Origin of the sequence: Streptomyces sp. DT2A-34 (genome assembly GCF_030499515.1) — a bacterium.
In the GTDB taxonomy this organism is placed as follows: domain Bacteria; phylum Actinomycetota; class Actinomycetes; order Streptomycetales; family Streptomycetaceae; genus Streptomyces.
Genome location: NZ_JASTWJ010000001.1, coordinates 2,806,029 through 2,863,699, shown reverse-complemented (window position 1 = coordinate 2,863,699; position 57,671 = coordinate 2,806,029). Strand labels below are relative to the sequence as shown.

General features: G+C 70.4%; 47 protein-coding genes, 2 pseudogenes and 1 riboswitch (2 of these 50 cut by a window edge). Of the genes and pseudogenes, 31 read left to right on the top strand and 18 right to left on the bottom strand.

Features of this window, described 5'->3' with window-relative positions; translation table 11 throughout:
- The 3 genes from QQM39_RS12380 to QQM39_RS12370 all read right to left on the bottom strand — a co-directional run.
- Positions 1-8,199, bottom strand: the 5' portion of a protein-coding gene (locus tag QQM39_RS12380; RefSeq protein ID WP_301996740.1) for a type I polyketide synthase. The gene continues 6,561 nt to the left of window position 1, outside the view; the window shows 8,199 of its 14,760 coding nt (coding positions 1-8,199); the start codon lies at positions 8,197-8,199; its stop codon lies off the left edge, out of view.
- Between the two features lie 266 nt (positions 8,200-8,465).
- On the bottom strand, positions 8,466-10,202 hold the full coding sequence (locus QQM39_RS12375; RefSeq protein WP_301996739.1) for a fatty acyl-AMP ligase: 1,737 nt from the start codon (positions 10,200-10,202) through the stop codon (positions 8,466-8,468).
- A gap of 631 nt (positions 10,203-10,833) precedes the next feature.
- The gene (locus QQM39_RS12370) at positions 10,834-11,175 is read right to left on the bottom strand and encodes a hypothetical protein (RefSeq protein ID WP_301996738.1); all 342 of its coding nucleotides are present in this window, start codon (positions 11,173-11,175) and stop codon (positions 10,834-10,836) included.
- A 721-nt stretch (positions 11,176-11,896) separates the two neighbouring features.
- Between QQM39_RS12370 and QQM39_RS12365 the strand changes: the two genes are divergently transcribed.
- The 3 genes from QQM39_RS12365 to QQM39_RS12355 are packed head-to-tail and all read left to right on the top strand — an operon-like array spanning position 11,897 to position 15,773.
- The gene (locus QQM39_RS12365) at positions 11,897-12,781 is read left to right on the top strand and encodes a xanthine dehydrogenase family protein subunit M (protein ID WP_301996737.1); all 885 of its coding nucleotides are present in this window, start codon (positions 11,897-11,899) and stop codon (positions 12,779-12,781) included.
- The gene (locus QQM39_RS12360; protein ID WP_301996736.1) at positions 12,778-13,344 is read left to right on the top strand and encodes a (2Fe-2S)-binding protein; all 567 of its coding nucleotides are present in this window, start codon (positions 12,778-12,780) and stop codon (positions 13,342-13,344) included. Before QQM39_RS12365 ends, QQM39_RS12360 begins: the two co-directional genes overlap by 4 nt.
- Positions 13,344-15,773 (top strand): xanthine dehydrogenase family protein molybdopterin-binding subunit, encoded by a 2,430-nt coding sequence (locus QQM39_RS12355; protein ID WP_301996735.1) that lies wholly within the window; start codon positions 13,344-13,346, stop codon positions 15,771-15,773. The genes QQM39_RS12360 and QQM39_RS12355 overlap by 1 nt, the downstream gene beginning before the upstream one ends.
- A 36-nt stretch (positions 15,774-15,809) precedes the next feature.
- Here QQM39_RS12355 and QQM39_RS12350 read toward each other — a convergent pair whose 3' ends face one another.
- Both QQM39_RS12350 and QQM39_RS12345 read right to left on the bottom strand, forming a co-directional pair.
- The gene (locus QQM39_RS12350) at positions 15,810-17,429 is read right to left on the bottom strand and encodes a SpoIIE family protein phosphatase (protein ID WP_301996734.1); all 1,620 of its coding nucleotides are present in this window, start codon (positions 17,427-17,429) and stop codon (positions 15,810-15,812) included.
- A complete protein-coding gene (locus QQM39_RS12345; RefSeq protein WP_301996733.1) occupies positions 17,426-18,721 on the bottom strand; it encodes a PAS domain-containing protein in 1,296 nt (431 codons plus the stop codon). Before QQM39_RS12345 ends, QQM39_RS12350 begins: the two co-directional genes overlap by 4 nt.
- Positions 18,722-18,984: 263 nt before the next feature.
- Here QQM39_RS12345 and QQM39_RS12340 point away from each other — a divergent pair, with 263 nt between their 5' ends.
- Entirely contained in the window at positions 18,985-19,218 is a 234-nt protein-coding gene (locus QQM39_RS12340) for a hypothetical protein (RefSeq protein ID WP_301996732.1), read from the top strand.
- 449 nt (positions 19,219-19,667) lie between these two features.
- Positions 19,668-20,162, top strand: a complete 495-nt coding sequence (locus tag QQM39_RS12335; protein WP_301996731.1) for a hypothetical protein — start codon at positions 19,668-19,670, stop codon at positions 20,160-20,162.
- Here QQM39_RS12335 and QQM39_RS12330 read toward each other — a convergent pair.
- The 3 genes and pseudogenes from QQM39_RS12330 to QQM39_RS12320 all read right to left on the bottom strand — a co-directional run.
- A complete protein-coding gene (locus QQM39_RS12330) occupies positions 20,128-20,910 on the bottom strand; it encodes an IS5 family transposase (RefSeq protein ID WP_301996730.1) in 783 nt (260 codons plus the stop codon). The genes QQM39_RS12335 and QQM39_RS12330 overlap by 35 nt on opposite strands.
- A gap of 304 nt (positions 20,911-21,214) precedes the next feature.
- Positions 21,215-21,601, bottom strand: a complete 387-nt coding sequence (locus QQM39_RS12325) for a nucleotidyl transferase AbiEii/AbiGii toxin family protein (protein WP_301996729.1) — start codon at positions 21,599-21,601, stop codon at positions 21,215-21,217.
- A 100-nt stretch (positions 21,602-21,701) separates the two neighbouring features.
- Positions 21,702-21,812, bottom strand: a pseudogene (locus tag QQM39_RS12320) (nucleotidyl transferase AbiEii/AbiGii toxin family protein); the annotation flags it as partial.
- Between QQM39_RS12320 and QQM39_RS46155 the strand changes: the two are divergent.
- Positions 21,766-21,864: an EspF repeat-containing protein gene (locus QQM39_RS46155; protein ID WP_367669687.1), complete on the top strand. Its 99-nt coding sequence runs from the start codon at positions 21,766-21,768 to the stop codon at positions 21,862-21,864. The pseudogene QQM39_RS12320 and the gene QQM39_RS46155 sit on opposite strands and share 47 nt — an antisense overlap.
- A 306-nt stretch (positions 21,865-22,170) precedes the next feature.
- Here the strand turns inward: QQM39_RS46155 and QQM39_RS12310 are convergent, their stop codons facing one another.
- From QQM39_RS12310 to gcvT, 4 genes are all read right to left on the bottom strand, one after another.
- A complete protein-coding gene (locus tag QQM39_RS12310) occupies positions 22,171-23,538 on the bottom strand; it encodes an L-serine ammonia-lyase (protein ID WP_301996727.1) in 1,368 nt (455 codons plus the stop codon).
- An 85-nt stretch (positions 23,539-23,623) separates the two neighbouring features.
- Positions 23,624-24,895 carry a serine hydroxymethyltransferase gene (glyA, locus tag QQM39_RS12305; protein WP_301996726.1) on the bottom strand — a complete coding sequence of 424 codons (1,272 nt, stop codon included), beginning with the start codon at positions 24,893-24,895 and terminating at the stop codon, positions 23,624-23,626.
- 15 nt (positions 24,896-24,910) lie between these two features.
- A complete protein-coding gene (gene gcvH / locus QQM39_RS12300) occupies positions 24,911-25,288 on the bottom strand; it encodes a glycine cleavage system protein GcvH (RefSeq protein WP_301996725.1) in 378 nt (125 codons plus the stop codon).
- Between the two features lie 165 nt (positions 25,289-25,453).
- The gene (gene gcvT / locus QQM39_RS12295; protein ID WP_301996724.1) at positions 25,454-26,575 is read right to left on the bottom strand and encodes a glycine cleavage system aminomethyltransferase GcvT; all 1,122 of its coding nucleotides are present in this window, start codon (positions 26,573-26,575) and stop codon (positions 25,454-25,456) included.
- A 164-nt stretch (positions 26,576-26,739) separates the two neighbouring features.
- Positions 26,740-26,838: riboswitch (glycine riboswitch) on the bottom strand.
- Positions 26,839-27,007: 169 nt separating this feature from the next.
- Between gcvT and QQM39_RS12290 the strand changes: the two genes are divergently transcribed.
- The 9 genes from QQM39_RS12290 (at position 27,008) to QQM39_RS12250 (ending at position 36,785) form a co-directional block, all read left to right on the top strand.
- Positions 27,008-27,682, top strand: a complete 675-nt coding sequence (locus QQM39_RS12290) for an AAA family ATPase (protein WP_301996723.1) — start codon at positions 27,008-27,010, stop codon at positions 27,680-27,682.
- Between the two features lie 81 nt (positions 27,683-27,763).
- Complete coding sequence (locus QQM39_RS12285; RefSeq protein WP_301996722.1) at positions 27,764-28,567, top strand: enhanced serine sensitivity protein SseB; 804 nt, start codon at positions 27,764-27,766, stop codon at positions 28,565-28,567.
- Between the two features lie 174 nt (positions 28,568-28,741).
- A complete protein-coding gene (locus tag QQM39_RS12280; protein ID WP_301996721.1) occupies positions 28,742-29,542 on the top strand; it encodes an enhanced serine sensitivity protein SseB C-terminal domain-containing protein in 801 nt (266 codons plus the stop codon).
- Positions 29,543-29,904: 362 nt separating this feature from the next.
- On the top strand, positions 29,905-30,903 hold the full coding sequence (locus tag QQM39_RS12275; protein WP_301996720.1) for an ABC transporter permease: 999 nt from the start codon (positions 29,905-29,907) through the stop codon (positions 30,901-30,903).
- A 37-nt stretch (positions 30,904-30,940) separates the two neighbouring features.
- Positions 30,941-32,710: an ABC transporter substrate-binding protein gene (locus QQM39_RS12270; RefSeq protein ID WP_301996719.1), complete on the top strand. Its 1,770-nt coding sequence runs from the start codon at positions 30,941-30,943 to the stop codon at positions 32,708-32,710.
- Positions 32,711-32,779: 69 nt separating this feature from the next.
- Positions 32,780-33,787, top strand: a complete 1,008-nt coding sequence (locus QQM39_RS12265) for an ABC transporter permease (RefSeq protein ID WP_301996718.1) — start codon at positions 32,780-32,782, stop codon at positions 33,785-33,787.
- On the top strand, positions 33,784-34,875 hold the full coding sequence (locus tag QQM39_RS12260) for an ABC transporter ATP-binding protein (protein ID WP_301996717.1): 1,092 nt from the start codon (positions 33,784-33,786) through the stop codon (positions 34,873-34,875). Before QQM39_RS12265 ends, QQM39_RS12260 begins: the two co-directional genes overlap by 4 nt.
- A gap of 86 nt (positions 34,876-34,961) precedes the next feature.
- A complete protein-coding gene (locus QQM39_RS12255) occupies positions 34,962-36,065 on the top strand; it encodes an ABC transporter ATP-binding protein (protein ID WP_302003560.1) in 1,104 nt (367 codons plus the stop codon).
- A 63-nt stretch (positions 36,066-36,128) separates the two neighbouring features.
- Positions 36,129-36,785, top strand: a complete 657-nt coding sequence (locus tag QQM39_RS12250) for a trimeric intracellular cation channel family protein (protein WP_302003559.1) — start codon at positions 36,129-36,131, stop codon at positions 36,783-36,785.
- On the opposite strand, the gene QQM39_RS12245 is transcribed toward QQM39_RS12250, so the two are convergent.
- Positions 36,694-37,941 carry an esterase family protein gene (locus QQM39_RS12245; RefSeq protein WP_301996716.1) on the bottom strand — a complete coding sequence of 416 codons (1,248 nt, stop codon included), beginning with the start codon at positions 37,939-37,941 and terminating at the stop codon, positions 36,694-36,696. The genes QQM39_RS12250 and QQM39_RS12245 overlap by 92 nt on opposite strands.
- A gap of 144 nt (positions 37,942-38,085) precedes the next feature.
- On the opposite strand from QQM39_RS12245, the gene QQM39_RS12240 reads away from it, so the two are divergent.
- Both QQM39_RS12240 and QQM39_RS12235 read left to right on the top strand, forming a co-directional pair.
- The gene (locus tag QQM39_RS12240) at positions 38,086-38,958 is read left to right on the top strand and encodes a thioesterase family protein (protein ID WP_301996715.1); all 873 of its coding nucleotides are present in this window, start codon (positions 38,086-38,088) and stop codon (positions 38,956-38,958) included.
- 248 nt (positions 38,959-39,206) lie between these two features.
- Positions 39,207-39,581, top strand: a complete 375-nt coding sequence (locus QQM39_RS12235) for a hypothetical protein (protein WP_301996714.1) — start codon at positions 39,207-39,209, stop codon at positions 39,579-39,581.
- Between the two features lie 121 nt (positions 39,582-39,702).
- Here QQM39_RS12235 and QQM39_RS12230 read toward each other — a convergent pair whose 3' ends face one another.
- On the bottom strand, positions 39,703-40,329 hold the full coding sequence (locus tag QQM39_RS12230; protein WP_301996713.1) for a TetR family transcriptional regulator: 627 nt from the start codon (positions 40,327-40,329) through the stop codon (positions 39,703-39,705).
- A 148-nt stretch (positions 40,330-40,477) separates the two neighbouring features.
- Between QQM39_RS12230 and QQM39_RS12225 the strand changes: the two genes are divergently transcribed.
- The 4 genes from QQM39_RS12225 to QQM39_RS12210 all read left to right on the top strand — a co-directional run bounded on the left by QQM39_RS12225 (position 40,478) and on the right by QQM39_RS12210 (position 42,872).
- Positions 40,478-40,630, top strand: coding sequence for a hypothetical protein (locus QQM39_RS12225; protein WP_167364381.1), 153 nt, complete (start codon positions 40,478-40,480; stop codon positions 40,628-40,630).
- 43 nt (positions 40,631-40,673) lie between these two features.
- Positions 40,674-40,952, top strand: a complete 279-nt coding sequence (locus QQM39_RS12220) for a DUF4190 domain-containing protein (RefSeq protein WP_301996711.1) — start codon at positions 40,674-40,676, stop codon at positions 40,950-40,952.
- 264 nt (positions 40,953-41,216) lie between these two features.
- Entirely contained in the window at positions 41,217-42,392 is a 1,176-nt protein-coding gene (locus QQM39_RS12215) for a cysteine desulfurase family protein (RefSeq protein ID WP_302003558.1), read from the top strand.
- A gap of 105 nt (positions 42,393-42,497) precedes the next feature.
- Positions 42,498-42,872: a DUF1304 domain-containing protein gene (locus tag QQM39_RS12210; RefSeq protein WP_301996710.1), complete on the top strand. Its 375-nt coding sequence runs from the start codon at positions 42,498-42,500 to the stop codon at positions 42,870-42,872.
- Positions 42,873-42,876: 4 nt separating this feature from the next.
- Here the strand turns inward: QQM39_RS12210 and QQM39_RS12205 are convergent, their stop codons facing one another.
- Positions 42,877-43,542 (bottom strand): N-acetylmuramoyl-L-alanine amidase, encoded by a 666-nt coding sequence (locus tag QQM39_RS12205; RefSeq protein WP_301996709.1) that lies wholly within the window; start codon positions 43,540-43,542, stop codon positions 42,877-42,879.
- Positions 43,543-43,602: 60 nt separating this feature from the next.
- Between QQM39_RS12205 and mnmA the strand changes: the two genes are divergently transcribed.
- Complete coding sequence (mnmA, locus tag QQM39_RS12200) at positions 43,603-44,733, top strand: tRNA 2-thiouridine(34) synthase MnmA (RefSeq protein ID WP_301996708.1); 1,131 nt, start codon at positions 43,603-43,605, stop codon at positions 44,731-44,733.
- Positions 44,734-44,773: 40 nt separating this feature from the next.
- Here the strand turns inward: mnmA and QQM39_RS12195 are convergent, their stop codons facing one another.
- Positions 44,774-45,556, bottom strand: a complete 783-nt coding sequence (locus tag QQM39_RS12195; RefSeq protein WP_301996706.1) for an alpha/beta fold hydrolase — start codon at positions 45,554-45,556, stop codon at positions 44,774-44,776.
- A 37-nt stretch (positions 45,557-45,593) separates the two neighbouring features.
- Positions 45,594-45,917 (bottom strand): DUF427 domain-containing protein, encoded by a 324-nt coding sequence (locus tag QQM39_RS12190; RefSeq protein WP_301996705.1) that lies wholly within the window; start codon positions 45,915-45,917, stop codon positions 45,594-45,596.
- 50 nt (positions 45,918-45,967) lie between these two features.
- Here QQM39_RS12190 and QQM39_RS12185 point away from each other — a divergent pair, with 50 nt between their 5' ends.
- From QQM39_RS12185 to gatB, 9 genes are all read left to right on the top strand, one after another.
- Complete coding sequence (locus tag QQM39_RS12185; protein ID WP_301996704.1) at positions 45,968-46,507, top strand: TIGR00730 family Rossman fold protein; 540 nt, start codon at positions 45,968-45,970, stop codon at positions 46,505-46,507.
- A gap of 27 nt (positions 46,508-46,534) precedes the next feature.
- The gene (locus tag QQM39_RS12180; RefSeq protein WP_301996703.1) at positions 46,535-47,224 is read left to right on the top strand and encodes an SDR family oxidoreductase; all 690 of its coding nucleotides are present in this window, start codon (positions 46,535-46,537) and stop codon (positions 47,222-47,224) included.
- Positions 47,225-47,476: 252 nt separating this feature from the next.
- Positions 47,477-48,478, top strand: coding sequence for a methionine synthase (locus QQM39_RS12175; RefSeq protein ID WP_301996702.1), 1,002 nt, complete (start codon positions 47,477-47,479; stop codon positions 48,476-48,478).
- 15 nt (positions 48,479-48,493) lie between these two features.
- Positions 48,494-50,686 carry an NAD-dependent DNA ligase LigA gene (gene ligA / locus QQM39_RS12170; protein WP_301996701.1) on the top strand — a complete coding sequence of 731 codons (2,193 nt, stop codon included), beginning with the start codon at positions 48,494-48,496 and terminating at the stop codon, positions 50,684-50,686.
- Between the two features lie 272 nt (positions 50,687-50,958).
- On the top strand, positions 50,959-53,193 hold the full coding sequence (locus QQM39_RS12165; RefSeq protein WP_301996699.1) for a bifunctional diguanylate cyclase/phosphodiesterase: 2,235 nt from the start codon (positions 50,959-50,961) through the stop codon (positions 53,191-53,193).
- A 171-nt stretch (positions 53,194-53,364) separates the two neighbouring features.
- Positions 53,365-53,661 carry an Asp-tRNA(Asn)/Glu-tRNA(Gln) amidotransferase subunit GatC gene (gene gatC / locus QQM39_RS12160; RefSeq protein ID WP_007384860.1) on the top strand — a complete coding sequence of 99 codons (297 nt, stop codon included), beginning with the start codon at positions 53,365-53,367 and terminating at the stop codon, positions 53,659-53,661.
- Between the two features lie 6 nt (positions 53,662-53,667).
- Positions 53,668-55,176, top strand: a complete 1,509-nt coding sequence (gatA, locus tag QQM39_RS12155) for an Asp-tRNA(Asn)/Glu-tRNA(Gln) amidotransferase subunit GatA (RefSeq protein WP_301996698.1) — start codon at positions 53,668-53,670, stop codon at positions 55,174-55,176.
- Positions 55,177-55,184: 8 nt separating this feature from the next.
- Complete coding sequence (locus QQM39_RS12150) at positions 55,185-55,415, top strand: hypothetical protein (protein WP_302003557.1); 231 nt, start codon at positions 55,185-55,187, stop codon at positions 55,413-55,415.
- A gap of 15 nt (positions 55,416-55,430) precedes the next feature.
- Positions 55,431-56,945 (top strand): Asp-tRNA(Asn)/Glu-tRNA(Gln) amidotransferase subunit GatB, encoded by a 1,515-nt coding sequence (gene gatB, locus QQM39_RS12145; protein WP_301996697.1) that lies wholly within the window; start codon positions 55,431-55,433, stop codon positions 56,943-56,945.
- Between the two features lie 60 nt (positions 56,946-57,005).
- Here gatB and QQM39_RS12140 read toward each other — a convergent pair.
- Positions 57,006-57,671, bottom strand: a pseudogene (locus tag QQM39_RS12140) (cyclopropane-fatty-acyl-phospholipid synthase family protein); it runs 139 nt beyond the window's last position.

The following is a 57,671-nucleotide window of genomic DNA, read 5'->3' as shown; positions in this document are numbered from 1 at the left end:
GACGACCGACCAGCCGGCATGGCGCCGGATCGCCTCGTCGATGCGGGACAGCTCCGTCCGGAACACCTCGGACCCGGCCATCAGGTCCGTGCCCATGCCCGGCCACTGGCCGCCGTGCCCGGGGAACACGAACGCGACCTTGCCGTCGGACCCGGAGGGGGAACCCGGCAGCCGGACCTGCCCGGCCGCCAGCGCGTCCAGTTCCGCCAGCAGTCCGTCCCGGTCGTCCGCGACCACGGCCGCGCGCCGCTCGAAGTGACTGCGGTGCCGGGCCAGCGTGAACGCCACGTCCTGCGGCGGCAGTTCGGCCCCGGCCGTCCGCTCGGTCAGTCGCTCGGCCAGCCGTGCCGCCTGGGCGCGCAGGGCGGTGTCGTCGCGGGCGGAGAGCACGAACAGCCCGGGTCGTCCTGCGGCGGGCAGGTCGGGCTCGACAGGCATGGCGACCTGTGGGGTGGTCTGCGGGGTGGCCGGTGGAGCCTCCTCCACGATCACGTGCGCGTTGGTGCCGCTGATCCCGAACGAGCTGATCCCGGCCCGCCGTACCCGTTCAGCGTCCGTCGGCCAGGCGGCTTCCTCCTGAAGCAGTCGCAGCCCGCTGTGTTCCCAGTCCACATGGCGGGTCGGTGTGTCCGAGTGGAGGGTCCTCGGCAAGGTGTGGTGCCGTAGCGACTGCACCACCTTGATCAGCCCGACGATGCCCGAAGCCGCCTGCAGATGCCCGATGTTGGACTTCAGCGAGCCCAGATACAGCGGACGGTCCTCGGGACGGGAGCCGCCGAACACCGACGCCAGGGCGTTCGCCTCGATCGGGTCCCCCAGGGTCGTACCCGTACCGTGTGCCTCGACGAAGTCGATGTCGCCGGGGGCCAGCCCGGACCGTTCCAGCGCGCGCCGGATCACCTGCTCCTGCGCCGGACCGTTGGGGGCGCTCAGCCCCTGACTGCGACCGTCCTGGTTGACCGCCGTGCCGCGCAGCACGGCGAGCACCTCGTCGCCGTCCCGCCGCGCGTCGCTCAGCCGCTTCAGTACGACCATGCCGGCGCCCTCGCCCCACACGGCGCCGTCGGCGTCGTCGGAGAAGGACCGGCAGCGACTCGTCGGGGACAGCCCGCGCAGCCGGCTGAACTCGACGAACACCTGCGGTGTGACCAGCAGCGTCACACCACCGGCGAGCGCGAGGTCGCACTCGCCCGAGCGCAGCGCCTGTGCCGCCAGATGCACGGCCACCAACGACGACGAGCATGCCGTGTCCACCGTCAGCGCCGGCCCGTGCAGGCCCAGGGAGTAGGCGAGCCGCCCCGACGCCACGCTCAGCGCGGAACCCGTGCCGACGTAGCCGTTGAACTGGTCGAGCCGGGAACCGGCCAGGTACTCGCTGCCGAACAGGCCGAGATAGACACCCGCGGTGCTGCCCGCCAGGTCCGCGGGCACGATCCCGGCGCGCTCCAGCGCCTCCCACGCCGTCTCCATCAGCAGGCGCTGCTGCGGGTCCATCGCCGCCGCCTCGATCGGGGTGATCCCGAAGAAGGCTGCGTCGAAGGAGTCGATCCCGTCGAGGAAACCGCCCTCCCGGCCGTACGACTTGCCCATCGCCTCCGGGTCCGGGTCGTACAGCGAGTCCACGTCCCAGCGCTCCGCCGGGAACGGGCCCACCGCGTCCCGCCCCTCCGCGACGAGCCGCCACAGCCCCTCGGGGTCCCGGACTCCGCCGGGCACTCGACAGGCCATGGAGACCACGGCCACCGGCTCGTCGGTCGCGGGTGCCGTCAGGCGTGGCCGTACGGTGTCGGGCGTGGTCGACGCGGCGTGGCCGCCCTCGGCCCCGGGCAGGTTCCGCAGCAGATACTCGGCGAGCCGGGCCGGCGTCGGGTGGTCGAACAGCAGCGTCGCCGGGAGCTTGAGGCCGAGGCGGGCGCTGAGACGGTTGCGGAGTTCGACGGCGAGGAGCGAGTCGAGGCCGAGGTCACGCAGGGGCCGGTCGAGGCCCACGGAGTCCGCGGCGTCCAGCTCCAGGACACCGGAGACCTCCTCTCGGACCAACGCTGTGACCCGATCGGCCCGTTCAGGCGCGGGAAGGCGGACCAGCCCGTCCGCGAGGCTCGTGTCGGCCGCCTGTCCGGCGGCGGCGCGGCGGCTACGGGCGGGCGCCCGGACCAGGCCGCGGAGCAGGGGCGGAACGGGTTCGGTGAGGCGGCCGGTGTCGAGCTTCGCGGGGATCACGGCCGGAAGGCCGGTGCTCAGGGCGGCGTCCAGCAGCGACAGCCCCTCCTCGGCGGTGAGCGCGCCACTGCCCGCGCCCTCCAGCCGGCGCAGCTCGGCCTCCCCGAGGTGCCCCGTCATACCGCTGGCCGGCGCCCACAGGCCCCAGGCCAGCGAGACCGCGGGCAGACCGGCCGACCGGCGGCGCGCGGCGAGGGCGTCCAGGGCGGCGTTGGCGGCGGCGTAGTTGGCCTGGCCCGCGTTGCCGACGACACCGGCCGCCGACGAGAACAGGACGAACTGCGCGAGGTCCAGGTCGGCGGTCAGCTCGTCCAGCACCATGGCCGCGCCCGCCTTCGGCCGCAGGACACTCTCCAAGCGCTCCGGGGTGAGCTGCTCGACCACACCGTCGTCAAGGACACCGGCGGCGTGTATCACCGCCGTCAGCGGGTGCTCGGCCGGTATCCGTTCGAGGAGGGTGGTGACGGCGTCGCGGTCGGAGACGTCGCACGCTTCCACGGTGACCGAGGCGCCGAGCGAGGTGAGTTCCTCGGTGAGTTCGCGCATGCCGTCGGCCGCCGCGCCCCGCCTGCCGACCAGCAGCAGGTGGCGGGCGTCGTGTTCGGTGACCAGGTGGCGTGCCACGAGGCGGCCGAGGGTGCCGGTGGCGCCCGTGATGAGGACCGTGCCCTGCGGGTCGAGCGGCGCGGGCACGGTCAGGACGATCTTGCCGACGTGCCGTGCCTGGCTGAGGTACCGGAAGGCCTCCGGTGCCCGGCGCAGGTCCCAGGTGGTGACCGGCAGCGGCGTCAGCACCCCCTCGCCGAACAGCCGCAGCACCTCGGCGAGCATCTCCCGGGTCCGTTCGGGTCCTGCCTCCCGCAGGTCGAAGGCCTGGTAGCGCACGCCGGGGTGGAGAGTGGCGACCTCGTCCGCGTCACGGATGTCCGTCTTGCCCATCTCGATGAACCGGCCGCCGTCGGCGGCGAGTGTCCGCAGGGAGGCGTCCACGAACTCGCCCGCGAGCGAGTCGAGTACGACGTCCACGCCCCGTCCGTCCGTCGCCTCCCGCACCCGCCGTTCGAACTCCAGGTCGCGCGAGGAGGCGATGTGCGCCTCGTCCAGCCCTTGCGCCCGCAGGGTGTCCCATTTGCCGGCACTCGCCGTACCGAACACCTCCGCACCCAGATGCCGCGCGACCTGCACCGCCGCCATGCCCACACCACCGGCCGCGGCATGGATCAGCACCGACTCACCCGCCCGCAATCCGGCCAGGTCGACCAGTCCGTAGTACGCGGTGAGGTACGCCAGCGGCACGGAGGCCGCGCGCGTGAACGACCAGCCGTCCGGGATTTTCGCCAGCATGCGGAAGTCCGTCACCGCCACCGGGGCGAACGCGCCGCTGGGCGCGAGGCCCGTGACCCGGTCGCCGGGCGCGAGACCGTCGACGTCCGGGCCCACCTCCAGGACGACACCGGCGAGTTCCAAGCCGAGGCCCGCGTTGTTCTCGATCATGCCGAGGGCGATCAGCACGTCGCGGAAGTTCAGGCCCGCCGCGCGTACGGCGACACGGACCTCACCGGCGGCCAGGGGCCGGTCCGCCTCCTCGAACGGCACCGCCGCCAGCCTGTCCAGCGACCCGCCGCCCGTGGCCTCCAGCCGCCAGGCCGGCGACCTGTCGTCCGGGACGACCAGCGTCCCGCGACCCGTCAGCGGGGCTATCCGCGGCGCGAGCGGCTTCCCGCCGCGTACGGCGAGCTGGTGCTCGCCCGTGGCCAGGGCGGTCGCGAGCGCCGGCCGCCACTCGTGCGGCCCGTCGTCGAGGTCCACGAGCACGAACCGGCCCGGGTGCTCCGACTGCGCCGAGCGCACCAGCCCCCATACGGCCGCCTGCGCCGGGTCGGGGGCGCGGTCGCCGGGGCCGGTGGTGACCGCGCGGCGGGTGACCAGCAGCAGCCGGGTGTCGGCGGCGAGGCAGGAGTGCACTCCGGCCAGCGCCTCGCCGACGGTGGGGCAGGTGAGGACGGTCGTTTCCGGAGCGGTGGCTTCCGGGGCGACCGGCGCCGAGGCGGTCCACTCCACCTCAGTCCACGTCACTTCGTACAGCGAGTCGAGCCGAGGGGCCGGGAGGGCGCCGCCGGTCAGCTCCCGCAGGGTGAGGGAGTCCACCGTGACCACGGGCGCGCCCGCGGCGTCGGCGGCGAGGAGGGCGATCTCGTGGTCTCCCGTGCGGCGCAGCCGCAGCCGCAGCCGGGACGCGCCCGTCGCGTGCAGCCGTACGCCGGACCAGCTGAACGGCAGCAGGGCCAGGGACTCGTCGTGGTCCCCCGCCCGCAGCGCGTGCAGTGCCGCGTCCAGCAGCGCGGGGTGCAGGCCGAAGCGGTCCACGTCGCCCACGTGTTCGGGAAGTATCACCTCGGCGTAGAGGTCGTCGTCCGAGCGCCATACGGTACGCAGGCCGCGGAAGGCCGGGCCGTAGCCGTAGCCGCCCTCGCGCAGCCGGTCGTACAGGTCGTCCACGGGGAGCGGCAGGGCACCGGGCGGCGGCCACTGGCGGAGATCGTCGGCCGGTATTGCCGGTGCCGGCGGTATTGCCGGTGTCGCCGGTCCGGTGGCCAGGGTGCCGGAGGCGTGCCGGGTCCAGGTCCGGTTCCCGGCCGGGGTGCCGGTGCAGGAGGACACGGTGAGCGCACGGCGGCCGTCCGCGTCGGGGGCCTCCACCCACACCTGGACGCGTACGGCGTCGCCGGGGGCGAGTACCAGCGGAGTGTGCAGGGTCAGTTCCTCGACGACCGGGCAGTCGACCTGGTCCCCGGCGCGGACCGCCATCTCGGCGAAGGCCGTTCCGGGGAGCAGGACGGTGCCGTTGACCGCGTGGTCGACGAGCCAGGGGTGGGCACCGGCCGACAGCACTCCGGTGAGCAGACACTGGTCGGTGCCGGCCACCGTGACCGCGGCGGTCAGCAGGGCGTGCCCGGTGCTCTCCAGGCCGGCGCCGGTGACGTCCGAGCCGTCGGCCGTATGGTCCAGCCAGTACCGGCTGCTCTGGAAGGCGTACGTCGGAAGGTCGGCGACCGGCGCCGGGGAGACCAGCCGACGCCAGTCCAGCGGACGTCCGTGGACGTGGAGTTCGGCGGCGGCCCGGTCCAGGCAGCCGGGCCCGTCCTCGTCCCGGCGCAGGGAACCGACCGCGACCAGTTCCCGGTCGGTGTCCTCGGCGACGGTCCGCAGGGCGGTGAGGAGGGCGGGGTGCGGGCTGAGTTCGACGAAGTAGCGGTAGCCGTCGGCGGCCATACGCTCCACGGTGGGGGCGAAACGGACCGGTTCACGCAGGTTGCGGTACCAGTAGTCGGCCTCCAGCTCCTCGGTCACCGGTTCCCCGGAGACCGTGGAGTACCAGGCGACCGAGGTGGGGACAGTCGTCACCCCGTCGAGTTCGTCGAGGACCGTCTCCCGGACCGGCTCGACCCGGGCGCTGTGGGAGGCGTAGTCGACATCGATACGGCGGACGAACACCTGCTGCCGGTCGAGGTCGGCGAGGAGGGCTTCCAGCGCTTCCACCTCACCGGCGATCACCGTCGACCTGCCGCTGTTGATCGCGGCGACGGAGACCCGGCCGTCGAGGTCGGCGAGGCGCGCGGTCACGTCGTCGTGCGGCAGGGCCACGACCGCCATGGTGCCGGTGCCGGCGACACCGGTCAGGGCCTGGCTGCGCAGGGCGACCACGGCCGCCGCGTCGTTGAGGCTGAGCGCCCCGGCGACACAGGCGGCGGCCACCTCGCCCTGGCTGTGCCCGATCACTGCGTCGGGGCGTACGCCGCGGGCCCGCCACACGGCGGCCAGCGAGACCATGACGGCGAAGAGCACCGGCTGGACGACGTCGACCCGGTCCAGGGACGGGACGGCGGCACCGCCGCGCAGGACCGTCGCCACCGACCAGCCGGTGAAGGGGCGCAGGGCGGCGTCGCAGCGGTCGAGTTCGTCCGCGAACACCGGGTCGCGGTCGAGCAGATCGCGGGCCATGCCGGCCCACTGGGAACCCTGGCCCGGAAAGACGAAGGCCATCTTTCCCGGGGAGAGGGCCCGCTGGGGGCCGATGACCGCGTTCGTCTCGGCCCGGCCCTCGGCGAGGTCGCGCAGGGCGGCGAGGAGTTCGTCCCGGTGGGCCGCCTGGACGACGGCACGGTGCTCGAAGTGCGTACGGCGATGGGCCAGCGTCCCGGCGACCTGGGGAAGCGGCAGGCCGGGGTCGGCCGTGAGGGCGCCGAGGAGGCGGGCGGCCTGCCCGTGCAGGGCGGGGAGAGTGCGGGCGGAGAGGGGGAAGAGGAGCGGGGCGGCGCCGGTGCCGGGCTGTTCGCCGGCTGACGGGTCGGTCGACCGGGCGGTCGACGGGTCGGTAGCCGCCGGCCGCCGGGCCCCCGCCAGGTCCTCCGGTGCCTCTTCCAGTACCACGTGCGCGTTGGTGCCGCTGATGCCGAAGGCGCTGACGCCCGCGCGCCGCACCCGCTCGCCGTCGCGCCGCCAGGCCTGCGCGTGGTTCTGCACGCGCAGGCCGCTGCCGGCCCAGTCGACGTGCTCCGTCGGCGTTCCGGCGTGCAGGGACGCGGGAAGCAGCTCCTTGCCGAGCGCCAGCACCGTCTTGATGACGCCGCCGATACCGGCGGCCGCCCCCATGTGCCCGATGTTGGACTTGAGCGAGCCCACGCTCAGCGGCAGTTCCGCGGGACGCCCCGGCCCGAACACCGCGGAGAGCGCCCGGCCCTCGATGGGGTCCCCGAGTTTCGTTCCCGTGCCGTGGGCCTCGACGTAGTCCACGTCGCCCGGCGCGAGCCCGGCGGCGTCGAGGGCCGCGCGCAGTACTCGTTCCTGCGCGAGGCCGTTGGGCGCGCTGAGCCCCTGGCTGCGGCCGTCCTGGTTGATCGCGGAACCCTTGAGGACCGCGAGTACGCGGTCGCCGTCCCGGCGCGCGTCGCCCAGCCGTTTGAGCAGCACCAGGCCGCAGCCCTCGGCCCACACCACACCGTCCGCGTCGGCCCCGAACGCGCTGCACCTCCCGGACGGCGAGAGACCGCGCAGCCTGCTGAACTCGACGTGGCCGCGCGCGGAGACCAGGAGCGTCGCGCCGCCCGCCAGCGCCAGGTCGCACTCACCGGCGGCCAGCGCACGCGCGGCCAGGTGCAGGGCGACGAGCGAGGAGGAGCAGGCGGTGTCCACGGTCACGGCCGGTCCCTGCAGACCCAGTGTGTACGCGACACGGCCGGAGGCCACGCTGGACGCCGAGCCCGTTGCCACATGCCCGTCCAGCTGGTCCAGTCCTGCCGCCGCCAGGTATCCGCTGTCGTACAGGCCGACGTAGACGCCCGTGGAGCTGCCGTTCAGCGTCTCGGGGACGATCCCGGCGCGCTCGATCGTCTCCCAGGCGGTGCCCAGCAGCAGGCGCTGCTGGGGGTCCATCGCGGCGGCTTCACGCGCTGAGATCCCGAAGAAGGAGGCGTCGAAGCGGTCGATGTCGGAGAGGAAGCCGCCGCGCAGGCTGTACGCCTTGCCGGTGGCCTCCGGGTCGGGGTCGTACAGTCCCTCGGTGTCCCAACGGCCCGCCGGCGCCTCCGCGATGGCGTCCACGCCGTCGACGAGCAGCCGCCACAGCGCCTCCGGGTCATCCGCGCCGCCGGGGAACCGGCAGGCCATGGAGACGATCGCGATGTCGTCCGCGACGGCGGGTGCGCCCTTCGGGGCCGGCCCCGCGGCCCCCGGAGCCCCGGCCGGGCCGACGTCGAGGACGGCCTCGGCCATCGACGCGACGGTGGGGTGGTTGTAGAGCAGGGTCGGGTCCAGAGGGCGGCCGACCAGCTCGGAGAGTCCGGCGGCCAGGGTGACCAACTGGCGTGATCCCAGGCCGAATTCGGCGATCGGCCGGTCAGGGCCGACATCGGCCGGGTCAAGGGCCGCGTGCTCGGCGATGGCCGTCGTGAGCCAGGCACACACGCCTTCGGCGGTCATGGTCGTGGGGGACGGTGCGGGGGAGTGTTCTTGGGAATCGTGCTCAGGCATCTGGGAAGTGCTTCCTCGGGACTCGGGTCCGGTCGACCCCGGCCTGGGACCAGGGCGGGGTCGGCGTGCGAGCGGCATGCGACGGACGCGTGGGGGTACGGACACGGCTGACGGGCCCCAGAGGGGGCGGGCATGGTCCCACCAGTGGGCCGGCATGGCGGGTAAGGGTCACCGGACCCCGGTCGGTGCGAACGGCGGGACCGGGACCGGGAACGTCATCTCGCTGCGAGCTCGCCGACCACGGAGAGGGTGCCGCCGAGGTACGCCTCGCGGGAGGCGCGGCGCTGGATCTTCCCGCTGGAGGTCTTGGGGATGGTGCCGGGGCGGACCAGGACGACGTCGCGCACCGACAGCCCGTGGGCCTCGCCGATGGCGTTGCGGATCTCGCGGGTGATGCTGCCGGACTCGTCCGCCGACTCCGGGGCCACCTCGGCGACGATGACGGGCTGTTCGCCTCCCGTCCCGTGCTCCCCCACCTCCACGGGGAACGCGGCGATGCAGCCGGGCCGCAGGGCCGGGTGGGACAACTCCGCCGACAGTTCCAGGTCCTGGGGGTAGTGGTTGCGGCCGTCGATCACCATCAGGTCCTTCAGCCGCCCCGTGACGAACAGCTCACCATCGCGCAGGAAACCGAGGTCACCGGTCCGCAGGAAGCGGGTGGAGCCGTCCTCCAGGACGGCCCGGAAGACCTCGCGGGTAGCGACGGCGTTGCGCCAGTAGCCCTTGGCGACGCTGTCACTCGCGACCCAGATCTCGCCGACCTCGCCCTCAGGGAGTGCCTTGTGCCGCTCGGGGTCGGCGATCACCACGTTCATGCCGGGCCCCGGCCGCCCGGAGCTGACGGCCGCCGCGTCCGCCGCGCCCGCGTGCGGGCCGTTCTCGTCGGCCGCGAGCAGGTTCGGCGGCGTGCCGACGGTGTGGCCGGTGACCATCAGGGTGGCCTCGGCCAGCCCGTAGCAGGGGTAGAGGGCCTCGCGCCGGAAACCGGCCGCCCCGCCGAAGGTCTCGGCGAACCGGCGCAGGGTCGCGGCCCGCACCGGTTCGGCACCGTTGAAGGCGACCTTCCACCGGCTCAGGTCGAGCCGGTCGAGGAATTCGGGCGTGGCGTGCTTCAGGCACAGTTCGAAGGCGAAGTTCGGACCGCCGCTGGTGTGCGGGCGGTACTTCGTGATGGCGGTCAGCCAGCGCTCGGGTTTCTGCAGGAAGTGCAGTGGTGAGAAGAGCGTGCTCGTCGCACCGAGGTACAGGGTGTTCAGGACGGGGAGGATGAGACCCATGTCGTGGTAGACGGGCAGCCAGCTGACGAACAGTTCGTTGTCGTGCTCCGCGAGCGCCTCCGGCGTGTGGCCCATCCGCTCCGTGAGGACACGCTCGTTGTCCACGAGGTTGCCATGCGTCACCATCACACCGCGCGGGGCCGAGGTGGAGCCGGATGTGTACTGGAGGAACGCGACCGAGTCGGCGCCGAGGTCGGGCTCGCGCCAGGACGCGGCCAGGTCGTCGGGGATGTCGTCGGTGACGACGCGGGTGATCTCGGCCAGTTCGGGCAGGTGCTCGGCCATGGTCGCGAGGGCCTCGGACACGCCACGGCCGCTGAGGATCACCTTGGCGTCGGCGTCGGAGATCAGGCGCTTCATACGGGTGAGGGCCCGGTGGTTCTGCGACCGCCCCTGCGGAGGCACGCCCGGTACGGCGACGACCCCGGCCGCGAGACAGCCCAGATACCCCGCGATGAACTCGATGCCCGGGGGATAGAGGAGTATCACGCGGGAGCCGGCGAGGCCGTGCTCCTGTAACCAGGCGGCGATGGCCTGTGCCCGGCCCGCCAGACGCGCGTACGAGATGTCCTGGATCTCCCCGTCACTGTCGCCGGTGACCAGGTAGCGGTAGGCGGTCCGGTCGGGATGACGTGAGGCGTGGGCGGACAGTGAATCGACGAGGGAATGAGCCATGTGCATGCTCCACCTGTCATGCAGACGCACCCCTGCGGCAACGGAGACCACAGGAGTACGTCGAGTGTGCGTTGACACCAGCAGTATCCGCAGCGCTCCCCTTGACTAGTCAACAACTTGCCTTTTTTCCTAGGGAAGTTGCGCAGTAACCTGGCGCAAAGGCAGTGCACTGATGGCCAGTTGTGGATCACAGCCTTCGCAAAACAGTCGGGGCGGTGGCTGTGACCTGGGCTTTGTGGGCGCCTGTCAGTGCGGTGACGACCACGGCCGGCACGAGGTTGATGCCGGCGCTGTCCCGGTTGTGCGCCATCACGCTGCACTGGCCCGCGGTCGCCGTGAGCAGGCTGCCGGATAGCTTGATCTGCCGGCGACGGCGGGGACCGGTCTTGGGGTCGCGGGCTTCGACGAGGGTGACGGAGCTGGTGACGACGCGAATGTCCTCGGCCTCGGCGGCGGCCGGCCATTCGGTGAGCGAGGGTGGGCTGACCTGCTCATTCTTCAGTCGCTGGCATGCGACGGGTGCGGGGTGCGCTGGGGGAGCGCTTCAGCGCAGGGTGGTGTGGGGACTTGGTGGTGACCGGACTGGTCCGGCGGGATCCGGGTCTGATCGCGTTCCCGCCGGACGCGCCCCTCATGCCAGCCGGGCGCCGAGTTGCTCGGCGACTTCACCCACATGCGGATCGTTGAGGATCGAGAAGTGGGTGCCAGGTGCCTGGCGGACGTCGACCGTTCCCTCGTAGAGGGCGCCGATCCGTTCGCGTACCCGTTCGACTGCCGCCTCGTCGGCGCCGGCCTTGAATACGATGGCGTCGCACGCCACCGGGCGGGGCACGTGACGGAGCATCGCGCGGACGCTCCGCTGGAAGGCGCGGCGGTAGACGCGCTGGCCGTCGCCCATCCGCTGGATGTCCGGGCGTCGGCCCAGCGCCGCCTGTGCCTGGTACCGCAGCCCTTGGGCGAGCAGCGTCGGCACGGTGTACTGGGGGCGGCCGTGCGTGTCGACCTGGTCTTTTGTCTTGCGCTCCTGATAGTTGGTGAGCTCGTGGGATGCCTATGAGCGGAGGGGAGCGCAAGGGGAGCGCAATCAGGATCGATGGCCAAGGTCTGTGACCTGGGGTTTTGTGGCCAAAGCGGCAGCCACGGCGGCCATCGCGCGTCGCTGTTCCCGCGCCAGGGCCACACTCGACTTCTGGCGCTGTGAGCAGGCAGAAGACGGGGATCCAGGGACTGTCCGTCGTGCTCTCGGCGGGTATGAAGACAGGTGTCACCATCACGGCGAGCCCGAAACGGCCCTGTACGTGCTCGGCGGCGTCGGCCGTCGGTGGGTCGGCGACCGGCTGGGACCAGGCCCGCGAGCGTTCCGGGACACTTCGTCGTCGTTGCGCCAGGTGTGGTGCACTAGAAGGAGAAGGGCAGTGACACCGGGCCGGTGCGGATGTGCGTCGTACACAGCACACAGGAGGCCATCGTCGTGAACCTTGATGACTGCCCCTACGCACCCGCGCATGGCTCGGACCCCGCCCAGGGCCGGAGGGCCCATGGGCATGCACGTATGAACCGCCTCGGAGCCTGTGGAGCACCCACGATCACCTGATGAATCGCGCGACGCAATCTCGGGGTAACCGTCCGCAGCCGACTTCGGCTCCGAGCCCGGTCACCTGCTCCTTCCCAGGAGCCGCAACCAAGGACAGGCGATGAAGCCGCCTCCATTCACGTACTGCGATCCCGAATCCGTCGATGAGGCCGTCGCGCTCAAGAGCGAGTACGGCAACGACTCCCTCGTCCTCGCGGGAGGACAGAGCCTTCTCCCCATGCTCAACATGCGGCTTGCCAGGCCGGAGGCACTGATCGACATCAACAAGATCGGTGACCTGCAGAAGATCGAGCGCCGGGCCGACATCCTGGAGGTGGGCGCCGGGGTTCGGCAGTACGAGTTGGAGGACCACCCGCTGGTCGGCGAACTGGTCCCGCTGCTGCCGGAGGCCACCGGCTACATCGGCCACATCGAGAACCGCCACCGCGGCACGGTGGGCGGCAGCCTGGCGCACGCCGACTCCGCTGCCGAACTGCCCTGCACGGCGGTGGCGCTCGACGCGACGGTGGTCGTGCACGGGGCGTCGGGCACCCGCACCATCGCGGCCCAGGACTTCTTCCAGGGCCGGATGACCACGGCCCTGGAGCCAGAGGAGGTCCTCGTCGCCATCCGCTACCCGGTGACGCCGTGGACCGCGGGCCACGGCTTCGTGGAGGTGTCCCGGCGCGTGGGCGACCTTGCGCTCGCCGGCGCCGCCGCGGTGGTGAACCTCGACGAGGACGGCCGCTTCACCTCCGTCTCCGTCGGCGTCCTGGGTATCTCCGACACGACGGTCCGCGCTTCCGCGGTGGAGAGCGCGCTGATCGGTGAGGCCCCGACCGAGGAGAACATCGCCAGGGCCGCAAAGGAGATCGTTCCCTCGGTGACCTCGGGGGACGACCTGCACGCCACGCGCGCCTACCGCCGGCACCTCGCCTCCGTCGTGGTGTCGCGCGCGATCACCGCGGCCGTGGCGCGCGCCCACGAGAGGAGCAACGGGAAGTGACGACCTCGACCGCCGCCAAGTACGGCACTGCCCGCCGGACCGTGACCATGCGCGTCAACGGGCGGGGCGTGACCCGCGAGGTGTCGACGCGCACCACGCTCGCCGACTTCCTGCGCGACGAACTCGACCTGGTCAGCGTGCATATCGGATGCGAGCACGGCGAGTGCGGATGCTGCAACGTCCTCTTCGACGGCCACTCCGTGCGCTCCTGCCTGATGCTGGCCGTCCAGGGGGACGGGCACGCGGTCGAGACCGTCGAAAGCCTGTCCGTCGACCCGACGGAGCTGCACCCCATCCAGGAGTCCTTCGCCGAGGAGCAGGGGCTGCAGTGCGGCTTCTGCACGCCCGCGATGGTGCTGCGTACCAAGGAGATCATCGAGACCGGTCATGCGATGACCGATGCCGAGGTGCGTCACGAGATCTCCGGGATCCTGTGCCGCTGCACCGGCTACCAGAACATCGTCAACGCGGTCCAGTCCGCCGGCGCCAAACTCCGCGGCGGTGCGGTCGGGGCCGACCGCGGCGAGGCGATGGCCGACGGCGCCGGGGGAGGTCGTTCCTGATGACCACCGAGCACACGGACACCGCCCAGAAGCCCGGCTACAGGTACATCGGCAAGGACCGCAAGCGGGTCGAGGACCCTCGGCTGCTGGTCGGCCGCGGCGGGTACATCGCCGACCTCAAACTGCCGGGCATGCTGCACGCCGCGATCCTGCGCAGCCCCGTACCGCACGCGTGGATCAGGTCCGTCGACGCCACCGAGGCACTGAAGCTGCCGGGAGTCGTCGCCGTGCTCACCGGCGAGGACTGCAAGGCCAAGATGAACCCCTGCATGAACTTCGGCCCGGCCACCATCGCGCAGTATCCGCTGGCCGTGGACAAGGTCCGCTACGTCGGCGAGGCCGTGGCGGCCGTCGTCGCGGAGAGCAGATACCTCGCCGAGGACGGCGTGGACCTGCTGGAGGTCGACTACGAGGACCTCCCGCCGGTCACCGATCCCATGGCGGCCATGGAGCCCGAGTCCGCCGTGCTGCACGAGGAGCACGGCAGCAACATCGGCTGCGAGCGGACCTTCGAGTTCGGCGATGTGAACGCCGCGTTCGCCGGGGCCGACCTCGTCGTCGAGGACACCCTGCACTGGGGCCGCTCCGCCGGAATGCCGATGGAGACCGCGGGCGCGGTTGCCCAGCCCGGCTTCAACGGCGTACTGGAGATCTACTGCAACTCGCTCAACTTCAGCTACTTCGCCTTCCTGATCGCGGGCGCGCTGAGGGTTCCGTCGAACAAGCTGACCATGAAGCCGGTTCCGGCGGGTGGCAGCTTCGGCAGCAAGCTCGCCGCGCACAAGGTACCCACCCTCGCCGGCTTCCTGGCGCTGCGGGTGGGTCGCCCGGTGTCGTACGTCGAGGACCGGATCGACCACATCGTGAACTCGGACCACCACGGGTGCGACCGCTTCTACGAAGCCCGCATGGGCTTTCGCGCTGACGGCACGATCGTCGGTCTCGACATCGACGTCGTCGACGACTACGGCGCCTACATGCAGTTCGGCGTCGGCCACCACGGCAACGCCTTCTCCCAGGTCGTCGGCCCTTACCGGTTCCGGGACGTGAGGTACCGACTGCGGGCCGTGCTCACCGACAAGTGCCAGCAGGGCGCCTACCGCGGCTTCGGCTCGGAGGTGCACAACTGGGTGCTGGAACGGCTGGTCGACTCCGGGGCGGCCCGGCTCGGGCTCGCTCCGGAGGAGATCCGCCGCCGCAACTTCATCCAGCCCGACCAGTTCCCGTACACGATCCCCGGCGGCAACGTCTACGACAGCGGTGACTACCCAGCCGTACTGGACAAGGCACTGTCGATGATCGACCTGGACAGGTGGCGCGCCGAACAGAAGCGGCTGTGGGCTCAGGAGGGCCGCTGCATCGGCATCGGCCTGGCCACCACCCAGGAGCGCAGCGTCTTCAGCTCCACCGAGTTCTGGTCCCTGGTGGAAAAGCCCGTCCTGCCCGTCACCTCCAGCCCCGAGAGCGCGACGGTGACGATCGACCCCACCGGGCAGTTCCAACTCTTGCTGCACTGCCAGTCGATGTGGGGCAACAGCCCCGAGACGGTGGGCGCCACCGTCCTCGCCGAGGAGTTCGGGATCCCGCCGGAGAGCGTCAACGTCCGGTATGCCGACTCCGCCCACGCGCTGCCCAGCACGGGCCCGGGCGGCAGCCGCTACACCGTCATGGTGGCCGGAGCGATCCGGGGCGCGTCGCGCAAGCTGCGGAAGAAACTCATCCACATCGCCGCGCACACCCTCGACGTGGCCGCGGAGGACCTCGAACTCGTCGACGCCCGCGTGCAGGTCAGAGACGCACCGGAGACCGGGCTGACCCTCGCGGAGCTCGCGGGCACCGCCTACTTCTTCGCGCTCAGCCTGCCCGAGGGCATGACAAGCGGACTGGAGGAGTCCTACACCTACGACCATCCGTACACGACGCTGCCGGCACCGGACGGCTCGGACTTCGGCGTCTTCTACCCGATCATGGGCCATGCCTGCCACATCGCGGTCCTGGAAATCGACCCCGACACCGGGATCCCCTCCTTCCTCGACTACGTGGCCGTGCACGACGCCGGGACGATCGTGAACCCCAAGAGCCTGGGCGGCCACGTCACCGGCGGCGCCACGCAGGGCATCGGGACCACGCTCTACGAGGAACTGGCTTACGACGGGGACGGGCAGTTCTTGTCCTCGACCTTCAGGGACTACCTGATCCCCACCGCGGGCGAGGTCCCGCCGTTCCGCATCGGGCACGTCGAGACGCCTTCGCCGTTCACCGAGTACGGCATCAAGGGCGGCGGCGAGGGCGGCCGCATGGTGGCCCCGGCGGCCGTGTCGGCGGCCATCGACGACGCCCTGCGGGAGTACGGGATGCGGGTTCGGCAGCTACCGGTCAAGCCCTCGGACATCGTGGCAGCGATACGGGCCGGCACCGTCCGGGCGTAGGCGGGCTGATGTCCGCCACCGGCGCCGGTCGACAGATCAATGGGCGAGCGGAAGGTCCTGCTCGGTCCAGATGCATTTGCCCTCGTCGAGATGGCGAGTGCCCCACCGCTGAGAGAGAGCGGCCACCAGGTGCAGGCCCCGGCCGCCTTCGTCGGTGTATGCGGCGCGCCGGATGCGCGGGCTGGTGAGGCTGCCGTCATAGACCTCGCAGATCAGCGACCGGCTGCGCAGCAGGCGCACGCGCATGGGGCCGCTGGCATGCCGGATCACGTTGCCGACCAATTCGCTCACCAGGAGCTCGGTGGTCATGGCGAGATCGTCCAGACCCCAGACGGCCAGCTGGCTGCGGACGTATTCCCGGGCCTGGCCGGCTGCTCGCGGGTCGTCCGGAAGGCTGCACGAGGCGACGCTGTCGGCAGGTGTGCCTCGGGTGTGGGCCACGAGGAGGACCGCGTCGTCGTTGGTCTGCTCACGGTCGGGCAGCAAAACCGAGACGATGACGTCGCAAAGGTCATCGAGGCACCTGGTGTCACCGTGCTGGGTGCCGGTCGGGAAGAACGAGGGCCGGGCCACGGCCCTCGCCAGTGTCTGCCTGAGCTGAGCCAATCCCTGGTCGATGTCCCGGGTGGCGGATTCGACGAGGCCGTCCGTGCAGAACACGAGAAGGCTCTCGTCCGGCAGGTGCAGCTCGTGCGTCTCGAAGGGAGGTTCGGCGGCGCCCAGCGGCGGGTCGCTGGCCAGCTCCGGGCAGTGGACCGTCCCATCGGGATAGACGATGACAGGTGGGAGATGACCGGCCAAGGAGAGCGAGCAGATACGGGTGACGGGGTCGAACACGGCGTAGGAGCAGGTGGCGTACTTGTCGTCGCCGAGGTCGGAGACGAGTTCGTTGAGGTGGCTGAGCAGCTCGTTTGGATCCAGTTCGAGGTCGGCAAGGGCGCGGACCGCCGTGCGCAGCTGCCCCATGACGGCGGCTTCGGCGATGCCGTGCCCCATGACGTCGCCGATCACGATGGCGACCCGATCGCCGGACAGCGGGATCAGGTCGTACCAGTCACCGCCGACCTCTTCGCCTTTCCCCGCGGGCATGTAGCGAGCGGCGGCGCAGACGGCCGACAGGGAGGGCAGTGTCCTGGGGAGCAGACCGCGCTGGAGTTCCTGGGCGCGGGTGTGCTCCACGTCGTACAGCCGGGCCCGATCCAGTGCCTGCGCGATCAGCCCGCTCAGGGCTATCAGCAGGGTGCGTTCCTCCTCGCTGAAGGAGCGCGGCCGAGAGAAGGAGACGACACAGCAACCGATCGCGTGCCCGGAGGCGATGAGAGGCAGGAACGCCCATGCGCTCTTGGTCGACGCGGCCACAAAGCCCTCGAACTGGGGATAGAGCTGAACATATTCGGCAGGCGACTCGACGAATCCGGGAGTGCGGGTGCGGAGCGTTTCGGCGATCGCCATGTGGCTCGTGAGCGAGATCCCGCTGATCTGGCGCAGGAATTCCTCTGTGTATCCGACGGATCCGACCACGTGCAGCCGGCCACCCTCAAGCGCGTTGACCACCAGCCCGTCGGCGCCGAAGGGCGGCAGGACACGCTCCGCGACGGCCTTTACCACGTCGCTGGATGTGACGGCTTCGGCCAGCGCCGCCGTCAGTTCACTCATCCGGGCGGTTCGCCCAGCCGCGACCCTCCTCCGGCCTCCGGCCGGGGGACCCCCATCTCGCTTCGCTCGCCGACCGATCGCTCGGCTCCCTCTGGTCGTTCGTCGGTGACACCGGCGAAGTAGATCGTCAGCCCGCCGCCCTGCAAGGGGACCAGCCGGACACGGCGGACGCGCTGATCGGTCGGCCCGTGGAGATCGAAACCGATCGGCTTCCTCTCGGCGGACGCCCGCCGGCACTGGGCTTCGAGACCGGGTGCGCGTCCTACGGGAATATCCCAGAGAGCGCTGCCCAGCATCGTCCGGCCGGGGCCGAGGAGACGCTCGGCCTCCTCGTTGACGAAGGTGATCCGCCAGTCCTCGTCCACCGCCAGGAATCCTTCGTCCATGTCACGAAGGGCGGCGACGGCCGGATCCCCCGTGGCTTGTGCGTGAGCCGGGCCCCACAGCGTGCCGACCATACGGGCAGAGGTGCCGTCCTCACCCGGCACCATGTGGCCGCGCGCTCGCACCCACCCGAATGTGCCGTCGCTGTGGTGCACTCGGTATTCGGTGTCGTGCGCCGTCCCGCTGTCGTACGCCTCACGGATGTCGGCCGTGAACGTCGGCAGATCCTCAATGCCCGGAAGGTGCCAGCAGAGGTCCGCGCTCTCGTCGAACGCTTGCAGCGACTCGCCGGACATGTCGATGACCGGCTGGGTGAGCGTTACGGAACCGGCCGCGGCGTCGTACTCCCAATGCCTGATCGCAAGCGCGCGGGGTATCTCCCCACCGGGCCAGTCGATCGTCGGCGGCTCCCCGGGCGCCGAGACGACACCCGACGGCGTAGCGTGACGTTTCTCCAGGTGTCCGGCCGCCCACATCGCCACGGAGCCGAGAAAGGACCGCTGCGCGGGATCCGGCTCGTCGGGCCCTGCCGTGAGCACGGACAGCGCACCGACTCGCCCGCTGGTACCGAGCAGCGGCACTGCCGCAGTGCCGGAGGCCCCGATCCCCAGGCTGTCCTCGGCCACCCAGACGAAGGCGCCGCTGCGCAAGGCGCGTGCGGGGGGCACGTCCTCGTCCGCACGGAGATTCGCCCATGCCCCGGCGAGTTCCGGCGCAAGTCCGCTGGCCGCCACCAAGCGCAACCGATCAGAACCGGGGTCGCGCCAGTGCACCAAGCCGCCGAGGCCACCCAGGTCAGCGGTCACCTGCTGAAGGGCCACGTTCAGTGCCTCGGCCATCGACAGATCGTGGTCGCTGGCCGCCAGCAACCGTAGCCGCATCGCCTCCGGCTGCTCGATGCGGCTCATGGGCCTCGCGTTCCCAGCCGTCACCGCATCTCCTGAAAGGTCGCGTGTGAAGCCCCGCCGTGGAATGCCCCACCATCGGGCACCGTGGGGCACTGCTGTCGCAGATTGGAGATTCTCCCAATTGACCTACATACACTGTATCGCTGGCTCTGTCCCGTAATCGGTGGCAGCTGTGCATCACCTCGGGCCGGGCCGAGGGATGCTTGAGGTCAATCGGGTGTGGCGGAGAAGGGTGATCTGGTCCGGGTGGCGGCGCGTCGCTGATGCCACCGTGGCCGTACCGCGCCGAGCTGTACGACGGCCAGGACCCGACCGACTTCCTCATGGGCGTGCTCGTGCCTTCGGCCGACTACTGGCCGCGAGTACGCGAGGTCCTCGACCGCCACGGCATCCTGCACACCGTCGGCGCCGCCGGATCCTCACCAGCCGCAGCCCGGCAATGGCGTCCCCCGGCCCGGAGCGCAAGTCCAGGGCGGCCCGCCAGCTGTGATGCCTGAGGGCCTCCGGTCCCACGAAGCCGTCGACCGTCTGCCGCTGCGCTCACCGAGGTGAGGGGGCGAGGAGCTCGCGAGTTCTGAGCGCCGCCTCGCCTGTGCGGTCTCGACAACCTGTGACGGCATGGTGTCGGCAAGGGGCTGTCCACGTGCTCGCATTGCTTCGCCGAGGAACGGGGAGCGCGGACGCCTTCGGACCGTGCAACACGGGATGCGGACAGCCGGCCCGCGGCATGGGCTCTGATCTGGGAAAACGGGATCTGGTACGACAGCATGGCACAGCCCAGCACGACCTCTGGCGGCCTCGTAATGCGCAGGTCTGCGGTTCCGAACCCCTAAGAAGCTGTTGTCTTTCCGAGAGTGACGGGTGCGTTTCCGCTGGTCAGGCATAGGGGTGGTGTTTCGGCGGCAGGGACGAGGTGTCGTGTCGTCTCTTCGGTGGAGGTGCCGGGATGCCGTCGGTAATGGGGTTGCTGGAGGAGCGCGAACGCGCTGCTCGGCAGCGAGTGGAGGCCCTTCAGACCGAGCTGCGGGAGGCGGAGGCCGTGTGGGAGCGGTTCGTGATCGCCCGTGAGACGGTGGGCGAGGTTCTGGCGGAGCCCCGCGGAGGCGAGGAGGTACCGCCAGTCGTGATGGCCGGCGGGCGGCCGGTGAAGGTCACGGCGGCGGTGCCCGGTTCGGTGGTGCCGCACTGGCAGGCAGGGCTTGGCCCGACGGTTCTGGCGCCGGACTATCAGCAGATCATGGACGTCCTGGCCGGTGGGAGTGCGTCGTGCGAAAAGGCGATGGACTGTCGGCAACTCGCGGCGGCAGTCGGGCTGGAGCCGGTCCCGGCGAAGGTGGAAGGGGTGCGGTCGAAGGCGAAGCGACTGGCCGCGCGGGGCTGGCTGGCAGAGGAACGGCCGGGGCTGTTCAGCGTGCCCGTCGGACGAGCCGACGGCTCATGACCATGCTCATCGACCACCGGATCACCGCCTCCGAGGTGTCGGTGCGCGTCTCGTAGTCGCGGGCCAGACGGCGTGAGTGCATCAGCCAGGCGAACGTGCGCTCCACCAGCCACCTCTTCGGCAACACGGTGAAGCCGCTGGTGTCGTCGCTGCGTTTGACCACCGTCAGCGCGATGCGCAGGACACCACCGACGAAGTCGACCAGGCGCCCGGTATAGCCGCCGTCGGCCCACACCCGCGTGACGCGCCAGTGCCGATCGCGCAGCCTGGCCAGCAGCGTCTGCCCCGCGTCCCGGTCGGTGACCGAAGCCGCGGTCACCATCACGACCAGCAACAGCCCGAGGGTGTCCACCACGATGTGCCGCTTGCGGCCGTTGACCTTCTTTCCGCCGTCGAAGCCCCTGGTCGCGGCCGGCACCGATGCGGCTCCTCTCACCGACTGCGCGTCGATGACGCCCGCCGTCGGTTCCGGATCCTGGCCCGCAGCCTCGCGTACCCGGTCGCGCAGCCGGTCGTGGAACTCGGCGGCCAGGCCCTTGTCCCGCCAGCGCCGGAAGAAGGCGTAGACGCGGTCCCACGCGGGGAAGTCCGCGGGCATCGCCCGCCAGGTGATGCCGCCCGCGACCAGGTAGCGCACCGCGTCGACCATCTGCCGGTGGCAGTAGCCCTCCGGTTGCCCGCCGCGGCCCTCCAACCAGCCGGGGACCGGCATCGCGTCGCGCACGACCGCCCACTCCGCGTCGCTCATGTCGGACGGATATCTCGGCCGCCTGTACGGCTGATCACTGGCGTTCCCGAACCGGTGAGCGAGGCAATCACACGTCAGGGAAGCCGGGTTGGACGACAACGACGCCGGCACGGAAGACTGCAGCACCAGGGGCCTCCTGCTGCTCGGTTGGATTCGACACCCACGAGCTGTGCGGGAGGCCCCGCTTTCATGCTCAGCCAGCCAGAAGATCACCCGACCGAGTCGACGACCTCGAACTCACGCTCACCAAGATCGATAGAGCAACAGCTTCTAAGGCCTGGTCGGTCGGCCAGGCAGGTCTGGTTCACGACCATGCGAGGGTCGCCGCATTCCATGTGCGGGTGGCGGCGCCGCCGTTGAGGAGTGTGTCGGCGAATGCGGTGACCTGCCGGACGACGTCGGTGAAGCGTTCGGGGTAGCCGGGTGCGGCGGGACCCTGTCGGCGGCGCCAGGCGGTGTAGGAGCTCTGGCGACGCTCGCCGAGGTCGCTGATGGTGGAGCTGAGGGGGTTCAAGGTGATGCCGCGGTGTGCGGCGGTGGCGGTCAGCGCGGCGGTGAGTCCCTGGCCGTCGAGGTCGTTGAGGGTGAGCAGGCGGTAGAGGTCGCCGTAGTCGCGGTCGCGGGTGTTGAGGTCGCCGAAGGTGACATTCGCTTGGAACTTGAGCCGGGCCCGGGTGATGGAGGCGGCCATGGGCAGGCGCAGACCGTGGTACTCGTCCTCCTCGCGGATGGGGAACGGTCTTGAGCGTCGCGGGATCGAATACGACGCCGTCGTCGATCTCGGTGGCGGCGATGGCCGCGATCCTGTGGATGATCTCGGTTTCGGTGCCCGGGAACGAGCAGCCGAGGATGTCGATGTCGCGGGTCATCCGACGCGCGCCGAACTGGGCGAGGAGCAGGCCGCCCTTGAGGACGAAGTGTTCCCGGCCGAGGGGGGATGCGGCCAAGCGGTAGAGGAACCGTTCGAGGATGTACTCGTTGCGGCGGGCCAGGTTGCGCAGGTCGTTGTAGACGCGGCCGGCGGTGGTGTCACGCGCGGGGTTGTGCCATCAGGCGAGCACCGCCTCTGGGGCGAGGTTCCCGTCGTTGACTATGCGCCACGAACCCGCAGGTCAGACGCCCATGCCATGGGATTTCCCAGGGACTCTTCAGGGACTTTCACGCCTGTCCCAGGGAGCTTCCAGGGACTTTCCGCCGCGTAAGCGGGAAAGGCCCCGACAGCGCTGAAAAACACGAACGCGCCGGTCAGGGCCCATCCCCTCAGCACTCGATGATGTTCACCGCCAACCCACCCCGAGCCGTCTCCTTGTACTTCACCGACATGTCGGCCCCCGTGTCCTTCATCGTCTTGATGACCTTGTCCAGGGACACCTTGTGCGAGCCGTCCCCGCGCATCGCCATCCGCGCCGCCGTGACCGCCTTCACCGCGGCCATGCCGTTGCGCTCGATGCAGGGGATCTGGACGAGGCCGCCGACCGGGTCGCAGGTGAGGCCGAGGTTGTGTTCCATGCCGATCTCGGCGGCGTTCTCGACCTGTTCGGGGGAGCCGCCGAGCACCTCCGCCAGGGCGCCCGCCGCCATCGAGCAGGCCGAGCCCACCTCGCCCTGGCAGCCGACCTCGGCGCCGGAGATGGACGCGTTCTCCTTGAAGAGCATGCCGATGGCGCCGGCGGCCAGCAGGAAGCGGACCGCGCCTTCATCGTCCGCGCCCGGCACGAAGTTGATGTAGTAGTGGAGTACGGCTGGGATGATTCCCGCGGCTCCGTTGGTCGGAGCGGTCACGACCCGGCCGCCCGCCGCGTTCTCCTCGTTCACGGCCATCGCGTAGAGCGTGATCCACTCCATGGCGAGCGCCTTCGGGTCGCCCTCGGAGCGCAGCTTGCGGGCCGTGTTCGCCGCCCGGCGACGGACCTTCAGGCCGCCCGGCAGGATGCCCTCCCGCGACATGCCCCGCGACACGCACTCCCGCATCACCCGCCAGATCTCCAGCAGACCCGCGCGGATCTCCTCCTCCGTGCGCCAGGCCCGCTCGTTCTCCAGCATCAGCGACGAGATCGACAGGCCCGTCTCCTGCGTCAGGCGCAGCAGCTCGTCGCCCGTGCGGAAGGGGTACTTCAGGACCGTGTCGTCGAGTTTGATGCGGTCCGCGCCCACCGCCTCCTCGTCGACGACGAAGCCGCCGCCCACCGAGTAGTAGGTCTTGGACAGCAGCTCCCCGCCGGACGCGTCGTACGCCCGGATCGTCATGCCGTTCGCGTGGTAGGGGAGTGCTTTACGGCGGTGCAGGATCAGGTCGTCGTCGAAGGAGAACGGGATGTCGCGCTCGCCGAGCAGACGCAGCACGCCCGCTTCCTTGATCGCCTCCACCCGCTCGTCCGCCGTCTCCACGTCCACCGTGCGCGGCGAGGCGCCCTCCAGGCCGAGCAGCACCGCCTTGGGGGTGCCGTGACCGTGGCCGGTCGCGCCCAGGGAGCCGTACAGCTCGCAGCGTACGGACGCGACGGAGTCCAGCAGGCCCTCGTTGCGCAGCCGGCGGGCGAAGATGCGTGCCGCGCGCATCGGGCCGACCGTGTGGGAGCTGGACGGGCCGATGCCGATCGAGAACAGGTCGAAGACCGAGATGGCCACGGGGACTCCTCAATACGGGGGGCGGTGCAAGGGGGTGGGGTGTCCCGCTCACCTACGAGTGTGCGGGACACCCCACGAAAAGGGACTACTTGTTCAGACCGGGGTACAGCGGGTGCTTGTCGGCCAGCGCCTTGACCCGGGCCTTGAGGGACTCGGCGTCGTAGGACGGCTTGAGCGTCTCGGCGATCACGTCCGCGACCTCGGTGAAGTCCTCGGCCTCGAAGCCACGGGTGGCCAGGGCGGGCGTGCCGATGCGCAGGCCCGACGTCACCATCGGCGGGCGCGGGTCGTTCGGGACGGCGTTGCGGTTGACCGTGATGCCGACCTCGTGCAGGCGGTCCTCGGCCTGCTGGCCGTCCAGCTCGGACTCGCGCAGGTCGACCAGGATCAGGTGCACGTCGGTGCCGCCGGACAGGACGTTCACGCCGGCCGCACGCGCGTCGTCGGCCGTCAGCCGCTCGGCGAGGATCTTCGCGCCCTCGATCGTACGACGCTGACGCTCCTTGAACTCCTCGCTAGCGGCGACCTTGAAGGAGACCGCCTTGGCCGCGATCACGTGCTCCAGGGGGCCGCCCTGGAAGCCCGGGAAGACGGACGAGTTCAGCTTCTTCGCGAAGTCCTTCTTCGCGAGGATGATGCCGCCGCGCGGGCCGCCCAGCGTCTTGTGGGTGGTGGAGGTGACGACGTCCGCGTACTCGACCGGGTTCGGGTGGAGACCGGCGGCCACCAGGCCCGCGAAGTGCGCCATGTCGACCCACAGGTACGCCTCGACCTCGTCGGCGATCCGGCGGAACTCGGCGAAGTCCAGCTGCCGCGGGTACGCCGACCAGCCCGCGATGATCACCTTCGGCCGGTGCTCCTTGGCGAGCCGCTCGACCTCGGCCATGTCCACCAGGCCGGAGTCGTCCACGTGGTACGGGACGACCTTGAACTGCTTGCCGGAGAAGTTCAGCCGCATCCCGTGGGTGAGGTGGCCGCCGTGGGCCAGGTCCAGGCCGAGGATGGTGTCGCCGGGCTGGGCCAGAGCGAACAGGGCGGCCTGGTTGGCGGAGGCGCCGGAGTGGGGCTGGACGTTGGCGTACTCGGCGCCGAACAGTTCCTTGACCCGGTCGATGGCGATCTGCTCGGCGACGTCGACGTGCTCGCAGCCGCCGTAGTAGCGCCGGCCCGGGTAGCCCTCGGCGTACTTGTTGGTGGCGACCGAGCCCTGTGCCTCCATGACCGCGACCGGCGCGAAGTTCTCGGAGGCGATCATCTCCAGGGTGGACTGCTGGCGCTCCAGCTCGGCGTCGAGCGCGGCGGCGATGGCCGGGTCCAGCTCGTGCAGGGGCGTGTTCAGAAGCGACTTGTCAGACATGGGGGATACGGCTCCTCAGCCGGTGGTGTGGGCGTCGTACTCGTCGGCGGAGAGCAGGTCGGCCGGCTCCTCCGTGACGCGTACCTTGAACAGCCAGCCGCCCTCGAAGGGGGCGGAGTTCACCAGCGCCGGGTCGTTCACCACGTCCTCGTTGATCTCGGTGATCTCGCCGGTGACCGGGGAGTACAGGTCCGAGACCGACTTGGTCGACTCCAGCTCGCCGCAGGTGTCACCCGCGGTCACGGTCGAGCCGACCTCGGGGAGCTGAGCGTAGACGACATCGCCGAGCGCGTTGGCCGCGAACTCGGTGATGCCGACCGTCGCGACGCCGTCCTCGGCGCTCGACAGCCACTCGTGCTCCTTGCTGTAGCGCAGCTGCTGGGGGTTGCTCATGGCCTGAATTCTCCTGTACGCGCGGGAGTGGTGAGGAATGGGGGACTGCTGGAAACGTGCGTGAGCAGCGGAAATGTGCGCAGGGTCACGCACGGGCCGCTGTCGGTCTGTACTTCTCGGCCAGTCCGGTGCTTCCGGTTCCCGGCCAGTGTGGTGCTTCCGGCGTTACTTCTGCCGCTTGTAGAACGGCAGCGCCACGACCTCGTACGGCTCATGGCTGCCGCGGATGTCCACGCCGACCCCGGCCGTGCCCGGCGCCGAGTGCGCCGCGTCGACGTACGCCATGGCGATCGGCTTGCCCAGCGTGGGGGAGGGGGCACCCGAGGTGACCTCGCCGATGACCGCGCCGCCGGCGACGACCGGGTACCCGGCGCGCGGGACGCGACGCCCCTCGGCGACCAGGCCGACCAGGACGCGCGGCGGATTCTCCGAGGCACGGGAGGCTGCCGCGGCCAGCGCCTCACGCCCCACGAAGTCGCCCTCCTTCTCGAACTTCACCACCCGGCCGAGCCCGGCGTCGAAGGGGGTGAGGGAGGTCGACAGCTCATGGCCGTACAGCGGCATGCCCGCCTCCAGGCGCAGCGTGTCCCGGCAGGAGAGCCCGCACGGGACCAGGCCGACGCCCTCGCCCGCCTCGGTCAGCGCCTGCCACAGCTCGACGGCGTGCTCCGGCCTCACGAACAGCTCGAAGCCGTCCTCGCCGGTGTAACCGGTGCGCGCGATGAGGGCGGGCACGCCGGCGACGGTGCCGGGCAGGCCGGCGTAGTACTTCAGGCCGTCGAGGTCGGCGTCGGTGAGGGACTTCAGGATGCCGGGGGACTCCGGTCCCTGGACGGCGATCAGCGCGTAGGCGTCCCGGTCGTCGCGCACCTCGGCGTCGAAGCCGGTCACCCGCTCGGTCAGCGCGTCCAGCACGACCTGGGCGTTGGAGGCGTTGGCGACGATCATGTACTCGGTCTCGGCGAGCCGGTAGACGATCAGGTCGTCCAGGATGCCGCCGTCGGCCCGGCAGATCATGGTGTAGCGGGCGCGGCCCACGCCGACGGAGGCGATGTCGCCGACGAGGGCGTAGTTCAGCAGCTGAGCCGCCTCGGGCCCCGTCACGGTGATCTCGCCCATGTGGGAGAGGTCGAACAGGCCGGCCCTGGTACGTACGGCGTTGTGCTCGTCGCGCTCGGAGCCGTAGCGCAGGGGCATGTCCCAGCCGGCGAAGTCGGTCATCGTCGCGCCGAGCGAGCGATGCAGGGCATCGAGCGCGGTGTGACGGAGTTCTTCTGTACTGCTCATCGGACGGTTGTCTCCCAAGGGATGACGGGCGAGGTCGTTCCTCCCCATCTGTCATCGGAACCTGAGAGGTTCGCCACGACCGCCACAGGGACGATCACGGTTTGCACCTTGGGTGGAGCCACGCCTCTCGAAGAGAGAGGCAGCGGCCCGCTTTTCAGATGTGCCTCGCCCGCGCGGTAACGGGGCCTGAGAGATTCAAGGGAGGGACTTGCTCCTTCGGCGCCCCGGCGATGCACTGCCAGGGACTCTCCCGCGCGGATTCAAACGGCCGGTATGCAGTTGGCGCGCACATCATTGCATGCCGGGACGGTTCTGCGGCAGGCCGCGTCTGTAACCGGCTTGTGGCGGGAAGCGAACAAAAACCGAGAGATCCTCTATTACCTTCTCTTTACGCTCAGTGGGGATGGGTACCCCTGACCCCGGAGGAGGACGATGACGGTGAACCGCACGACGGCGTACGCCACGACCTCGGGCATCGCGCTGCCCAAGCAGCCCGCGGCCCCGGCCGCCGAAGCCCGCGGTACGCACCTCGCACCCGTGGTCCGCGACCTGCGCGAGCGTTCCGGCCACAGCCCGCACGCCCTGCTCTTCGGGCCCGAGGACCTCGTGGTGATCACCGGCCTGCCCGGCAGCGGCAAGTCGACGCTGATGCGCCGGACCGTGAAGGGCACCCGCGTCGACTCCCAGGACACCCGGGACCGCTGGGCCGCCCGCATGCCCCGCTTCCTCCCCTACGCCGTCTACCGCCCCCTGGTCCGCATGGCGCACTACGCCGGACTGCGCCGAGCCCTGCGCTCCGGCGAGGGCGTCGTCGTGCACGACTGCGGTACGCAGGCCTGGGTGCGCGGCTGGCTGGCCCGCGAGGCCCGCCGCCGCGGCGGCACCCTGCACCTGCTGCTGCTCGACGTCCCCCCGGGCACCGCCCTGGAGGGCCAGCGCGAACGCGGCCGGGGCGTCTCCCGCTATGCCTTCCTGCGCCACCGCAGAGCGGCCGCCCACCTGCTGCACTCGGTGGAGAAGGGCCACCTGCCCCAGGGCTGCGCCTCGGCGGTGCTGATCGACCGGGAGGCGGCGGACGTCCTGCGCCGGATCGACTTCACGGCCTGAGCGGCCGTAGACCTGCAGGGAGTGGTCACCCGCTAGCCTTTTGAGCCACAGCAGCGGTTCACAGCAGGCGGTTGAGAGCAGATGGACTTCCCAGCGGATCTCCCGGCGGACCTCCCCGCGGACTTCCCGGCACCGGCACACCCCCAGCCACACGGCGGGTGGCCCGGCAACGAACTGGAGGAGGTGCTCTCGGCCTCCCTCGGCGTGCCCTCGGCGGGCGGCCGGATCATCGAGGTGCTGGGCCGCAGCTTCGTCTGGGTGCCCCTGCCGGGCGGCGGCGGCCCGCACAGCGGCCCGCTGGACCTGCCCACGGTGGAGATCGGGGGCCAGGCGTACGTCCCCGTCTTCAGCTCCGAGGAACAGTTCCGCCAGGTCGCCGGCTCCCACATGTCGTACACCGTCGCCCCCGCCGTGGAGTTCGCCCGCGGTCTGCCCCCGCAGGTGGGCATCGCCCTGAATCCGGACGGCGTGGTCGGCGTTCCGCTGCCCCCGGCGGCGGTGGCCGACCTGTGCCGGGTGGGCCGCACTCCGCTGGACGGCCTCAACTCCGGCGGCCGCGTCAAGCTCTACGAGCCCGACTGGCAGGACGACCCGATCGACTTCCTCGCGGCGGCGTCGGCCGAGTTCGCCGAAACCGGCGTGGTCGTGACGGCCCGCCGCTGCCTCGCGGCGATCGAGACGGCCGACCCGGTGATGTTCATAGGCGTGGAACTCTCCCACTGGGAGGGCGACCTGCGCGCCGCCCCCATGGACGCCCTCGCCCGAGCCCTGGGCCGGGCCCCGGCCCAGTGGCCGGTCAACCTGGTCCTGTTGGACGTGGCCCAGGACCCGGTGATCGAGTGGATGCGCGCAAAGGTACGGCCCTTCTACCAGCGGAACTCGTAACGTCCCTCGGGGCCAGCACCCCTTGAGGGGCGCGGGGCTGTATCGACGTGCGGCTCCGCCGCGTGGGCGCGACAAGCCACACGCGACCCGCAGCCCGCAGACCACATCAAGTCCCGAGTTCTCAACGCTTAAGCTGGTTGCGAAAACGGCTGTTTCCCGAAGGGGCGGTAAAAGGTGAGCGCGAGCGGCACCACCTCGACCGGACAGGTCGAGCACATGCTGCGCCAGGTGACGCCCGGGCGCTACGACGCCTACGAGGCCCTCCTGCGCGCGCTCGCGACCCCGTCCACCGGCCAGGTCTGGATGCTGCTGTGGCACGGCCAGGCCGGCTCCCCGGACGCCCAGTACGGAAACATGGAGGTCGACGGCCACGGCTACGCCCCGTGCGTCACCTCCGCACAGGAGCTGTCGGCCAGCGGCTGGAACCGCTCGTACGAGGTCGTCGACGGAGTCGACGTGGCCCGCACCCTCTACCCGGACCACTACGGTCTCTGGCTGAACCCGCACGCCCCGGGCGGCGGCGTCGGCATCCCGTGGCTCGACCTGCGCCGCATCGCCACCGGCCTGGACCGCCAGCCCGCGGGCCCCCTGCGCCTGTCCGAGCCCGGTATCGAGATCCCGCAGTTCTACGCCCTGCTCGCGCAGAACGCCCACCGCACCCCGGCCGTCCGCTCTCTGCGCCGCGCCTGGGTGCAGCCGGCGCTCGGCGCGCCGTATCTCGCCATCGGGCTCGACGTGTACGACACCAGCCCGCCCGCCGTGGACTCGGTGCGCTCGATGATGTCGCAGTCGATCGGCGCGTGTCCGGACGGGCTGCCGGTGTCGACCGTGGCGATGTCGGACGAGTACGACCCGGTCGCCATGTGGATGCGGGCGAGCGCCCGCCCCTTCTACGACCGCGAGGCACACGCCCCCGCCCCCGCGCAGGCGCCGGCCGCCGGCTACGGCTACCCACCGGCACAGGGCCGTTACTGATCATCCGGCGGCTAACCTACTGTTCAGTCCGCAGCCCGGCTGTCGTAGCCGTAAGCGGCTTCCGACTTCGGTTTCGCAGGTAGATCTCCGCGCGTAGATACGATCGGAAGATCCCGGTCCATCCTCATACGCCCCAACTGGGTCCCGTCCGGCCGTCGTTACCCGCTGTTCGAATAACGGAACCCACCAGACAGCATCACGGTTGCGCATCCTTTCCCCGCCAACTCTGGCAACAGATCGCCAAAGCGTTGAAGACTCCCCGCTAGACACGGGCCGGTCGGTCCTGTGTACGAGTGGAAGCAACCGCTACAGCGGCAGCCAGGGGGGCCGACAACCGTCGGCCGAGAGGGGTCAGACTCACCGTGACGGCACCGATCGAGACCACCGGATCGCAGGCCGAGGCCCAGCCCGAGGCCGTGCTGAAGGGTGTCGAGTCCAAGCAGATCGAGGGCCGGTCTCTCGGGCAGATCGCCTGGACCCGTTTCAAGAAGGACAAGGTGGCGGTCGCCGGAGGCGTCATCGTCATCCTGCTGATCCTGCTGGCGGTGCTCTCCCGACCCATCCAGGCCCTCTTCGGACTGGACCCGAACGCCCTGAACCAGGACCTGATCGACCCCAACACCTCGCTGCCCAAGGGCGACTTCGGTGGCATGAGCTGGGAGCACCCGCTCGGTGTCGAGCCGAAGTTCGGCCGCGACATCGCCACCCGCATCCTCGAGGGCTCCTGGGTCTCGCTGGTCGTCGCCTTCGGCGCCACGATCCTGTCCAACACGATCGGCGCGGTCCTCGGTGTAGTGGCCGGCTACTACGGCGGCCGGGTCGACACGATCATCAGCCGGATGATGGACACCTTCCTGGCCTTCCCTCTGCTGCTGTTCGCCATCGCCATCTCGGCCACCCTGCAGGGCGGTGCCTTCGGGCTGGAGGGCCTGCCGCTGCACATCACCGTGCTGATCTTCGTCATCGGCTTCTTCAACTGGCCCTACCTGGGCCGTATCGTGCGCGGCCAGACGCTGGCCCTGCGCGAGCGGGAGTTCGTCGACGCCTCGCGGGGGATGGGGGCCAAGGGGCCCTACATCCTCTTCCGGGAGCTGCTGCCGAACCTCGTCGGCCCGATCATCGTCTACTCGACGCTGCTCATCCCGACCAACATCCTCTTCGAGGCGTCCCTGAGCTTCCTCGGCGTCGGCATCCAGCCCCCGCAGGCGTCCTGGGGCGGCATGATCAACCAAGCGGTCGACTACTACCAGGTCGACCCGCAGTTCATGATCGTGCCCGGTCTGGCCATCTTCGTGACCGTCCTGGCATTCAACCTGCTCGGCGACGGTCTCCGTGACGCTCTCGACCCGCGCAGCCGCTGACCCGCGGCCGCGGTGCGAGTCCAACAGGTTTCCAACAATGGAGGGGAAGCGGACCATCATGCGAAGGTCAACGCTGGCCGCGGTTGCGGCTATCGGCAGTGCGAGCCTGCTGCTCTCGGCATGCAGCAAGGCCGATGACGGCAGTGAGAACGGAAACAAGTCGGCTGGGGCCAACGCAGCGACCAAGGGTGTCGTCAACGCCTCCACCCAGAAGGGCGGGACGGTCACCTACGAGCTCTCCGACGTCCCGGACTCCTTCGACCCCGGCAACACGTACTACGCGTACATGTACAACCTCAGCCGGCTCTACGCCCGCCCGCTGATGACGTTCAAGCCCGCCGCGGGCGAGGCCGGCAACGAGCTGGTCCCGGACCTCGCGGCGAGCCCCGGTGAGCCCAGCGACGGCGGCAAGACCTGGACGTACAAGCTGCGTTCGGGCCTGAAGTACCAGGACGGCACGCCGATCACCTCGAAGGACGTCAAGTACGCCGTCGAGCGCTCCAACTTCGCGCGTGACGTGCTCTCCCTCGGCCCGAACTACTTCCAGCAGTTCATGGCGGACGGCGACAAGTACAAGGGCCCCTACAAGGACAAGAGCGCCAAGGGCCTGTCGTCCATCGAGACGCCGGACGACACCACGATCGTCTTCCATCTCAACCGCGCCTTCCAGGAGTTCGACTACCTGGTCGCGACGCCGCAGACGGCTCCGGTGCCCCAGGCCAAGGACAAGGGCATCGACTACGTCAAGAGCATCGTGTCCTCGGGCTCCTACAAGTTCCAGAGCTACGACGAGGGCAAGCAGGCCGTCCTCGTCCGCAACGAGAACTGGGACCCGAAGACGGACCCGCTGCGCAAGCAGTACCCGGACAAGATCGTCGTCAAGCTGAAGGTCAACCCGGAGACCATCGACCAGGACGTCCAGGCCGGTGACGCGATCGACCTCGCCGGTACGGGTGTCCAGGCCGCGACCCAGGCCAAGGTCGTCAACGACGCCTCCCTGAAGGCCAACACGGACAACACCTACGGTGGCCGCCTGGTCTACCTGGCGATCAACAACCAGGTCGCACCGTTCGACAAGGTCGAGTGCCGCAAGGCCGTCCAGTACGCCATCAACAAGGTCTCCGTGCAGACCGCCGAGGGTGGCCCGATCCGCGGTGACGTCGCCACCACCGTTCTGCCGCCGGACATCCCCGGCTACCAGAAGCAGGACGTCTACGCCACCAAGGGCAACAAGGGCGACGTCGCCAAGGCCAAGGAGCAGCTGCAGGCCTGCGGCAAGACGAGCATCACCACCAACATCTCGGCGCGCAGCGACCGTCCGCAGGAGGTCGACGCGGCCACCGCGATCATCGACTCGCTGAAGAAGGTCGGTATCAACGCCAGCCTGAAGCAGTTCCCGTCGGGCAAGTACTTCACCGACTACGCGGGTGTGCCGTCGTTCGACAAGAAGCAGAACATCGGTCTGCACATGATGCAGTGGGGTGCCGACTGGCCGTCCGGCTACGGCTTCCTGCAGCAGATCCTGCACGGTGACGCGATCGGCGCGTCCGGCAACACCAACCTCTCGTACATCAACGACAAGCAGATCAACGAGATGCTGGAAAAGGCCATCGCCACCGAGGACGAGACCGAGCGCAACAGCCTGTACGCGCAGATCGACAAGCGTGCGATGGACCAGGCCGCGCTCGTCCCGCTGACCTACTTCAAGGTCCTGCTGTACCGCCCGGCCAACTTCACCAACCTGGTGTCCACGGCGGCCTTCAGCGGTCAGTACGACTACCTCAACATCGGCACGACCAAGAAGTAGCCCCGGAAGGCAGGTGAAGGCTTTGGTGCCCGCGGGCTTCGCAGCCCGCGGGCACCAGCGCCGGTCCCCGTGATCTCGTACATCCTCCGTCGGACGGTCGCGGCAGTGATCCTGCTGCTGGTCGTCACCGCGGTCACCTTCGCGATCTTCTTCCTGCTGCCACGGCTCGCCGGCCAGACCGCCGACCAGCTCGCGCAGCAGTACATCGGAAAGAGCCCGACGAAGGCCGACATCGCCGCGGTCAAGCAGAACCTCGGTCTGGACCAGCCCCTGTACATCCAGTACTGGCACTTCATCAAGGGGATCGTGGCCGGCGCCACCTACGACCTGGGCCCCACCACGACGCACTGCAACGCGCCGTGCTTCGGCTACTCCTTCAAGAACCACGTCGAGGTCTGGCCGCAGCTCACCTCGCGCATTCCGGTGACCCTCTCGCTGGCCCTCGGCGCCGCCGTGATGTGGCTGGTGTCCGGCGTCGTGATCGGCGTGATCTCCGCGCTCAAGCCCGGCAGCTTCTTCGACCGCACCTTCATGGGCGTCGCGCTCGCCGGTGTCTCACTGCCCATGTTCTTCACGGGCCAGCTCGCGCTGTTCCTCTTCACCTTCCAGTGGCCGATCTTCGGACGCACCTATGTGCCGTTCACCGAGAATCCGGCCCAGTGGGCCAACACGCTCATTCCTGCTTGGTGTTCGCTGGCGCTCCTGTACTCCGCCATTTACGCGCGGCTGACCCGCTCGGGCATGCTGGAGACGATGAACGAGGACTTCATCCGCACGGCCCGCGCCAAGGGCCTGCGCGAGCGCAAGGTCGTGGCCCGGCACGGGCTGCGGGCCGCGCTGACCCCGATCATCACCGTCTTCGGCATGGACCTGGGGCTGCTGCTCGGCGGTGCCGTGATCACCGAGAGCGTCTTCTCGCTGCCCGGCATCGGCCAGTACGCGGTGCAGGGCATCACCGACAACGACCTGCCCCCGATCCTCGGCGTCACCCTGCTCGCCGCCTTCTTCGTCGTGATCGCAAATCTCCTGGTGGACCTGCTGTACGCCGCCGCCGACCCGCGCGTGAGGCTCTCGTGACCGAACTGTCCAAGACCGGTGCCGCAGTGGGCGAGCCCTCGCCCGCGAACGCGCCCGACGCCTTCCTCGCGGTCCGTGACCTCAAGGTGCACTTCCCGACCGACGACGGCCTGGTCAAGTCCGTCGACGGGCTCAGCTTCCAGGTGGAGAAGGGCAAGACCCTCTGCATCGTCGGTGAGTCCGGCTCGGGCAAGTCCGTCACCTCGCTGGCGATCATGGGCCTGCACCGCCTCGGCGCGCGCGGCAAGAACGTGCGGATGTCCGGCGAGATCTGGCTCGGCGGCAAGGAGCTGGTCTCCGCCGCCCCGGACGAGGTGCGCCGGCTGCGGGGCCGCGAGATGGCGATGATCTTCCAGGATCCGCTGTCCGCGATGCACCCGTACTACACGATCGGCAACCAGATCGTGGAGGCGTACCGGGTCCACCACGACGTCAACAAGAAGACCGCGCGCAAGCGGGCGATCGAGATGCTCGACCGGGTCGGCATCCCCGAGCCGGACAAGCGGGTCGACAACTACCCGCACGAGTTCTCCGGCGGTATGCGCCAGCGCGCGATGATCGCCATGGCGCTCGTCAACAACCCCGAACTGCTCATCGCGGACGAGCCGACCACCGCCCTCGACGTCACCGTCCAGGCGCAGATCCTCGACCTCATCCGGGACCTGCAGAAGGAGTTCGGCTCCGCGGTCGTCCTCATCACCCACGACCTCGGTGTGGTCGCCGAGATCGCCGACGACGTCCTGGTGATGTACGGCGGCCGGTGCGTGGAGCGCGGTTCGGTCGACGACGTCTTCGAGCGGCCGCAGCACCCGTACACCTGGGGCCTGCTCGGCTCGATGCCGCGCATCGACCGTGAGACCTCCGACCGGCTCATCCCTGTCAAGGGCCAGCCGCCGAGCCTCATCAACGTCCCCTCGGGCTGCGCCTTCCACCCCCGCTGCCCGTACGCGGACGTCCCCAAGGGCGATGTCACCCGTACCGTGCGCCCGGAGCTCCAGCAGGTCGGCGGCGGGCACTTCTCCGCGTGCCACCTCTCGCAGGAGGACCGTACGCGGATCTGGACCGAAGAGATTGCGCCGAAGCTGTGAGTGAGACGAAGAAGACGGACGAGGCGAAAACCGACGAGTCGAAATCCGGCGAGGCGAAAACCGGCGCCGCTTCCGACGAGCGCGAGGTGCTCCTCAAGGTCGAGGGCCTGCAGAAGCACTTCCCGATCCGCAAGGGCGTGCTCCAGCGTCAGGTCGGCGCGGTCAAGGCCGTCGACGGCATCGACTTCGAGGTGCGCAAGGGCGAGACGCTCGGCGTGGTCGGCGAGTCGGGCTGCGGCAAGTCGACCATGGGCCGGGTCATCACCCGCCTCCAGGACCCGACCGGCGGCTCGATCCACTTCGAGGGCCAGGACATCACGCGGCTGAGCACGGCCGGGATGCGTCCGCTGCGGCGGGACATCCAGATGATCTTCCAGGATCCGTACGGCTCCCTGAACCCGCGGCACACCATCGGCGGCATCGTCTCGGCGCCGTTCCGCCTCCAGGGCGTCGAGCCCGAGGGCGGGGTGAAGAAGGAGGTGCAGCGCCTCCTGGAACTGGTCGGCCTGAGCCCCGAGCACTACAACCGCTACCCGCACGAGTTCTCCGGCGGCCAGCGCCAGCGCATCGGCATCGCGCGGGCGCTCGCCCTGAAGCCCAAGCTGGTGGTGGCCGACGAGCCGGTCTCCGCGCTGGACGTGTCGATCCAGGCGCAGGTCGTGAACCTGATGGACGACCTCCAGAAGGAGCTCGGCCTCACGTACGTGATCATCGCGCACGACCTCTCCGTCGTACGGCATGTCTCGGACCGTATCGCGGTGATGTACCTCGGCAAGATCGTCGAACTCGCCGACCGCACCTCGCTGTACGAGGCGCCGATGCACCCGTACACCAAGGCCCTGATGTCGGCCGTGCCGGTGCCGGACCCCAAGCGCCGTGGCGCCAAGAGCGAACGCATCCTGCTCCGCGGCGACGTCCCCTCCCCGATCTCCCCGCCCAGCGGCTGCCGCTTCCACACGCGGTGCTGGAAGGCGACGGAGATCTGCCGGACGACGGAACCGCCGCTGGCGGAGCTCAGGCCCGGCCAGCGGGTGGCGTGCCACCACCCGGAGAACTTCGAGGACCAGCAGCCGCAGGACACGGTGCTGCTGTCCGTGGCCAAGGAGGCCGCGACGCTGGTGCCGGACGAGGTGTCCACCGAGCCGTCCATCGAGCCCTCCACCGAGCCCTCCAAGGACGAAAGCAAGTAACCGCACTCAGGCCCCCGCCTTGCTTTGCAAGGTGGGGGCCTTTGGTTGCGCAAGAATGTGCGAGTGCTCCAGCAATTGTTCAGCCCGTCCGTCCAGCACACGCTCGACCTGATCGGCATCTTCGTCTTCGCCATCTCCGGTGCCCTGCTGGCCGTCCGCAAGAACTTCGACGTCTTCGGCATCGCCGTCCTCGCCGAGGTCACCGCCCTGGGCGGCGGGCTGTTCCGGGACCTGATCATCGGCGCCGTACCCCCGGCCGCCTTCACGGACCTGGGGTACTTCCTCACCCCGCTGCTCGCCGCGCTGCTCGTCTTCTTCCTCCACCCGCACGTGGAGCGCATCCAGAGCGGCGTGAACGTCTTCGACGCGGCGGGCCTCGGCCTGTTCTGCGTCGCCGGGACGACGAAGGCGTACGACTACGGCCTCAACCTCACCGCGTCCGCCTGCCTGGGCATGGCGACCGCCGTGGGCGGCGGTGTGCTGCGGGACGTCCTGGCCAACGAGGTGCCGTCATTGCTGCGTTGGGATCGTGACCTGTACGCGGTCCCGGCGATCGTCGGCTCCACGATGGTCGTCCTGTGCCTCCACTACGACGCCCTGAACCCGTTCACCAGTGCCCTCGCGGTCGTCACGGCGTTCGTGCTGCGGCTGCTGGCGATGCGGTTCCACTGGCGAGCTCCGCGTGCCTGGAACCGGAGGTCGACGGTGCGAGAGGAGTAGTCCCACCGGAGCCCGGCGCCGTACGGACCTGCGGCTGCGTGCCCATCACCTCGGTCAGCCAGCGGAACGCCGGGACCACCTGCGGCTTCCACAGCGCCATGGTGTGGCCGCCCGCGCTCCTCGGGATGAACACCACGTCCACGGTCGTGGGCGCCTTCGCGACTCGCTGGAGGGCCAGGGCCGCCTCGTACCCGTCCTTCGGCTGACCGGACAGATAGAGCGCCACGCGCGGCGGCACACGGGACGCCTTCAGGAGCATGTACGGGTTGTTCGCGGCCCGCAGGGCCGGGGACTTGCCGGCCAGCGACTGAGGTACGGCGGCGGGGTCGTTGTAGCCGGACATGCTGACCGCGGCCCGGTAGCGGTCGGGGTGGGCGAGGGCCAGCTTCGCCGCGCAGTGCGCGCCCGCCGAGTACCCGGCGACCGCCCAGCCGTCCGGCGCGGCCTGGGCCCGGAAGTTGTCCATGACCATCTTCGGCACGTCGATGCTGAGCCAGCTGTCGGCGTTCACCTTGCCCGGGACGTTCGCGCAGCCGGTGTCCTTGCCCGGCAGCAGCGTGGTGCGCGGCGACACGATGATGAACGGCTCGACCTGCCCGCTGCGCATCAGCGGTGCCAGCTGCTGGGGCGCGTCCATCGTGCCGTACCAGGCCTTCGACGAGCCGGGATAGCCCGGCAGCACCTCGACGACCGGGAACCTGTGGTTGCGGTAGGCGGGGTCGCGGTACTGCGGCGGCAGCCAGACGTTGACCTCGGCGTGCACTCCGGACACCCGGCCCTTGAGTTGGGTGACCAGCACCCCGCCCTCCGCGCGCATGCCGGGTCCCTTGCCCGGCTTGAAGGCCTGCCGGACCTTGGGCAGCTTCTCCAGGGCGATCCCGCCGGTGCCGCTCGCCCCGAGGTCGGCGGCCTCGTGCACATGGTCGCTGGTGCCGAGCAGGTCTCCCCAGTTGTCGTACAGCTGGTTGGAGTTGTTGACCAGCGTGAAGACCAGGGCGACCGCCGTGCCCTGCGCGAACAGCAGCATGAGCATCCGGGCGCCGGCCCGCAGGACCTTGGGTCCGCGCACCCGTGACCAGAGGATCAGCGGCAGCGCGACGGCGACGACGCACAGCGCGATGAGCGTGTAGAGGAACGGGGTCCCGGTGAGACTCATGTCCTCATAGAGGGGGAGATCGGTCTCCGGGTTTCGGACGAGAGGGGACACTTACCGAAAAGTTGCTCACACCTCGCCCACTTCCCGCCCACAGCTCGATCGGGAAAGCTACCGCTTAGTAGTTGGCTGTTGTACCGTTCATCCATGCCAGAAGCAGCCTCCGCCCTGACGGCCCCGACGGCCCCGCAGGCCACGATCGGCGACAGCGAGTTCGACCGCGACACCGCGCTCACCGCGCGCGCACCCGGCGTCTACGACATCGACCTCTCGGCCGGCTGGACCATCATCAGCGCCGTCAACGGCGGCTATCTGCTGGCCGTCCTCGGCCGCGCCCTCGCGGACGCCCTCCCGCACAGCGACCCGTTCACCATCTCCGCGCACTACCTGACCGCGTCCCAGCCGGGTCCGGCGGTCGTCCGCACGGACGTGGTGCGCACGGGGCGGACACTGTCGACCGGCCAGGCCTCGCTCTTCCAGTACGACGCCGAGGGCAACGAGATCGAGCGCATCCGCGTCCTCGCCTCGTACGGCGACCTCGACTCCCTCCCCGACGACGTCCGTACGACGGCCAAGCCGCCAGTGTTCCCGCCGATGGAGCACTGCTTCGGCGCGGAGGACGGGCCGGCCCCCGTCTCGGGCAGCTCGGCCCTCACCGACCGTCTGATGCTCAAGCTCGACCCGTCCACCCTCGGCTGGGCCCTCGGTCAGCCGTCGGGCAAGGGCGAGATGCGGGCATGGTTCGGCCTCGCCGACGGCCGTGACGCCGACCCGCTCTCGCTGCTGCTGGCGGTGGACGCACTGCCCCCGACCGCCTTCGAGATCGGCATCCTCGGCTGGGTCCCGACGGTCGAACTCACCGTCCACATACGGTGTCGCCCGGCCCCGGGCCCCCTGCGGGTCTCGATCACCACGCGCAACCTGGCGGGCGGCTTCCTGGAGGAGGATGCCGAAGTCTGGGACAGCGCGGACCGGTTGGTGGCGCAGTCGAGGCAGTTGGCGCGGGTAAGGCTCGGCTGAAGCGCCCCGACCCGCGGTCGCGCACGGACCGTCGAGGCTGGTCATCAGGCGCGCAGAGCCCGCTTCTGTCACGGCCTTGTACCAGCGAGTAGGTTGAGGTTCTGAGGAAACGCGCAGGTCAGCGAGGTGTTTTTAGGGGCGCTTTGCTTCGCGCACAGGCCCCCTACAGCAGGGCCCCAAGGACTCCCCAAGCGGCGTCGGTTGAGTTCACGCACAGGACTTCCTCGTCTTCCTTGGAGCTGTTTCTCATGAAGCGTGCGCGTCTCCTCCCCGCCGTGGCCCTGCTGGCGCTCTCGCCCCTGGCTCTGGCGGCCTGTGGGTCCGGCGACTCGTCGCCGACCTCGAACAACGGCAACTCCCGGCAGCAGTCATCGTCGTCGTGCCAGCCGTCGTCGGGCGCGCCCGGCGGGGCGCCGTCGGGCATGCCGAGCGGTGCTCCCTCGGGCGCGCCGAGCGGTGCTCCCAGCGGCGCCCCCGGCGGCGGGCAGGGCGGCGGTCAGGGTGGCCCCGGCGGTGGCCAGGGCGGCTGTGGCGGTCCGGGCGGTGGCCAGGGCGGCGGCGCGGCTCCGAGCGGCGCCCCGAGCGGCGCGCCGAGCGCGGCGGCCACGGCGACCAAGAACTGACGCGGAACGACGTAAGGCGGGGCGGTACTCCCGCCATGCGGCAGGGGTGGCGCTTTCGCCATACGACAGGGGCGGCACTTCCCGTACACCGGGGGTGCCGCCCCTGTCGTGCTGCCGGGGCTCAGTCCAGCCAGTGCTCCCGGCCGATGCTGATCAGCCTCATCTGGCGGGTCGCGACCTGGGCGACGCGCCGCCGCTCCTCCTCCGGTGCCTCCAGGGCGTCCAGGAACAGCGAGGCCGTCATCAGCATCTGGTCGACGTAGAGGTCGGCGAGCATGAGGAGGTCGTCGTCGTTCCAGCCTGCGGAGAGCGGGTCCTTGGCGAGCGCGGCCTTCACTTCCTCGGCGAAACGGGCCAGTTGGTCCTGGATCGCCTCCCGTACGGACTGCACTCCGCCGTGCCGCTCGCGGGCGATGAAGCGGACGTGGGCCGGGTGCGTGGCGACGTGCTGGGCGATCAACCCGACGGCGCGCTCTATGCGCTGGTCACTGTCGCCGGACGACGAGACGATCGTGCGGATCATCGGGTGCAGGCTGCCCAGCGCCTCCTCGACGAGGGCGACACCGAGGTCCGCGGTGGAGCGGAAGTGCCGGTAGAAGGCCGTCGGGGCGACGCCGACGGCGCGGGTCACCTCGCGCAGACCGAGACTGCTCAGGCTCTGCTCCTCCAGCAGTCCCAGCGCCGCGTCCAGCAGCGCCTGTCGGGTCTTCTGTTTCTGGGCCTGCCGAAGGCCGAGGGTGTGACTCATGCCATGCAGTTAACAACTGTTCTCTGGAATTGAAAAGCCGTGGGACGCGCTAGACTTGGGAGTCAGTGAACAACTGTTACTACAACTGTTCACCGAAATGTAACGAGAGAGATCGACGAGAGAGATCTCGAAGGGGGACCCGAATCCCATGCTGTTCCTCGTCGCCGCACTCCTGCTGCTGGGCGTGCTGCTGGGCACCGTGGCCCACGCACCGCTCGCCTTCACCGCCGTGGCCGCCGCCGTGATCGCCGCCTGGCTGGGCATCTTCGCCGCCCGCGAGCGCCGCGCCCGCCGCAACTGACTCCACCCACTGCACCGCACCGACTCCTCGGGAGCTGATACCCATGCAACTCACCGCACCGGCCACCGCCCGCCCCGGCACCCGCAATCGCACCCGCGACGCCGACGGCATGGCCGTGGCGTCCTTCATCCTCGGCCTCCTCGGCCTGCTGGTCTTCAACATCTTCCTCGGCCCGACCGCCATCGTCCTGGCGGCAGTGGCCCTGTGGCGCGGCACGCAGCGCCGGGGCCGTGCGTTCCTGGGCATGGGCCTCGGGGTCGCCGACCTGCTGGTCCTGCTGGCGTTCGTGCAGATGGACAACACGGTGTCCTGGAGCTTCTAGTCGCCGCCACGGGAGCTGCGACCTGGCGGCAAGCGGCCGGGGGCGAGTCACAGCCGCAGCCGCAGCCGCGAGCCGACCCGCCGACCCGCCGACCCGCCGTGGGCAGTCGTTCCGCAGGGCGGAACGGGTGGGCATGGCCTGCAGCGCCGGGTGCATCGCGACCCGAGCCTCAGGACGACGCAGACAGGGCAGCAGAACCTGAGCTGCACCCCGGGGCACCTTGACGCGGGCCTTTTACCGGCGCCCCTTAGAATCATGGCCACCATGGCTTACCTCGACCACGCCGCGACGACCCCCATGCTCCCGGAGGCGGCAGAGGCGCTGACCGCCCAGCTGAGCGTCACGGGCAACGCCTCCTCCCTCCACGCATCCGGCCGCCGCGCGAGGCGAACCGTCGAGGAGGCCCGCGAAACCCTCGCGGAAGCGCTCGGAGCCCGCCCCAGCGAGGTCGTCTTCACCTCCGGCGGCACCGAGTCCGACAACCTCGCGATCAAGGGCCTGTACTGGTCCCGCCGCGACGCCGCCCCGGCAGGAACGCGCACCCGCGTCCTCGCCAGCCCCGTCGAACACCACGCCGTCCTCGACGCAGTCCACTGGCTCGCCGAGCACGAGGGCGCCACGGTCGAGTACCTCCCGGTCGACTCCTACGGCCGAGTCCACCCGGACGCCCTGCGCGAGGCCATCGCCCGCAACCCCCACGACGTCGCCCTGGCCACCGTGATGTGGGCCAACAACGAGATCGGCACGGTCATGCCGATCCGCGAACTGGCCGACGTGGCAAGGGAGTTCGACCTCCCGCTGCACGCCGACGCCGTCCAGGCCTTCGGCCAGGTCCCCATTGACTTCGCCGCCTCAGGGCTGGCCGCGATGACGGTCTCCGGCCACAAGATCGGCGGGCCCTACGGCATCGGCGCCCTGATCCTGGGCCGCGACCAGACCCCCGTACCCGTCCTGCACGGCGGCGGCCAGGAGCGCCACGTCCGCTCCGGCACCCTCGACGTCCCCGCGATCGCCTCCTTCGCCGTCGCCGGCCGTCTCGCCGCCGAGCAGTGCGAGTGGTTCGCCCGGGAGATCGGCGCCCTGCGCGACGCCCTGGTCGAGGCGGTCCGTACGGCGGTCCCGGACGCGATCCTCGGCGGCGACCCGGCACCCGGCGGCCGCCTCCCGGCCAACGCGCACTTCACCTTCCCGGGCTGCGAGGGCGACTCCCTGCTCCTGCTCCTGGACGCCCAGGGCATCGAGTGCTCCACCGGCTCCGCCTGCACCGCGGGCGTCGCCCAGCCCAGCCACGTCCTCCTGGCCACCGGCACCGACCCCGACCTGGCCCGCGGCACCCTCCGCTTCTCCCTCGGCCACACCTCGACGGAGGCCGACGTCGAGGCGGTCGCCAAGGCGATCGGCCCGGCGGTGGAGCGGGCGCGGGCGGCGGGGCTGACGTAAGGAGCGCAGGGCCGCACGGGTTCCGCGGGGCACGGGTTCCGGCGGGGCGCGCGGGTTCCGCCGCGCGCTCTTGTCGGCGGCCGGGCACAGGCGGACACTCCGCCCGTGCACCTCGTCACCCAGGTCTTCGCCCTGATCGCAGCGCTGACGCACATCGCCGTCGGCACCCTGGAACGCTTCTTCTACGACCGCCCGGCGGTCCGCGTCTTCCTGACGACCTCCACCGCCGACGCCCCCGAAGTCACCCTGTGGCGCTCGGGCGTGGCGGTGTACAACATCCTTCTCGGACTCGGCCTCATCGCCGGAGCCGTGGCCCTCCACGCGGACGGCACCACCGTCGGCCGGACCCTTGTCCTCTACCTCTGCGCGTTCATGATCGCCTCCGCGCTCGTCTTCGCCGCCTCCTTCCCCCGGTTGTGGCGGGGCGCGCTCGGCCAGGGACTGCCGCCCGCCGTGGCGCTGGTCGCCGCCCTGCTCTGACCGCTCACGCCTCCGCCGCAGGAGCCTCCCGCACGAGCTTCATGTACCGGTCCCAGTCCCAGTGCTCCCCGGGATCCGTGTGATCGGTCCCCGGCACCTCCACGTGCCCGATGATGTGCTCGCGGTCGACGGGGATGTCGTAGCGCGCGCATATCCGGGCCGTGAGTCGCGCCGAGGCCTCGTACATCTCGTCCGTGAGGTCCTGCGGCCGGTCCACGAAGCCCTCGTGCTCGATGCCGATGCTGCGCTCGTTGTAGTCGCGGTTGCCCGCGTGGTACGCCACGTCCAGCTCGCGGATCATCTGCGTGATGTGGCCGTCCTTGCGGACGATGTAGTGCGCGGCCGCCCCGTGCTCCGGGTCCTGGAACACCTTCACCGCGCTGTCGAAGCTGCCCTGGGTGACATGGATGATCACCATGTCTATGCCGTAGTCGTCCGGACGGTCGGCCATCCGCCAGTTCGCGTCCGACGCCGCCACCCACCGCGCGCCGGCGTAGTCGACCTCGCCCTCCTTGCGCGGCTTCTCCACGCCCGGTACCCGCCACCACAGCCGCGCCAACTCGTCGCGGGCCAGCACGGCCGAGCCCACCGCGGCCGCCGTCCCCCCGATGAGCAACGCACGACGCCCGACCTTCCGGTCGCCGTCCTTCGAAGCCTTCCGCTGTCCCATGTGATCGTCAACGGATACTCGCGGGCCCTGGTTCCCGCGCCCCCGTACCCTGGAAGCGTTATGACTCACACCGCGCAGCCCTCCCGCCCCCTCCGCGTCCTCGCCGCCATGTCCGGCGGGGTCGACTCCGCCGTCGCCGCCGCCCGCGCGGCCGAGGCGGGCCACGACGTGACCGGCGTCCACCTCGCGCTCTCCGCGAACCCCCAATCCTTCCGCACGGGCGCGCGGGGCTGTTGCACCATCGAGGACTCCCGCGACGCCCGCCGCGCCGCGGACGTCATCGGCATCCCGTTCTATGTGTGGGACCTCGCCGACCGCTTCCGGGAGGACGTGGTCGAGGACTTCGTCGCCGAGTACGAGGCCGGCCGCACCCCGAACCCCTGCCTGCGCTGCAACGAGAAGATCAAGTTCGCGGCCCTGCTGGACAAGGCGCTGGCCCTCGGCTTCGACGCGGTCTGCACCGGCCACTACGCCACCGTCGTGCTGAACGAGGACGGCACACGCGAGCTGCACCGCGCCTCCGACATGGCCAAGGACCAGTCGTACGTCCTCGGCGTCCTGGACGAGAAGCAGCTGGCGCACGCGATGTTCCCGCTCGGCGACACGCTGACGACGAAGGACGAGATCCGCGCGGAGGCCGAGCGCCGCGGCCTGGCGGTCGCGAAGAAGCCCGACTCGCACGACATCTGCTTCATCGCCGACGGCGACACCCAGGGCTTCCTCGCCAACCGCCTCGGCAAGGCGGAGGGCGACATCGTCGACGAGTCGGGAGCCAAGCTCGGCACCCACGAGGGCGCGTACGGCTTCACCATCGGCCAGCGCAAGGGCCTGCGCATCGGCACCCCGGCCGCCGACGGCAAGCCGCGCTACGTCCTCGACATCTCACCGGTGAACAACACGGTGACGGTCGGCCCGGCGGCCTCCCTGGACGTCAGCGCCCTCACCGCCATCAAGCCCCGCTGGTGCGGCACCGCCCCGACCGGCCCCGGCACCTACACCGCACAGCTGCGCGCCCACGGCGGCGAGACCGAGGTGACGGCCGAGCTGATCGACGGCTCCCTGGAGGTCACGTTCACCGAGCCGGTCCGGGGCGTGGCACCCGGCCAGGCGATCGTCCTGTACGACGGCACGCGCGTGGTGGGGTCGGCGACGATCGCGTCGACGGTGCGGGCGACGGCGGGCGTGGCCTGAGCACAGGCGGGCGCCACGCGCGTGTGCGGAGCGGTACGGCTCACCCCCCGAAGAACTCCGCCAGCACCGGCCCCAGGACGTCCGGCTCGACCATGTGGGTCTGTCCCTCCAGGCTCCGATACGCCCCCTGGGGCACCGCCTCCGCGACCGCCCGCGATGCCTCGCGCATCCAGGCAGGGCTCGCGTCGCCCGCCACGGCCAGTACGGGGACCGTGATCGAGGCGAGCCGCGCCCGGGGCACCAGCCCGTCGCCCATCACGGCGTTGTCGTAGGCGAGGCTCGGCGCGACCGTCTCCATGCCGGCCCACATGGGGGACTGGCGGGCACCCCGGATCATCTGCTCCGCCATCCCGGTCAGCCGCAGGAACAGCTCGACGGCATCCCCGCGCCGACCCTGCGCGAGCGCCTCGGTCAGGTGCGCGGTGTACTCGGAGTGCTGTACGGCACCGCCCTCCAGAAAGTCGGCGAACGGCACCTCGTACACGGCGACCTGACGCACCGGAAGACCGCTCGCCGCCGCCTCCAACACCAGCGCACCGCCCGACGAGATGCCGCACAGCGCCGCCTCGCCGCCCACCGCCTCGATCAGCGCGGCAAGGTCCTCGACCTCGCGCTCCACCGCGTACGGCTGCGTGTCCCCGCTCTCGCCACGCCCTCGACGGTCGTACGCGACCACCCTGAAGCGGTCCGCCAGAGGCACGGCCAGCGGCGCCACCGTGCCCCCCGTGGACATCGCGCCGCTGACGAGGATCACCGCCGGACCGTCACCGCTGATCTCGTACGCGAGAGAGGTGCCGTCGGCCGAAAAGGTCTTCTTGTCCATGCCTGTGCAGATTGCCGTACGGCACGGGACTAATCGCTTACGACACTTCGACTTCGTAGAAGCAGAGGTGGTCCTTGATCTCGGCCACGTCCGGCTTCGGGTCCGGGTACGTCCAGACGAGGTCCGCCGCGTCCGGCAGCGACCAGTAGGAGGCCGTTCCCTTGAACGGGCAGTAGGTGTGCGTGTCGGAGGGCGTGAGCAGGTCCAGCCGTACGTCCTCGGCCGGGATGTAGTAGCGCACCGGACAGCCCGTCTCCCGCAGGAGAAGCGGCCGGTCGGTCTCCGCCAGGACCTGGTCGCCGTGGACGACCCGTACCCGCCGCGTGCCCTGCTCGATCGTGATCGTGTGTCCGTCAGCCATATCCGAAAAGCACTCGCGGGCGCCGGGTTCTTCCCGCATACGGTGGCTCCATGCGAATCTGCGTCTTCCTCTCCGCCGCCGACCTCGACGACCGTTACACGCGCCCCGCGCGCGAGTTCGCGAAACTCCTGGGCAAGGGCGGGCACACGCTCGTGTGGGGCGGCTCCGACGTGGGTCTGATGAAGGTCGTGGCCGACGGGGTGCAGGAGGCGGGCGGCCGGCTCGTCGGGGTCTCCGTGGAGTTCCTGGCCGCGAAGGTCCGCCCGGGCGTCGACGAGATGGTGATCGCGAAGGACCTCACCGAGCGCAAGAAGCTGCTTCTGGAGAAGGCCGACGCGGTGGTGATCATGGTCGGGGGCACGGGGACCCTGGACGAGGCCACGGAGATCCTGGAACTGAAGAAGCACGGCCACACGGACATGCCGGTGGTCCTGCTCAACACCGCGGGCTTCTACGACGGCCTGAAGGCACAGTTCCGCCGCATGGAGGACGAGGGCTTCCTGCCGCGTCCGCTGACCGACCTGGTGTTCTTCGCGGAGGAGCCGGTCGGGGCGCTGGCCTATCTGGAAGAGAGCCGGGGGATCGAGTGACCTCCCGCTGATGCGAGCATGGCGGGCATGGCTACACATGTGATCACCGGAGCGGGCTCCGGCATCGGCGCGGCCGTCGCCCGCCGCCTGCACGCGCGCGGGGACGAACTCGTCCTCCACGCGCGCGACGCGGGCCGCGCGAAGGAGCTGGCGGCGGAATTCCCCGGCGCGAAGACGCTGGTCGGCGATCTGGCGGACCCGGACAAGCTGTCCTGGGCCTTCTCGCACCAGACGCTGCCGGACCGGGTGGACTCCCTGCTCCACATCGCCGGGGTCGTGGACCTGGGTCCGGTGGGCGACCTGACGCCGAAGTCCTGGCGCCACCAGCTGAACGTCAACCTGATCTCCCCGGCCGAACTGACCCGCCACTTCCTCCCCCAACTCCGCGCCGCCCGCGGCCACGTGCTCTTCGTCAACTCGGGCGCCGGCCTCAACGCCCACGCCGACTGGTCCGCGTACGCCGCGTCGAAGCACGGCCTCAAGGCCCTTGCGGACTCCCTCCGCCACGAGGAACACGCCAACGGCGTCCGCGTCACCACCGTCTATCCCGGCCGCACGGCAAGCCCCATGCAGGCCAAGGTCCACCAGCAGGAGGGCAAGGAGTACGACGCGTCGAAGTGGATCGACCCCGAGTCGGTGGCGACGACGATCCTGATGGCCCTGGACCTCCCGAGGGACGCGGAGGTCAACGACCTGACGGTGCGGCCGGGGCGTTGACAGAGGCCTTTCGCCCCCGCCGCCCCTACCCGTCCCATCCCTGGGGGCCTGCGGCCCCCAGACCCCCGCTTCGGCTCCTGAACGGGCCTCGTCCTCAAACGCCGGACGGGCTGAGTACGTCAGCCCCTCCGGCGTTTGAGGAGCGGGGGTCCAGGGGGCGGAGCCTCCTGGCCGGGGTCGAAGGGGCGGAGCCCCTTGAGGATGGGACGGGTAGGGGCGGCGGGGGCGAAAACACTACGTAGGCTTCACCGCGTGAACGAAAACCCCACCTTCGCCCCCGCCACCGGCATCGGCTCCATGCCCGGCGGCGACGCCCGTGAGGCAGCCAAGACCGTCACCGGGTCCTTCGAGGACTTCCCTTTCCTCGCCGAACTGCCCGCCCGCGGCCCCGGCGCGGACATGATCGGGCGGACCGCCGGGATGCTGGTCGAGCTGTACGCGCGCGTGGAGCCCAGCGGGTGGCGGATCGGGGACCGGCCGGGGCGGGACACCAGGCGGGCCCGGTCATGGCTGGGGGAGGACCTCGACGCGCTGGAGGAGTTCACCCAGGGGTACGAGGGGCAGCTGAAGGTCCAGGCCGTGGGGCCCTGGACCTTGGCCGCCGCGCTGGAGCTGAGGAACGGCGAGGCCGCCCTCTCCGACCCCGGCGCCTGCCGCGACCTCGCCGCCTCGCTCGCCGAGGGCCTGCGGCTGCACCTGGAGGAGGTCCGCCGTCGGATCCCCGGCGCCCAACTCGTCCTCCAGCTCGACGAGCCCTCCCTCATCGCCGTACTGCGCGGCCAGGTCAAGTCCGCCAGCGGCTACCGCACCCACCGGGCGGTGGACCGGCAGCTCGTCGAGTCGACCCTCCGGGACGTCGTCGGGGTTCACGGCGACGGCCCCGTCGTGGTCCACTCGTGCGCACCCGACGTCCCGTTCGCCCTGCTGCGCCGGGCGGGCGCGGCGGCGATCTCCTTCGACTTCGCGCTCCTCACCGAGCGTGATGACGACGCGATCGGCGAGGCGGTGGAAGGGGGTACCCGGCTCTTCGCCGGTGTCGTCCCGGGCACGGACGGCCCATTGTCAGACCCTGCCGGTAGCGTCATGGGTGTCAGGACGTTGTGGCGCAGGCTGGGGCTGTCACCGGGGCTTCTCGCGGAGGCGGTCGCGCTCACGCCGTCGTGCGGACTCGCGGGGGCGTCCCCGGAGTACGCGCGCCAGGCGCTCGCCCACTGCGTCCGGGCGGCGAGATCCCTCGCGGACAACCCAGAGTAACGGGAGGACAACACGGTGGCCGGCGACAAGCAAGCGGAGACGACGGTGCCCGCCGAGGCGCGGGAGAAGCACGCGAAGCTCGCTGAGCGGATCGAGGAGCACCGCTTCCGGTACTACGTGAAGGACGCTCCCGTCATCAGCGACGCGGAGTTCGACAAGCTCCTGCGCTCGCTCGAAGCGCTGGAGGACGAGTATCCGGAACTGCGCACGCCGGACTCGCCGACCCAGAAGGTCGCGGGCGCGTACGAGACGGAGTTCACGGCCGTCCAGCACCGCGAGCGCATGCTGTCGCTGGACAACGCCTTCGACGATCTCGAGCTCGCCGCCTGGGGCGAGCGCGTCCACAAGGACGTCGGCACCTCGAAGTACCACTTCCTGTGCGAGCTCAAGGTCGACGGCCTCGCCGTCAACCTCACCTACGAGCACGGCCGCCTCACCCGCGCGGCGACCCGGGGCGACGGCCGCACCGGTGAGGACATCACCCCCAACGTCCGTACGATCGCGGACATTCCGGACCGCCTGAAGGGTGACCGCATCCCCGACCTCGTGGAGATCCGCGGCGAGGTCTACTTCCCGATGGAGAAGTTCGAGGAGCTCAACGCCCGCCTGGTCGGGGCCGGCGACAAGCCCTTCGCCAACCCGCGCAACGCGGCCGCCGGTTCGCTCCGCCAGAAGGACCCGCGCGTCACCGCGACCCGCCCGCTGCACATGGTCGTCCACGGCATCGGCGCCCTGGAGGGCTTCGACGGCATGACCCGCCTGTCGGAGGCGTACGACCTGCTGAAGACCTGGGGCCTGCCCACCGCCCGGCACAACAAGGTGGTCGACGACCTCGACGGCGTACGGGAGTTCATCGCGTACTTCGGCGAGAACCGCCACTCCGTGGAACACGAGATCGACGGGGTCGTCGTCAAGCTCGACCAGATTCCCCTCCAGGGCCGACTCGGCTCCACCTCGCGCGCGCCGCGCTGGGCGATCGCGTACAAGTACGCGCCGGAGGAGGTCAACACCAAGCTCGTCAACATCCGTGTGGGCGTGGGCCGTACGGGCCGGGTCACGCCGTACGCCCAGGTCGAGCCGGTCACGGTCGCGGGCTCGGAGGTCGAGTTCGCCACCCTGCACAACCAGGACGTCGTGAAGCTGAAGGGCGTCCTCATCGGCGACACCGTCGTGCTGCGCAAGGCCGGTGACGTCATCCCGGAGATCCTCGGGCCCGTCGTCGACCTGCGCGACGGCAGCGAGCGCGAGTTCGTGATGCCGGCCGAGTGCCCCGAGTGCGGTACGGCGCTTCGGCCCATGAAGGAGGGCGACGTCGACCTGCGCTGCCCGAACGCCCGCACCTGCCCGGCCCAGTTGCGCGAGCGTCTGTTCTACCTCGCGGGCCGCAAGGCCCTGGACATCGAGCACTTCGGCTATGTCGCCGCCGCCGCGCTCACCAAGCCGCTGGAGCCGTCCGAGCCGACGCTCGTGGACGAGGGCGACCTGTTCGACCTGACCGTCGAGCAACTGCTGCCCATCAGGGCGTACGTCCTCGACCAGGACAGCGGTCTGCCCAAGCGCGACCCGAAGACCGGCGAGGAGAAGATCGCCACGGTCTTCGCCAACCAGCAGGGCGAGCCGAAGAAGAACGCGGTCGCCATGCTGGAGAACATCGCCGCCGCCAAGGAGCGCCCGCTCGCCCGGATCATCACCGGCCTGTCGATCCGTCACGTCGGCCCGGTCGCCGCCGAGGCGCTGGCCCGCGAGTTCCGCTCCATCGACCGCATCGAACAGGCCAGTGAGGAGGAGTTGGCGAACACCGACGGTGTCGGCCCCATCATCGCCGCCTCGCTCAAGGAATGGTTCGCCGAGGAATGGCACCAGGAAATCCTCCGCAAGTGGAAAGCCGCCGGCGTCCGCATGGAGGAAGAGGGCTCCGGCGAGGACGAGGGACCGCGTCCGCTGGAAGGGCTTACCGTCGTCGTCACCGGCACGCTGGAGCACTTCACGCGCGACGGTGCCAAGGAGGCACTGCAAAGTCGCGGAGCGAAGGTGACCGGTTCGGTTTCGAAGAAGACGTCTTTTGTTGTCGTAGGTGACAGCCCTGGGTCCAAGTACGACAAGGCCATGCAGCTCAAGGTGCCTGTTCTGAACGAAGACGGCTTCAATGTCCTGTTGGAACAGGGGCCCGAAGCGGCGGCCGAAGTTGCTCTGCCCACAGCGGAGTAGCGGTTGAAGGCCATCGGATCGGCGCATACCAGATGCATACGGGTGGCTGGGGCGCATTCGGGCAACCGTTGACGACCGGTGCCCGAGGAAGCCTTCTGCGGCCTACTGTTGAGGGGTGCGCCTGCCGTGCCCAGCTGCGGTTGGGGCATCCCCTTGCTCTGAGAGGGCTTTCAAGGGCGAGGGGAAGGGTTTTCCAACGCGGTGCCGTTCAAGGTTGTTGTCAGGCATCGGGCCGCGTGGCGTGGGCACCGCCGGCTGTGAGAGGGACGGGAATGGAACCGACCGAGAGCGCCGCCCCGAACTCACCGCTGCGCCGGATGGCCGGCGTGTGGCGGGAGTGGGCGACGCGGACCGCGGAGCGTTCGCGCTCGGAAACAGGCGCGGGGAGCGCCGCCGGGCAGCGCACCGCGACGGAGGGTCGCAGCACCGTGCAGCTCGGTGCCGAGCACGCCGCCGACCTGCCGGGCTCCGAACACGAACGGCACCTGTCCTGGCCCGCGCTGCCCGCGGCGGTCGTCGCGGCGGCCGGGTTCGTCCTCGGCGCCGGGTTCTACCGGGCCTTCACCGGCCACCACGCCCTCTTTCCGTCCGGCACCGTCGGCTGGTCGCTGGCCGTGCTGACCGGCATCATCGTCGGCCACCTGGTCGCGCTCGGCCGCGCCCGCTGGTGGGGCGGCACCGGCTCCGGCGCCGCCCTCACCCTCGCCGTGCTGATGCTGTACGGCTGGGTGCCCGCCGGCATGGTCAGCCTCACCGTCGTCGTCCTGGTCGGCACAGCCCGCCGGGGCCGCTGGCGCCAGGGCGTGCTGCACGGCGCGGTCGACATCCTCGGCATCGCCGCCGGGGCCCTCGTGCTGGCAGCCTTCGGTCGGGTGCCGACCGTCGAGAACCCCTTGAACCCCGACACCTGGACGCTCTACACCGCCCCCGGCGTGGTCCTCGTCGCCGCCGCCTATCTCGCGGTCACCCGGGTCCTGATCTGGTATCTGCACGCCCCGCGCGGCGGCCTGCCCACCGTCGCCCGCACCGCGCTGGTCAGGCAAGGTCTGGTCGCTGTCGCCCTGCTCGGCATCACACCGCTGGTCTGTGTGGTCGCCACCGCCAAGCCCCTGCTGCTGCCGCTGTTCTCCATCCCCCTCATCGCCCTCGACTCCACCCTGTGGATCGCGCGGGCCAGGGCGGAGGAGCAGCTGCGCGATCCGCTGACCGGACTGCCCAACCGGCAGTGGCTGCTGGAGCGCATCTGGACCGCGCTCGACGACGCCGAGCGCATCGGTGCCCGATCCGCCCTGATGCTGATCGACCTCGACCGGTTCCGATCGGTCAACGACACGCTCGGTCATCTCGCCGGTGACCGGTTGCTGTTGCAGATAGCGGACCGGCTGCGCCTCGCCCTGCCCCGCGGAGCGGAGGCCGCGCGGCTCGGCGGTGACGAGTTCGCCGTCTTACTGCCCGTCGCCGACTCCACGACGTCCGCGACCCGGGTCGCCCGCGGCCTCGTCACCGCCCTCAGCTCCCCGCTCGACCTCGACGGGCTCACCCTGGTGCTGGAGGCGAGCGCCGGCGTCGCCGTCTTCCCCGACCACGCCCTCGACGCCGAGGGGCTGCTGCGACGCGCGGACGTGGCGATGTACCAGGCGAAGCGGGACCGCACGGGCGTAGAGGTCTACGAGTCGAAGCGGGACTCCAACACGCCGGACCGGCTGGGCCTGCTGGGGGATCTGCGCCGAGCCCTCGACGCGCACGAGGTCGAGCTGCACTACCAGCCGAAGGTCCGCTTCGACGGACAGGTCGCCGGCCTGGAGGCCCTGGTGCGCTGGGTGCATCCCGAGCGGGGGAAGGTGCCGCCGGACGAGTTCATAGCGATCGCCGAGTCCTCGGGGCTGATGCCGCACCTGACGGAGTACGTGCTGGAGACGGCGCTCGGACAGGTGGCGCAGTGGCGTTCCCAGGGCCTGTACGTGCCCGTCGCGGTCAACGTCTCGCCGCGCGACGTCCACACCCCCGGATTCGCCGGCTCCGTCGCCGCGCGCCTGGCCCGGCACGGCGTCCCGGCGGGAGCGCTCCAGCTGGAGATAACGGAACACGTCCTCCTGGAGGACCCGCAGCGCGCCGCCGACACCCTCGCCGGGCTGACCGGACACGGCGTGAAGATGTCCCTGGACGACTTCGGCACCGGGTACTCGTCCCTCGTGCACCTCAGACGGCTGCCGGTGAGCGAGCTGAAGATCGACCGCTCGTTCGTGGCCCGGCTGGCGGTGGACAACGAGGACGCGGAGATCGTGCGCTGCACGGTGGACCTGGCGCATTCGCTCGGCCTGCTCGTGGTCGCCGAGGGCGTCGAGGACGACGAGACGTGGGAACGCCTGCGGGACCTGGGCTGCGACGCCGTACAGGGCTGGCTGGTCGCGGCGGCGATGCCGGCGGAGGAGACGACGGCGTGGCTGCGGGCGCGGGGTTCGCGGGGGTGGGTGCGGCCGAAGGCGGCGCTTCCTGCGGCGGAGTGAGGTTCACGCACGGGGGGCGTGGCGACCTCCCCGCGTGTAGGAGTTCCGGGCGCCAACGGCTCACCTGCGCGTTGCAGTCCGGCCCCCCTGGGGAAACCGTTTCACGGGCACCAGCCCCCGCCCCATAGGATTGGCCCCAAACCACACTCACTCACCCCAGAGGATCGCTGCATGCCTGGCATCACGCGCGAGGAGGTCGCCCACCTCGCCCGGCTGGCGCGTCTGGAGCTGAAGCCCGAAGAGCTTGAACACTTCGCCGGCCAGCTGGACGACATCATCGGCGCGGTGGCCCGCGTCAGCGAGGTCGCCGACCAAGACGTACCGCCGACCTCGCACCCGCTTCCGCTGACGAACGTCATGCGCGCGGACGAGGTCCGTCCCTCGCTCACCCCCGAGCAGGCGCTCTCCGGCGCCCCGGCCCAGGAGCAGCAGCGTTTCAAGGTGCCGCAGATCCTGGGGGAGGACTAAGAAGTCATGACGGCCAAAAACATCGAATACTGCATCAAGCTCACGGCTGCCGAGACCGCCGCGAAGATCGCCTCCGGCGAGCTCACCGCGGTCGAGGTCACCGAGGCTCACCTCGCCCGCATCGAGGCCGTCGACGAGAAGGTGCACGCCTTCCTGCACGTCGACCGCGAGGGTGCCCTGGCCCAGGCCCGTGCCGTCGACGAGAAGCGGGCCAAGGGCGAGAAGCTCGGTCCGCTGGCCGGCGTTCCCCTCGCGCTCAAGGACATCTTCACCACCGAGGGCGTTCCGACGACCGTCGGTTCGAAGATCCTGGAAGGGTGGATTCCGCCGTACGACGCCACCCTCACCAAGAAGCTCAAGGCCGCTGACGTCGTCATCCTCGGCAAGACCAACATGGACGAGTTCGCCATGGGGTCGAGCACGGAGAACAGCGCGTACGGGCCGACCGGCAACCCCTGGGACCTCACCAAGATCCCCGGCGGCTCCGGCGGTGGTTCCGCCGCCGCGCTCGCGTCCTTCCAGGCGCCCCTCGCCATCGGCACCGACACCGGCGGCTCCATCCGCCAGCCGGCCGCCGTCACCGGCACGGTCGGCGTGAAGCCGACGTACGGGGCCGTGTCCCGGTACGGCATGGTCGCCTTCTCCAGCTCCCTGGACCAGGGCGGGCCCTGCGCCCGTACGGTCCTGGACGCGGCCCTGCTCCACGAGGTCATCGCCGGGCACGACCCGCTCGACTCCACGTCCATCGACGCCCCGGTCCCGCCGGTCGTCGAGGCCGCCCGCAACGGCAGCGTCCAGGGCATGCGCGTCGGCGTCGTCAAGCAGTTCCGCGGCGAGGGCTACCAGGCCGGCGTCATCCAGCGCTTCGACGAGTCCGTCGCTCTGCTCAAGGAGCTGGGCGCCGAGATCGTCGAGCTGGACTGCCCGTCCTTCGACCTCGCGCTCTCCGCGTACTACCTGATCGCGCCCTCCGAGTGCTCCTCCAACCTCGCCCGCTTCGACGGCCTGCGCTACGGCCTGCGGACCGGCGACGACGGCGCGCACTCCGCCGAGGAGGTCACCTCCCTCACCCGTGAGGCGGGCTTCGGTCCCGAGGTGAAGCGCCGCATCATGCTCGGCACGTACGCCCTGTCGAGCGGGTACTACGACGCGTACTACGGCTCCGCCCAGAAGGTCCGTACGCTCATCACCCGCGACTTCGAGAAGGCCTTCGAGCAGGTCGACGTGATCGTCTCGCCGACGACGCCGACCACCGCCTTCCCGATCGGCGAGCGTGCCGACGACCCGATGGCGATGTACCTCGCCGACCTGTGCACCATCCCGACGAACCTCGCGGGCAACGCGGCCATGTCGCTGCCCTGCGGTCTGGCCCCGGAGGACAACCTCCCGGTCGGCCTGCAGATCATCGCCCCGGCGCTGAAGGACGACCGGCTGTACAAGGTCGGGGCAGCCGTCGAGGCGGCCTTCGTGGAAAAGTGGGGCCACCCGCTGATCGAGGAGGCACCGTCGCTGTGAGTAAGGCAATGTCCAAGGCCAAGGGCTTCAAGAAGTCCAAGTCCGGCCTGTACCTGTCCATGGCCACCACCGCGTTCGGTGCGGTCAACGTCGTCAAGCAGGCCAAGAAGGCCCGCGTGGAGAGCGACACGCTGCGTCTGCTCGACGCCGCCGTGTCCGCCACCGCGATCGTCACCGGCCTCGCCATCCTCTACCGCGAGCTGAAGCGGCTGGGCGACGACGACGTCCTGCTGGGCTGAGAGGGAAGTTTCACCGTGACCACCACGACCGACCTGGTGTCGTACGAGGACGCACTCGCGTCGTACGACCCCGTCATGGGCCTTGAGGTCCATGTCGAACTCGGCACCAAGACCAAGATGTTCTGCGGCTGTTCGACCGCTCTCGGGCAGGACGCCAACACGCAGACCTGCCCCGTCTGCCTCGGCCTGCCCGGCGCGCTCCCGGTCGTCAACGCGACCGGCGTCGAGTCCGCGATCAAGATCGGTCTCGCGCTGAACTGCGAGATCGCCGAGTGGTGCCGCTTCGCCCGGAAGAACTACTTCTATCCGGACATGCCGAAGAACTTCCAGACCTCCCAGTACGACGAGCCGATCGCCTTCAACGGCTACCTGGACGTTCAGCTGGAGGACGGCGAGACCTTCCGTGTGGAGATCGAGCGCGCCCACATGGAGGAGGACACCGGCAAGTCGACCCACGTGGGCGGCGCGACGGGCCGTATCCACGGCGCCTCGCACTCGCTCCTCGACTACAACCGCGCCGGCATCCCGCTCATCGAGATCGTCACCAAGCCGATCGAGGGCGCGGGCGAGCGTGCCCCCGAGGTGGCGAAGGCGTACGTCCGTGAGCTGCGCGAGCTCATCAAGGCGCTCGGTGTGTCGGAAGCCCGCATGGAGATGGGGCAGATGCGCTGCGACGTGAACCTGTCGCTGCGCCCGAACGGCACCGAGAAGTTCGGCACCCGTTCGGAGACGAAGAACGTCAACTCGCTGCGGTCCGTGGAGCGTGCGGCCCGTTACGAGATCCAGCGTCACGCGGCCGTGCTGAGCAGCGGCGGGACGATCATCCAGGAGACCCGGCACTTCCACGAGGACACGGGGTCGACGACCTCGGGCCGTGTGAAGGAAGAGGCCGAGGACTACCGGTACTTCCCCGAGCCGGACCTGGTGCCGGTGGCCCCCTCGCGCGAGTGGGTCGAGGAGATCCGGGCGGCCCTTCCCGAGCTGCCGCTGGCCCGTCGTACCCGGCTCCTCGCGGAGTGGGGCATCTCGGCCACCGACATGCAGGCGATCCTCAACGCCGGCGCCCTGGAGCCGATCGTCGCCACGATCGACGCCGGTGCCGACGCGGCCTCCGCCCGCAAGTGGTGGATGGGCGAACTCGCCCGCAGCGCCAACGAGTCGGGCAAGTCGCTGGACGAGCTGGCCATCACCCCGGCGCAGGTCGCCCGGGTCACCGAGCTGGTCTCGAAGGGTGACCTGAACGACAAGCTGGCCCGCCAGGTCATCGAGGGCGTTCTCGCGGGCGAAGGCACCCCGGACGAGGTCGTCGACAAGCGCGGTCTGAAGGTCGTCTCCGACGAGGGCGCCCTCACCACCGCCGTCGAGGAGGCCATCGCCGGCAACCCGGGCATCGCCGACAAGATCCGCGGTGGCAAGGTGGCCGCGGCCGGCGCGCTGGTCGGCGCGGTCATGAAGGCGACCCGGGGTCAGGCCGACGCGGCCCGCGTCAAGGAGCTGATCCTGGAGAAGCTGGGCGTCAGCGAGGGCTGAGGCTCTTTCGGCAAACCGAGGGGGACGCGCCGCCACCGGTGCGTCCCCCTCGGCGCGTTGTCAGAGGCGGCGTCCTACGACCCGTACGAAGCCCAGCGTGCGGCCCTCGTCGGCCCGCACCATCTCACCGACCTCACGGGCCATGGTGCGATGGAACTCCTCCGGGCTCTCCTCGGCGATCACGTCGCACCACAGCAGCCAGTCCCGCCAGCCGTCCGGCTGCCAGTCGGCCGTCTCGACCTCGACGGCGCCACTGCGGGCCCAGTGCCGACGCCACCAGTCGGCGGTGTGGAAGCACCAGAAGTCGGGCTGCCACCACTGCTTGAGATGCTCCGGCGGCTCGATGCCGTCCGGCTCCTCCCGCAGGGCCGGTACGACGACCCCGATCCGCCCGCCCGGCTTGAGCAGCCGGGTCAAGTGTGGGCAGGTACAGGTCGTTCGTGCCGAAGTACTGGTACGCGTCGATGCTCACGATCGCGTCGAAGCTGCCCTCCGCGAACGGCAGGTCGTGCGCCTCGGTGTGCAAGGGCAGCACCCGGTCGGCGAAACCGGCCTCGGAGATGCGCTGCGCGTTCTCGTCCGGCTTGACCCACAGGTCGGCCGCGGTGACCTGGGCGTGGAACTCCCGGGCCAGGAAGACCGAGGTCATCGCCCGGCCGCAGCCCAGGTCGAGGACGCGGGCGCAGGGGCGCAGGGCTTCCAGGCCGAGGGCGGGGGCCAGCCACT

Bases quoted from the DNA above. Each gene is read 5' to 3' on its own strand.
- QQM39_RS12375 (WP_301996739.1), bottom strand. From the start codon at position 10,202: ATGGCTCATTCCCTCGTCGATTCACTGTCCGCCCACGCCTCACGTCAT.
- QQM39_RS12365 (WP_301996737.1), top strand. From the start codon at position 11,897: ATGAAGCCGCCTCCATTCACGTACTGCGATCCCGAATCCGTCGATGAG.
- QQM39_RS12355 (WP_301996735.1), top strand. From the start codon at position 13,344: ATGACCACCGAGCACACGGACACCGCCCAGAAGCCCGGCTACAGGTAC.
- QQM39_RS12350 (WP_301996734.1), bottom strand. From the start codon at position 17,429: ATGAGTGAACTGACGGCGGCGCTGGCCGAAGCCGTCACATCCAGCGAC.
- QQM39_RS12345 (WP_301996733.1), bottom strand. From the start codon at position 18,721: ATGAGCCGCATCGAGCAGCCGGAGGCGATGCGGCTACGGTTGCTGGCG.
- QQM39_RS12340 (WP_301996732.1), top strand. From the start codon at position 18,985: ATGCCACCGTGGCCGTACCGCGCCGAGCTGTACGACGGCCAGGACCCG.
- QQM39_RS12335 (WP_301996731.1), top strand. From the start codon at position 19,668: ATGCCGTCGGTAATGGGGTTGCTGGAGGAGCGCGAACGCGCTGCTCGG.
- QQM39_RS12330 (WP_301996730.1), bottom strand. From the start codon at position 20,910: ATGAGCGACGCGGAGTGGGCGGTCGTGCGCGACGCGATGCCGGTCCCC.
- QQM39_RS12325 (WP_301996729.1), bottom strand. From the start codon at position 21,601: ATGGCCGCCTCCATCACCCGGGCCCGGCTCAAGTTCCAAGCGAATGTC.
- QQM39_RS46155 (WP_367669687.1), top strand. From the start codon at position 21,766: ATGTCGCGGGTCATCCGACGCGCGCCGAACTGGGCGAGGAGCAGGCCG.
- glyA (WP_301996726.1), bottom strand. From the start codon at position 24,895: ATGTCTGACAAGTCGCTTCTGAACACGCCCCTGCACGAGCTGGACCCG.
- gcvH (WP_301996725.1), bottom strand. From the start codon at position 25,288: ATGAGCAACCCCCAGCAGCTGCGCTACAGCAAGGAGCACGAGTGGCTG.
- gcvT (WP_301996724.1), bottom strand. From the start codon at position 26,575: ATGAGCAGTACAGAAGAACTCCGTCACACCGCGCTCGATGCCCTGCAT.
- QQM39_RS12290 (WP_301996723.1), top strand. From the start codon at position 27,008: ATGACGGTGAACCGCACGACGGCGTACGCCACGACCTCGGGCATCGCG.
- QQM39_RS12285 (WP_301996722.1), top strand. From the start codon at position 27,764: ATGGACTTCCCAGCGGATCTCCCGGCGGACCTCCCCGCGGACTTCCCG.
- QQM39_RS12270 (WP_301996719.1), top strand. From the start codon at position 30,941: ATGGAGGGGAAGCGGACCATCATGCGAAGGTCAACGCTGGCCGCGGTT.
- QQM39_RS12245 (WP_301996716.1), bottom strand. From the start codon at position 37,941: ATGAGTCTCACCGGGACCCCGTTCCTCTACACGCTCATCGCGCTGTGC.
- QQM39_RS12240 (WP_301996715.1), top strand. From the start codon at position 38,086: ATGCCAGAAGCAGCCTCCGCCCTGACGGCCCCGACGGCCCCGCAGGCC.
- QQM39_RS12235 (WP_301996714.1), top strand. From the start codon at position 39,207: ATGAAGCGTGCGCGTCTCCTCCCCGCCGTGGCCCTGCTGGCGCTCTCG.
- QQM39_RS12230 (WP_301996713.1), bottom strand. From the start codon at position 40,329: ATGAGTCACACCCTCGGCCTTCGGCAGGCCCAGAAACAGAAGACCCGA.
- QQM39_RS12225 (WP_167364381.1), top strand. From the start codon at position 40,478: ATGCTGTTCCTCGTCGCCGCACTCCTGCTGCTGGGCGTGCTGCTGGGC.
- QQM39_RS12220 (WP_301996711.1), top strand. From the start codon at position 40,674: ATGCAACTCACCGCACCGGCCACCGCCCGCCCCGGCACCCGCAATCGC.
- QQM39_RS12215 (WP_302003558.1), top strand. From the start codon at position 41,217: ATGGCTTACCTCGACCACGCCGCGACGACCCCCATGCTCCCGGAGGCG.
- QQM39_RS12205 (WP_301996709.1), bottom strand. From the start codon at position 43,542: ATGGGACAGCGGAAGGCTTCGAAGGACGGCGACCGGAAGGTCGGGCGT.
- mnmA (WP_301996708.1), top strand. From the start codon at position 43,603: ATGACTCACACCGCGCAGCCCTCCCGCCCCCTCCGCGTCCTCGCCGCC.
- QQM39_RS12195 (WP_301996706.1), bottom strand. From the start codon at position 45,556: ATGGACAAGAAGACCTTTTCGGCCGACGGCACCTCTCTCGCGTACGAG.
- QQM39_RS12190 (WP_301996705.1), bottom strand. From the start codon at position 45,917: ATGGCTGACGGACACACGATCACGATCGAGCAGGGCACGCGGCGGGTA.
- QQM39_RS12185 (WP_301996704.1), top strand. From the start codon at position 45,968: ATGCGAATCTGCGTCTTCCTCTCCGCCGCCGACCTCGACGACCGTTAC.
- QQM39_RS12180 (WP_301996703.1), top strand. From the start codon at position 46,535: ATGGCTACACATGTGATCACCGGAGCGGGCTCCGGCATCGGCGCGGCC.
- QQM39_RS12165 (WP_301996699.1), top strand. From the start codon at position 50,959: ATGGAACCGACCGAGAGCGCCGCCCCGAACTCACCGCTGCGCCGGATG.
- gatC (WP_007384860.1), top strand. From the start codon at position 53,365: ATGCCTGGCATCACGCGCGAGGAGGTCGCCCACCTCGCCCGGCTGGCG.
- gatA (WP_301996698.1), top strand. From the start codon at position 53,668: ATGACGGCCAAAAACATCGAATACTGCATCAAGCTCACGGCTGCCGAG.
- QQM39_RS12150 (WP_302003557.1), top strand. From the start codon at position 55,185: ATGTCCAAGGCCAAGGGCTTCAAGAAGTCCAAGTCCGGCCTGTACCTG.